This window comes from Ensifer adhaerens, assembly GCF_002940685.1.
GTDB classification, from domain to species: Bacteria; Pseudomonadota; Alphaproteobacteria; order Rhizobiales; family Rhizobiaceae; genus Ensifer; species Ensifer adhaerens_E.
Genome location: NZ_PNFP01000012.1, coordinates 112,226 through 166,811 on the forward strand (window position 1 = coordinate 112,226; position 54,586 = coordinate 166,811).

The following is a 54,586-nucleotide window of genomic DNA, read 5'->3' on the forward strand; positions in this document are numbered from 1 at the left end:
GAGCGCGTGCTTGCCGAGGCGCGCAAGGCGCGCGACGGCGGCGCGACCCGCTATTGCATGGGCGCCGCCTGGCGCAGCCCGAAGGAGCGCGACATGGAGGCGATCGTCGCCATGGTCAGCGGTGTGCGGGCGCTCGGCATGGAGACCTGCATGACGCTCGGCATGCTGACGCCCGCCCAATCCGAGAAGCTCGCCGAGGCCGGGCTCGACTACTACAACCACAATATCGACACCTCGGAGCGCTTCTACGGCGAGATCATCACCACCCGCAGCTTTGCCGACCGGCTGGAGACGCTCGCCAATGTCCGCGACGCCGGCATCAAGGTCTGTGCCGGCGGCATCCTCGGCATGGGAGAGACCGCCGACGACCGGATCTCGATGCTGGTGACGCTCGCCAACCTGCCGGCCCCGCCCGAAAGCGTGCCGATCAACATGCTGATCCCGATCCCGGGCTCGAAGCTTGCCGATGCGACGCCGGTCGATCCGATCGATTTCGTCCGCACCGTTGCCCTGGCCCGCATCCTGATGCCGCAATCGCATGTCCGGCTTTCGGCCGGCCGGACGGACATGAGCGACGAGACGCAGGCGCTCTGTTTCTTCGCCGGCGCCAATTCGATCTTTGTCGGCGAGACCCTGCTGACCGCGGACAATCCGGGAGAGGACCACGACGCGGCGCTCTTCCGGCGCCTCGGGCTGAGGCCAATGGCGCTAGCGGCAAGGCAGGCCGCGGCCGAATGACCGCGGACCTCCTCGCGCGCTACGAAAAGACGCTCGATGGCCTCGAACGCAAGGGCCGCCGGCGCGCGCTCGTCTCCGCCGGCGGCATCGACTTCACCTCCAACGACTATCTGGCGCTTGCCGCCTCGCCGCGGCTGAAGGCGGCGATGACTGCGGCGATCGCGCGGGGCGTCCCGGTCGGCGCCGGCGGCTCTCGGCTCCTGCGCGGCAACCACGGAGAGCACGAGGCGCTGGAGGCGGAAGCCGCCGCCTTCTTCGGCGTGGAGCGGACGCTCTTCTTCGGCAGCGGCTACGCCGCCAACACCGCCTTGTTTTCAACGCTGCCGCAGCGCGACGACCTGATCGTCCACGATGCCCTGATCCATGCGAGCGCCCATGAAGGCATCGCCGCGGGCAAGGCCCCTGCGGTGGCAGCAGCGCATAACGGCGTCGGCGCCTTTGCCGACGCCATCGGCCAATGGCGCCGGGCCGGCGGCGCCGGGCGCCCCTGGATTGCCGTCGAAAGCCTCTATTCGATGGATGGCGACCGGGCCCCGCTCGCCGAACTGTCGGCGCTTGCCGCGCGTCACGACGGTCTTCTCGTCATCGACGAAGCGCACGCAACCGGTGTCTTCGGACCGGATGGCCGCGGTCTGGCAGCGGAACTGGAGGGACGGGAGAACGTCGTCGTGCTCCACACCTGCGGCAAGGCGCTCGGTGTCTCCGGTGCGCTTGTCGGCGCGAGCGCCGTCATTTGCGACTATCTCGTCAACCGCGCCCGCAACTTCATCTATTCGACCGCGCCCTCGCCGCTCGTCGCCGCCGCCGTGCGCGAAGCACTCGCCGCGCTCGTCGACGAACCGGAGCGCCGCGCCGCGTTCGAAGACCTGAGCACCTTCGCCAACCGGGCGCTCTTCGAGACGCTTGGCATCGCAGGTAGCGGCTCGCAGATACTGCCCATCCCGATCGGCGACAACGGCCGAGCGTTGCGCATTGCCGCCCGCATGCGCGCCGAAGGCTACGATATCAGGGCGATCCGCCCGCCGACCGTTCCGGAAGGCACCGCGCGGCTTCGGATCGCGATCACGCTCAATGTCGATCGGGCCGCGATCGGCCAAATGCTGGAGCGCCTGAAAATCGCGATCGCGGAGGAGCGGCCATGAAAACCCGTCTCGTGGTCACCGGCACCGATACCGGCATCGGCAAGACCATCTTTTCCGCAGCCCTGACCGATGCGCTCGACGGCTGCTACTGGAAGCCTGTGCAATCAGGCCTCGACGAGGAAACCGACAGCGAGACCGCCGCCCGGCTCGGCCGGTTGTCGCCAGACCGCATCCTGCCCGAAGCCTACAGGCTCGCGACGCCGGCCTCGCCGCACCTGTCGGCACGGATCGATGGCGTCATCGTCCGGCCCGAAGGTCTTTTGCCGCCCACCGTGGACCGACCGCTGGTGATCGAGGGCGCGGGCGGGCTTCTGGTGCCCTTGACGGAGCGCACGGTCTTTGCGGATGTCTTCGCGCGCTGGCAGATCCCGGTGGTCCTTTGTGCCCGCACCGGGCTCGGCACGATCAACCACACGCTGTTGTCGCTCGAGGCGCTGCGTCGCCGCGCCATTCCCATCCTCGGCGTCGCCTTCATCGGCGACGCGCAGGAAGACAGCGAAGCGATCATTTCGGAGCTTGGCGCCGTGCGCCGGCTCGGCCGGTTGCCACGGCTCGAGCCGCTGGCGCCCGACCACCTGCGGCAGGCCTTTGCCGCGAATTTCAACATCGCCGATTTCCGGGAGGTGCCGGCATGAGACATTCCACGGTCTGGTATCCCTTCACCCAGCATGCCCTGGAACCGCCGATGCGCCGCATCGTCGGCACCGAGGGCGCGTATCTCGTCGACGAAGATGGCGCGTCGATCCTTGACGCGATTTCGTCCTGGTGGGTCATCACCCACGGCCATCGCCACCCTGTTGTCATGGAGGCGATCCGCAAGGCCACGGAGACCTACGACCAGATCATTTTTGCCGAATATACCCACGCGCCGGCGGAAGAACTGGCGCGAGGGCTGATCGAGATTGCGCCGCCCGGGCTCGCCCATGTGTTCTACTCCGACAGCGGTTCGACCGCGGTCGAGGTCGCGCTGAAGATGGCGCTCGGCTTCTTCCACAACGGCGGCCACCCGCGAAACCGCATCTGCGTGCTGGAGCATGGCTATCACGGCGACACGATCGGCACGATGTCGACGGGAGAACGAGGCGTCTTCAATGCCGCCTACGCGCCGCTGCTCTTTTCCGTCGACCGTTTGCCCTTTCCGGACCCGGGCCGCGAGCAGGCAACACTCGACGCCTTCGAGACGGCCTGCGCATCCGGCGAGGTTGCCGCGCTCCTGATCGAGCCTCTGCTTCTCGGCGCCGGCGGCATGAAAACCTACCCGGCTTCCGTGCTTTCCGAACTGAAGCGGATCGCCGAAAGGCACAGCAGCCTGCTGATCGCCGACGAGGTGATGACGGGCTGGGGCCGCACTGGCAGCCTGTTCGCCTGCGAGCAAGCCAGCATCACGCCCGACATTCTCTGCACCTCGAAGGGGATGACCGGCGGCGTGCTTCCGCTGGCCGCGACGCTGTGCACCGGTCAGATCTTCGAGGCGCATCTTTCGCCCGACCGCCGCAAGACCTTCTTCCATTCGAGCTCCTACACCGCCAACCCGATCGCCTGTGCCGCGGCACTCGCCAATCTCGCCGTCTGGAAGGGCGAGCCCGTGCGAGAGCGGATCGAAGTTCTAACGGAGCGGCAGCGTCAGCAGATAGCGCGGTTCGCCGAAGACCTGCGCTTCGTCAACGTTCGCCAGCGCGGCACCATTGCTGCCCTCGACCTCAAGGTGCCCGCCGGCGGCTATCTCGCCGAGGTCGGCCCGCGGCTCAAGGCGTTTTTCCGCGAGCGTGGCTTGCTGATCCGCCCGCTCGGAAACGTCATCTACCTGATGCCGCCCTATTGCATTACCGAGGACGATCTTCAGCGCGCCTATGACGCGATCGACGAAGCGGCGTCGCTCTTCGGGGCAGGGCGGCTATGAGGCCGGCTCGGTCATCCCGGATCGTCGGCTTCGGTCATGCGGTGCCGGAGCGGCGTGTTGCGAACGACGAAATCGAGACGACGCTTGGGCTTGAAGCCGGCTGGATCGAGCGCCGCACCGGCATTCGCGAGCGGCGCTGGGCGGCACCCGACGAGACGCTTTCGGGGCTTGCGGCAAAGGCGGGCGCAATGGCGCTCGACGGTGCCCGCACACCGCCCGGCGATATCGCCTTGGTGCTGCTTGCGACCTCGACGCCCGATCACCTGCTGCCGCCTTCAGCGCCCTTGCTCGCCCATCATCTTGGTCTTTCGAATGCCGGCGCGATCGATCTTGCCGGTGCCTGTTCGGGTTTCCTCTACGCCCTGACGCTCGCCGACGGCTTCGTGCGGACACAGGGAAAGCCGGTGCTGGTGGTGGCGGCCAACATCTTGAGCCGCCGGATCAATCCGGCGGAAAGGGCGAGCGCCGTGCTCTTTGCCGATGCGGCCGGCGCCGTTGTCGTCGCGCCCTCCGATGATCCACAAACCGGCCTGCTCGGCGCCGACCTTGCCGCCGATGGCAGCCGCTACGATCTGATCTCGATTGCCGCCGGCGGCAGCAGCAGGCCGTTTTCTACAGGCACAAAGCCCGAGGATCTGCTGATGACGATGCGCGACGGGCGCGAGATGTTCGCGCAGGCAGTGGACATGATGACGGCCTGCGCCATCAAAGCCATGACCGCCGCCGGCTGTTCTGCCCCGCAGATCAGCCGCTTCGTGCCGCATCAGGCCAATGCCCGTATCTTCGACGCCGTTTGCGACAGGCTCGGCATCGCGCCTTCAAGAACGGTGCGCACGATTGCCGATTACGGCAACTCGTCCGCCGCGACGATCCCGCTGTCGCTGTCCTTGGCGCACCGCGAAAAGCCCTTCGTTGCCGGCGAAAAGCTGTTGCTGACGGCAGCCGGCGCGGGGCTTTCAGCCGGGGCGGCGGTGCTCGCGATCTGACGGAACGCTGGCGAAGGCAACGCCATCTATGTCCCGTGTCGCCCCGGTTTCCCCGGCTTCATGTCTGGGTGTTGCGAGTGGTGCTTGGGATCCGCGTTTCATGATCGCCGGCTGCAGCTCTTGTTCCTCCTGCAGCGCTTGGCTGCCGAACTCGCGTTCGAGTGCTCGGCAGCCTGATGCCTGCAGACAAAACCGCTGCCGCGCCCTTCGGACCGACAGCGGTTCTCCTATTGCCCCGCGCAGGCGACGCCGTCGCTATCTTTGCGGCGGTGGGTTGGTGGTTGCGAAGATGTAGCGGGCGAACCGCCAGATGCCATCCTTTTCACGATGAAAGAGGAACAGTTCCTGATTTGCCTCCGGCATTGCGGCGCCACCGGTCGACAGGACCTTGACGGTGCCGTTCGACCGGGTTCGCGCGTAGACCCAATCCCTGGACAGAGCGCGAATTTCATCAACCTCGAAACGGACATCGAGGTCGATCATAGCGAAGACGCGCTGGTACGCGCCTTTGATGGCGTCGCGGCCGACGGCCGGCGGGCTGTTCTGCGGCATGAACACCGCGTCGGCAGCGTAGAGGTTCATGATGGCGTCGACATCGCTTGCGTTCAATGCCGCTTGGTACTCCCGCAACTGCCGCTCAATCGCCGGCGCTTCGGTATCGCGCGCGTGGGCAGAGCCGGTAAACGCAAGGAGCGAAAGCACCGACAGTCCAACGGTTGCGAGCTTGGCATATGGAAAACTGCGCATGATAGCGATCCTTGATGAGCGAAATCAGAGTTTGACGACCAGCTTGCCGAGCGCCCGGTCGCTTTCCATCAGGCGGTGCGCCTCAGAAATGCGATCGAACGCGAAGGTTTGGCTGCGAAGCGACGGGATGCGTCCGGCTTCGATCTCCTTTGCAAGCCACGGCAGTGGGGAGGAAGCCACCGGCAACGCCTCGGTCCCCAGCAGGCCGCTCGAGAAGAAGCCCAACCGTGTCGCAGCCGGCAGATCCTGCATCAGGTTCAGTTGTTCAATAACCGGAGGGCCGCCGAGCAGACCGATGACGGTGACGCCGCCAAAAGGCTTCAGGGCCTTGACCGTGTCGCGAACGGTCGCGGCACCAACAACGTCGAGGGCTGCGTCGACGCCGTTAGGCATAAGGGCGCGAACCTTGTCAGCGATCGCGCCGTCGTCGACCACCACTTGGCCAGCGCCGATCTGGCGCAGCCTGGCCGCGTTTTGCGGCGTCCGGGTCGTTGCGATCACTGTAAGGCCAAGTGCCTTGGCATAGGCGATGGCGGCAAGGCCGACAGATGAGGTTGCTCCGCGCACGAGCAGCGTCTGCCCCTTGGTGATCGCGAGGCTTCTCGTCAGCGCCCCCCAAATCGTGAGATAGGCTTCCGGCAGGGCGGCAAGATCCTCCCAGGAGAGCGTGCTGCCGCCCATGTCGATAACGTTGCTGCGCAGCACCGTTACCTCCTCGGCATAGCTGCCGAAGCGGGAAAATTGCATCCCGCCCATGGCGGTTGCGACCCGCTGGCCGGTGCGGAACGTCCCCGACGGGTCCGCGACGACCTCGCCCACCGCCTCGATCCCGGGCACGCGCGGCCCGGTGATCGCTCCCATCTTGCCGGCGCGCAGATAGACTTCGGCGCGATTGAGGCCGAAGGCCCGCACGCGGATTTTCACTTCGCCGGCCTGGATTTCGGGAGACGGGATATCTCTCAGTTCCAGGACTTCAGGGCCGCCGGCCCGTTCGATGACATAGGCTTTCATGGTCGTTTCTCCTTATGCACGCGGGCGATTGGTGGAAAACAGGTAACGGTGGATCTTCCAGGCGCCCGCTTCGCGCCGGAACACAAAGAGCTCGTTATTGCCTTCCTCGATCGTGACGTCGGCCGCCAGAATGCGCGTCCTTCCGGCAGAGCTTGTGCGGACCCAGGCCCAGTCTCCGGCCACTTCCAGCTCGTGCACGTCGAAGCGGATCTGAAGCTTGATGGTGTCGAACACCTGCGCGTAACCAGTCCTTACGGCGTCGCGTCCGATCAGGGCAGGGGCGTGTTGCGGCATGAAGATCGGATCGGCGCCATAGAGGTCGAGAATGGCGTCGATGTCGTTGGCGTTGAGGGCCGTTTCATAGGCCTTGATTGTCGTTTCGATGGACATTGTTGTGGCTCCTGGTTCGTTGGGTTCGGCCTCCTCAAGAGGTTGATATGAAAGTATTCCGCTCAGTCTTGCTACGGTAGGCAGAGGAACGATAAGTTTCCTCTCGAATATGAGAGGGTTGTCCATGGACCTGAATGCCGCACGGATGTTCGTGGCCGTCGTACAGGCGGGCAGCCTGTCCGCGGCGGCAATGCGCCTTGATATTCCGCTGCCGACGTTGAGCCGTCGGATCCGCGAACTCGAACAATCGCTGAAGGTGCAATTGCTGGAGCGGTCAGCGCGTGGAACCCGGCTGACGGATGCCGGCACGCGGCTCTACGAACACGCCTCGCGCGGCATAGAGGCGCTCGTCGAAGCGGAAGAGGCGGTGCGAAGCGACCAGACACGGCTCCAAGGGCGCCTGCGGCTGTCGCTGCCGACCGCGTTCGAACCCTGGTGGGACCTGCTTGCCGCCTTCCAACGGCAATATCCTGACATCCAGCTCAGCGTGTATACCACCGATCGTCGTGTCGATCTCACTCAGGACGGTATCGATGTCGCCTTGCGCATCGGCGCAATCGTACACGAGGCAATGGTGGCCCGGCGGCTGCTGAGCTACCGGCACACTCTGGTAGCGGCACCGCAGTTGCTGGCGACGCTCCGCGAGATTCGCACACCCGACGATCTCGATGGAACGCCGCTCGCTGCCTGGAGCCGCGACGCCAACATTCAGCCGATCTGGCAACTTGGAGAGCAGGTCTTCAGGCCGCGCACGATGCTGACGACCAACGACTATCTTCAGCTTCGCGCTCGCGCGCTTGCGGGGGACGTCATCGCCGACTTACCGCCATTTCTCGCAGCGGACCCCATCCGTCATGGACGGCTGCAGGCCGTGCTCGTCGAGCACCCAATGCCCGAGCAACAGGTCAGTCTGCTTTATCCGCTGCATCGCCACCCCTCGAGCATCGTGCGCGCCTACCTCGATTTCTGCCAGAAGCAGGCCGCACGCTTTCTTGACCTTTTGCCCGGGCGTGACCGGTAGAGAGACAGGTCATGATGCTCGCTTCGGCTGCCACGGCACGACTGTCCTCGGCGTCGAGGTTTCTCGCCTGGCAGCATGACGTGCCTGGATGTCCGGGCTGCGCCGACAAGTCAGAGCGTGGCAAGCGCCCGATTGGAAAGTGTGCCATCCGCGCGCCTGATTTCGAGCTTCATTTCGAGCGCGGCGACGATATCCTCGCTGAAGTCGATCGAGGTCAGCTCGGCGATCTCGGGCAGGGCGCCGGGCGTGAAGACGTTGACCTCCACCAGCTTGTCGCCGACCACGTCAAGACCGACCAGGAACATGCCGTCGCGCACCAGCTTGGGGCGCATCTTTTCGGCGACGGCGAGCATCGCCGGGGTGATGACGGCGGCGGCGGGCCTGCCGTTGGCATGCATGTTGGAGCGCAGCTCGCCTTCGGCCGGAACGCGCCGCACGGCGGCATAGGTGTCGCCGCGCTTGAGGGGGCGGCCGTTCATCAGGAACAGGCGGATGTCGCCCTCGGTTGCCGCCGGCAGATACTCCTGGGCGATCACGTAGCCGCCTTCGCTGACGGCCTCGAAGATCTGGTTGAGGTTCGTCTCATGGCTGGAACTGACCTTGAAGACATTCTTGCCGCCGGAGCCCTGCAGCGGCTTCAGAATGACGCCTTCGGGATGGGCGTCGACGAAGGCTCTGACCTCCTCCATGTGGCGCGTGATCAGCGTGGACGGACGGACGACCTCGGGAAAACCCTGCAAATAGAGCTTGTTCTGTGCCGCCGCCAGCCCGTCCGGGTCGTTGACGACGATCGCGCCACGCTCGGCGGCGAGCCGCCCGAAAATGATGCCGGCCTGGGTGGCCCAGGGGCGGGTGCCGACGTCCTCGGAGGGGTCGTTGCGCAGAAAGAGAACCTCTATCTCGGCAATGTCCAGGATCTCGCGTCGCGTCGCCTCGCCGCGCAGCGCCGCAATGAAGGTTTCGGCCTTGCGCGGCCTTGCCGTGCCAAGAGAAAGCACATGGAGGGTCAGGCGGCCATCGGGCGTCAGGACGAAATCGCCCGGCGTGACGTAGGCGATCTCGTGGCCGCGGGCGAGCGCTGCGAGCGCAAGCGACGTCGTCGCATAGAACGTCTCTTCGCCTTCGATGGAGTTGACGAGAAAGGCAATGCGCATCCGGTTTCCTACTCTGCGATCAGGTCGAGCGGGGACAGTCCCCCTTGGGCTCGCCGAAGTCGGTCGCGCGCTGTGACCTCATCGAGAAAGATAGGGCGAAGCGCCGCGGCACCAAGAAGCCCGCGCAGGCGAAGCTCCTCGATCGCGCCGAAATGCGAGGCGGCGATCTTGCCCAGCCAGAACGGTTCGAGGCTGCCGCCGTCGGCAAGATGATCGAGGAGCTGCAACAGGCCGCGCAGGTAGATCGCATCCTTGACCAGCCCGCCACCGCGGTAGATGCGCAGCGTGATGTTGAAGGCCTCGGCGGCGGCGAAGCCGTGACCGTCGACGAGCAGCCGGTAGGTCTGCGGGAACGGCGCGCCGTCGAGCATGGCCGCGCAGCCGACGACCCTTGCTGCAAGCACGCGCAACCGGTCCGCGGTCATGCCGGCGCTCAGATACTCGGCAAACACGGCAAGCCCCTCCTGCATGCCCTCGTAACCGGCAAGCCCGGAGCGGAGGATCCGCAGCCCCTGGGCCGAGCCATTGAAATAGGTCAGCAGGTGCACGCCGATCTCGTGGTTGAGCAGCGCCTCGACGCGGTCGGCGTTAAGCGCGGAGCTTCTCGCGATCAGCAATTGACCGCGTGATACGAGCAGGCCGGCCGGCAGGTCGTCACGAATGTCGACGGAGGCCGAAAAGTCGGCCGACTGGCGCCGATAGGCCGCTATCATCGCCTGGGCGCGATCCCTTATGTAGCCGCAGTCGCGCGTTTCTGCGGTTGACGACGACGCGTCGCGATCGGGTGCCGTGCGCGCAAGGATGTCGGAAGCGGCGTCGTGAAGCGTGGCCTCCACCGGGCCGTAGAGCGCGCGGCCGAACTCGACGAACTTGCGGGTCTCCCGCGCCGAGATCATCGACAGCTGCAGATCGACCTCCTGCTGCTTCTCCCGATAGAGGGCATAGAGCAGGGGATCTTCGAGATGTTCGAAGTTGAGCGAGAAGAGCTTTCGCTTGGCCGTTTCGATCTGCAGCGTCAGCGGCCGATAATAGAGGCGCGGGCTCTTGGAAAAGCCGCCAGAGGCGAATTCCGTCCAGGCGGTCTCGGCGTTGATTGGCGTCACCGCCAGCAGGAAATCGAAGCCCGAGGCGATCTCGTCGATGCCGCGGTCGGCGCGCACGACGGCATCGACGAAGGCCTTTCGCCCGAAGGCACGGTGCGTCGGCAGCCGGAAATTGTCCGACGTTGCACGGGCGAAGGCAGCGACGGCCCTGAGCCCCGCGTCGAAGACGCTCGCGACCAGCCGCTCGCGCAGTTGCGGATAGACGCGCCGCGTGCCCGGTTCGCAATAGATCGGTGCGAAACGCACCGTGAGGTGGGGATAGTCGAGTGTCAGGGCGGCCTTTTGGCCTGCCGTCGTCGCCGGCGGGCGCTCGACGAGCGTCACATGCGGCGTGCGGAATTTTCCTTCGATCGTTGCCGCCGTCTCGATCAGCGCCTTTGCGGCGACCTGCTCGGCGGCGCGTGCGCCGGCGACGACCTCGATCAGGAAGGGCGGCAGGAAAGGCGCGTCCTTGGCCGGCGGATCGTCGCTTTCGAGCTCGCCGAATTCGAGCACGATGAAAAGGCCGAGGCGTTGCTCGATCACCCGCCCGACGCGTTCGATGATCGCGCTCGCGATGTCGATGTCGGGCGCCAGCAGATAGGCGGCGTTCGCCTGGGCGATGTCGCGCGCCACCGGCTGCTGGTTGTCGGCAGCGATGTGCACGCAGAGGAACGGAACGAGGCGGTCGATGTGCAGCCGCCCGCCCTCGCCGAAATCCCGCCGCACGGCGCGGCCATCCGTCAGCCGGCCCATGGCTTCATCGAGCCACGCCGGGGCGGGGTCGCCGGGCATCGCTTCTCGCTCCGTCATCGCTGCCTCGCCAGGGCTTCTGTCAGCACCGGAACCAGAGACGAGACCAGCGCCCGCAGCGCCCGCAACGCCTCGATGTCCGGCTTGCCGGTCCATTCGTCCATGAAGGTCTTCTTGAACTCGATCGCGATGGCGCAGCCGGTCTCGGGGAAATGCTCATGGATGAAGCGCGTCTGCTCTCCGCGTCCCTGAAAGGCGACGTTCTCGCGCACATCCAGCGGCCGGCCGTCGATATGGGCGCTGCCGAGCGCCGACATTGCCGTATCGACGACGCCGGCCCATCTGAGCCGGTCCATCGAGGCGGTGCCGATATTGATGTCCGGGGCCTCGTCCGCGGCGGCGGGCGCGGCCTCCGGCCCCTGTCGCCTGTGGTTGTAGCTGTGCACGTCGAGCACGACGAAACGCCGGTGGCGGCGCTCGATCGCCGCCAGCATGGAATGCAGCATGGCGTAGTATTCGTCATGCACGGCAAGAGAGGTTTCGATCATGCCTGCGGGCGGATGGTCTCGCCAGACCGAAAGGCCCCAGGCCTGCGCGGGTTGGAGATAGATGGCGCCGGTGCGGGCGCGGTTGAGATCGACCTCGAAGCGGGACGTGTGAGCGACGATGCGATTGGAAAGATCCCGAATGATGAACTCGGTGAACGGATCCTCCTCGCGCAGCCTTTCCTCGTCCGTCAGCGCCGTGAGCGCGCGGGTGTCACTGCGCATGGCGTGCCCATTGTGGATCGCGGTGCCGACGATCGGGCCATCGCCGCGATGCACGGTCCACCAGGCGGCGTCGGTGGGGGAACGGAGCAGTTCCGTCGGCTCGCCTTGCATGTTCGCTCCCGCCTTCCCTCGCTCTGATCGCTTCAGGGGCAACTCCCTGAAAGGCCCAAGGGTTCCGGAGCTGAAGAAAATTCCGGGGCGGTCGAGGCACAAGGTCGCCCGGGTCGGGCAGCCGGGCTCAGCGTTTCGACGGACCGAGTTCGCCGAGGATCCACTGGCGGAAGGCGCTGATCTTCGGCGAATTGCGACGGCTTTCCGGATAGACCAGCCAATAGGCCTGGCTATCGTCGCAAAGGAGATCGAAGGGCTGGATCAGCCGTCCGTCGGCGAGTTCCGCGGCAAAGAAGGCCGGCGTCAGGATCGCCACGCCCTGTCCGGCCGTCGCCGCATTTCCCTCATAAACCTGCGCGCCCATGCTCGCGCCGGGCCGGCTCGCAAGCCCCTCCACCGGCACGTTGGCGGCAGCAAACCATCGCGCCCACCAGGGGTCGCCGGGGTCGAGAAGCGGCAGCCGCAGGAGGTCGGCGGGTTCCTTTACGCCGCCGATGCTGGCCGCAAGGCCGGGGCTCAGCATCGGTGCGAAGTCGGCGTTGATCAGCCGGTGGGCCACAAGCCCGGGCCAGTCGCCGCGGCCCGAGCGAATGCCGATATCGACCTCCTCGCGGCTGAAGTCGACCAGATGCGGGTCCGTCTGAAGGCGGACTGCAAGCGAGGGATGGGCGATCTGGAAGGAGCCGAGGCGGCGCGCCAGCCAGTTGGACGCGAAGGTCGCGATCGTGCTGATGACCAGCGTTCCCTGGGCGCCGCCGCGGGCCGAGACATAGGCCTCGCTCAACTGCTCGAAGACCTGGGTGACCACGGGTGCGAGCCGTTGCCCGACCTCGGTCAGCGCGATCTGGCGCGGGCGGCGCAAGAAGAGCGGCGCGCCGATCCGATCCTCGAGCACCTTGATCTGATAGCTCACCGCCGCCTGCGTCATGCCGAGCTCGCTTGCGGCATTGGTGAAACTTCCGTGTCGGGCAACCGCCTCGAAGACGCGTATCGCCGTCAATGGGGGGAGCGGAAGTGTCTTATGCATTAAATGGCCTTATGTATGATGACCGATATTCGATTGGAAGGTGAGGCCGCTCATCACCATTTTCAAGGTCCGTCCATTAGACGGATTGATGAAGAGGATGACGGCTATGACAACCATTGAAGTACGTAGTTTTTCGTCGACAAATGCTTTTTCCACCGGTTCCTGGCTGGCGCACCTGTTCGCGCGGAAGAGCCGGGCGGCCGACGTCGTCGACGTCAGAAACCTTTCGGATCACCTGAAGCGGGATATGGGCTTTCTCGACGGCAACCGCCCCGAGGGCGACGACCTCCCGACCGCTTGATTTTAGAAGACCCGGGCGAGCCTCCCATCGCCCGGGTCTTCCCACGCCTGCGACGCAGCGTCGTCGCCGCGGCGGAGCAGTTTTCCACGACCCGCCCGCTCTTTGGGTCAGAATTCCTTTAATCTACAATTTAAGTGGATAATCTCGGCGGTGTTCGGTCGACGCAGGTTTGCGCTGGCCGCCCGAGATGAGGTCCATGATGAGCATGCTGCGGCAATATGAGCGTTTGAGTGCGATCCGCGAGGTCCTGCAGGGCCGGCTGGAACTGCACGAGGCGCGCGACTGTTTTGGTTTCGACGATATCGAGGACGGCACGGTCCATGAGCTCAAGGACCGCATTGCCGAGCTCTCCGAGGAGATCTCGGCCTTGAGAAGCCGCTGCGACCGCTACCAAAGTTTCGGCCGCCAGTGACCGGCGCGCCAATGATTACCTCGTCATTGATTACCCCTGATGACGGCGGCACGCCGTCGATGAATGGATCATCCCCATGACCTTGCATGTGAATTCCCGCGTCGCAGACTATGCGATCAATCCGCTTTTTCTCGAGCGCTGGTCCCCGCGCGCCTATTCGGGTGCTGAGATTTCCGAGCCGGAACTGTTCGAGATCCTCGAGGCTGCCCGCTGGGCGCCGTCGGCCTACAACGCCCAGCCCTGGCATTTCGTCTATGCGCGCCGCGGCAGCGAAGGTTGGGAGAGGCTACTTGGCCTGCTCAACGATTTCAACCGGAGTTGGGCGGCGGAGGCCTCGGCGCTGATCTTCGTGCTGTCGAAGACCGTGCTGCTGCCGCCGGGCGCCGCCGAAGAGGTTCCGTCCTACACCCATTCCTTCGATACGGGTGCAGCCTGGGGCGCACTGGCGCTGCAGGCCGCCCATTCCGGCTGGCAGGCCCACGGCATGGCCGGTCTCGACTACGCGCGCGCGCGAACCGAACTCGGCGTGCCTGAAAACTACCGCATCGAAGCGGCCGTCGCGATCGGGCGCCTTGGCGACAAGGCACTGCTGCCGGAAGCCTTGCAGCAACGCGAGCAGCCGAGCCCGCGCAAGGCGCTGTCGCAGATCGTCTCCGAAGGCCGGTTCGTGGCCGGCTGACCAGTAGACACGCGTCGGGAGGCGGGCAGGGCGTGCCTGTCCGCTCTCTCAGCGATCGTCCGCTTCATCCCTTGCGGTCGCATTCAGCGCCTGCACGGTGACCGCCGCGACGAGGCCGGTCAGGACGATGCCGGAAAAGCCGATCACCAGCGCCAGCACACGCGCACTCAGATGCTTGGGCGTAAGGTCGCCGTAGCCGATCGTCAGCCCCGTGACGAAGGTGAAGTAAAGCGCTTCGTCGAGCCGCCAGTCCTCGATGCGGCCGATAACCACACCGGCTCCGGCCATCACGATCAGGATCGCCGAGAAGATCGGCCAGAGCAGCTGAAGCTGTCGGTAGAGATTGGCAAAGAACCGGCGCCGCATCCGCGTTGTCTGCCGTTTGTGATGCGATTCCGCCACGCAATCCTCCCTCTCGCGAGCGAATAACGCCACCTCCCGCCGAACCGTGACGGCCGGCGCTGGCGGTTCGCTCGTGCCGTCGAAATCCCTTTCGACGCGGCCCCGTTGCCATCACGATAGACCTGAGTCGGGCGGCCTGCCAGCGTCTGTTTTGCCCGCCGGAAAACGGCGCGCGATGGCGGTCTCTGGTTCCTTGCCACGGCATTGGCCGAGTGCTATCGCTTAGAATAATCTCATGAAAGCTCTTGCCGAAGGACATCCGGATGGCATCGCATGGGCATTCGCTTGCCGGCAACGGCCGTGGTCTCTCCGCGGGTTTCCGGCTGGACGTGATTGCGGGTCTCACGGCCGCCGCCGTGGTCCTGCCCAAGGCCATGGCCTATGCCACGGTTGCCGGCCTGCCCGTCAGCGTCGGTCTCTACACCGCCTTCGTGCCGATGATCATCTACGCGCTTCTCGGCACGTCCCGCGTCCTCAGCGTCTCGTCGACCACCACGCTTGCGATCCTCGCCGGCACGCAGCTCGGCCTTGCCGTCCCGGATGGCGATCCCGCCAAGCTCTTGACGGCGACGGCGACGCTGACGGCGCTCACCGGCGCGCTTCTCTTCCTCGCATCGCTGCTGCGTTTCGGCTTCGTCGCCAATTTCATCTCGTCGCCGGTGCTGATCGGCTTCAAGGCCGGCATCGGCCTTGTCATCGTGCTCGATCAGGTGCCGAAGCTGCTCGGCATTCACATCGCCAAGGAAGGCTTCTTCCGCGACATCCTCAGCATCGCCGGCCACCTGTCCGAGACCTCGATGCTCACGCTCGCGATTGCCGCTGCGGCGCTGGTGGCGCTGCTTGCGATGGAGCGGCTCTGGCCGCATTCGCCGGCGCCGCTTCTGGCGGTGGCCGCCGGCATTGCGCTTTCCTGGTTCGCCGGTCTTCAAGCGCTCGGCGTCTCCACCGTCGGCTTCATCCCGCAGGCGCTGCCTTCGCTCACGCTCCCGAGCCTCGGCCTTGTCCGGGAGCTCTTGCCGGGCGCGCTCGGCATCGCGTTGATGAGCTTTACCGAAACCATCGCCGCCGGCCGGGCCTTTGCCGCTCCGTCCGACCCGCCGATCCGGGCCAACAGGGAATTGCTTGCAACCGGTGCCGCGAACTTCGGAGGCGCCTTCTTCGGCGCCATGAGCGCGGGCGGCGGCACGTCGCAAACCGCGGTGGTGCGCGCCGTCGGCGGTCACAGCCAGGTGGCGTCGCTGGTCACCGCAGCGGCGGCAGCTGCGACCATGCTGGTCCTTGCGCCACTGCTCGGTCTCTTACCGCAGTCCGTCCTTGCCGCGATCGTCATCGTCTACTCGGTCGGGCTCATCAAACCCGCGGATTTCCTCTCCGTACGCAAGGTCCGGCTGATGGAGTTTCACTGGGCGTTGGCAGCCTTTCTCGGCGTGCTGTTCTTCGGCACGCTGCAGGGCATCATCGTCGCGATCGTGCTCTCCTTCATCGGGCTGGCGCGCCAGGCGGCCTCGGCGAAGGTCTATGTCGTCGGCCGCAAGCGCGGCACCGACCGGCTGCGACCGCTTTCGCCCGCGCATCCCGATGACGAGACGTTCGAGGGGCTCTTGATCCTCCGGCCGGAGGGACGGCTCTTCTTTGGCAATGCCCAGCAGGTGGCCGATCAGGCGCAGATGCTGGTCGCCAAGCAGAAGCCCCGGGTTGTCGTGCTCGACATGAGCCGGGTTTTCGACATCGAATACTCGGCGCTGCAGATGATGATGGAGGGCGAGCGCCGCATCAGCGAACACGGCGTCACCGTCTGGCTGGCCGAGTTGAACCCGGACGTGCTTGCCTATGTGCGCGCATCCGGCTTTGCCGATCAGCTCGGTCCCGACCGCCTGTTCGTCAATACCCGCACGGCGCTCCAGCACTACCTGGCCGGCGCCGCGCAGGGCTAAAGCAATTCCAGGAAAAGTGCGCAGCGGTTTTCCGTCCGGAATTGCGGACCGGGAAAGCCAATTCCAGGAAAAGTGCGCAGCGGTTTTCCGCCTGGAATTGTAGGCTAGAAGGGACCTGTCCCCGCGAACGCGCGAAGCGGTTCCGCAATAGCGTCGTCTCAGAAAAATGCGCTCATTCCGCCATCATCTCGCCCGTTCCGCCGAAGGCCGGCGGGAAGTCGCGATACTTCGGCAGGCCGTCCTTCATCGGCAGCACGGTCTCCTGATAGTTGACGTGCAGCGCCGGCTTGAAGGCGAGCGACGGGATTGCCGCGGCGAAGACGTCGGTGACACCCCACAGCGGATGCTCGGTCATGAGATGCCCGCCGCAGGCCTTGCACCATTTGCGCACGCTCGTCGCCGCCTTCTGATAGCCGACCAGATTGTCCGCACCCTTGACGATCCGGACCTTCTCCGGCGGCCAGAGCGTAAACGCGTTGACCGGGCCTGCCGACCAGCTCCGACAGGAGCTGCAGTGGCAGAAGCCCATGGCGGCCGGGTCGCCGCTGACTTCGATCTCGACTGCGCCGCAGAAGCACTTGCCCGTATGGCTACCGTTTGCTGCCATGACACCCTCCTTCGGTTCGTCGGGCCGCCCTCTGCTTTCGCGTGTTGGCGGCCGTGAGGCAGGGCAACAGCGTGTCACGCCTGAGCGTGAGGTCAACGCCTCCTTTCGAGCTAATGCATGTCGCGTGAAAAATGTGCAGCGGCCTTGCGGCAACGACAGGCATGGAAAGAGGAGCCTAAAGCCTGGCGTCCTCTTTCACGCAACGGACGTTAGTTTTGCGGTCTTGCGGCTGCTTCGACGAGGGAAAGCGGCAGCACGATGCGGGCGGACAGGCCGCCACCCTCCCGGTTGCGCAGTTCGAGCTCGGCGCCGGCGCGATCGAGCGCCCGCTCGACGATGCTGAGCCCCAGTCCGCTTCCGGCGGCCGCCTTGAACCGGCCGCGGAAGAAGCGCTCGGTGACGCGCGGCATCTCTTCCTCGGGGATGCCGGGCCCCTCGTCGTCGAACGCGATCACCAGGTGCTGCTCGCGCCGCGCCGTGCGGCACCAGACCGTTGCGCCAGGCGGGGAATGATGGATGGCGTTTTCGAGCAGGTTGCGTGCCGCAAGCCGGAAGAGGTCCTGATCCATGCTGATTCTCAGACCGGACATCGCCCCGTCGATCACAACATCGACGCGATAGGCCTGACCGACGGGTTCGGTCCTGAGATTGGCCAGTATCTCGCCGACATCGAAGCCGGCCGCCGGCCGGGCGCTCTCGGAGGCTTCGACCGAGGCGATGTCGAGCAGCTGCCGCACCAGCTTGCCGGTCCGATCGACCCCGGCGACGATCTGGCCGAGCGCCTTCTCGCGGATCTCGCCGTCGTTGCTGGCGAGCGCCACCTGCGCTTGCGTCTTGAGGCCCGCCAGCGGCGTGCGCAGTTCGTGGGCGGCAAAGGCGATGAAGTTCTGTTCGCGCTCGCGGGCGCCGGCGACACGGGCAAAGAGCCCGTTCAGCGACTTCAAGACCGGGCTGATTTCGCGCGTCGTGCCGGCATCCTCGATCGCGTGCAGGTCCGAGGCCTCGCGCGCGGCAAGGTCGCCGGCAAGTTTCCTGAGCGGCGCCAGCCCGCGCCCGACGCTGAGCCAGATCAACACGGCCAGAAGCGGAATGATCAGCAGCGCCGGCAGCAGCAGCCCCTTGACGAGATCGTTGACCAGCCGGTCGCGGATGCGCAGGTTGTCGCCGACCAGCACGCGCACGCCGAGGCTCGCATTCTCCACCGCAAAGACCCGCCAGGTCTCGCCGTTGATGACGGTTTCCGAAAAGCCCGTCGCATGGGGCGCAAGGGTCATGTCGGGTGCACTGTCCGACTTGCCGATCAGCGTGCCGTCCAGCGACCAGATCTGGCAGGAGAGCTGGCGGTCGTAATGCGGATGTTCGAGCAGCGGGATCTTGATCGCGCTCTGCGGCGGGCGGCCCGCCTCGCCATCGCCGTCACCCTCCTCCTTCATCATGTCGGGGCTGACGATCAGCGAATTCACCATGCGCGCGGCCTCCATCAGCCGCGCGTCGAGCACGCGCTCCACCTCGGCGCGGGTGCTGAGGAAGATCCAGACGGTGGCCGACAGCCATAAGAGGCCGGTCGTGATCAGGAGGATGGCGAAAAGCCGGGTGCGCAGCGATTGCATCAGCCGGCCCCGCCGAGCCGGTAGCCGATGCCCCGGATGGTTTCGATCAGCCCCGGGCCGAGCTTGTTGCGCAGGTGGTGGATGTGCACCTCGACGGCATTGCTCTCGATTTCCTCCTGCCAGCCGTAGAGCTTGTCCTCGAGTTTGGTCTTGGAGAAGATGACGCCCGGATGCGACATCAGCGTATGCAGGATCGAATACTCGCGCCGCGACAGTTGCACCGGCTTGCCGGCCTGTTCCACCGATTGCCGCGCCGGATCGAGCTTCAGCGTCGACCATTCGAGCGCGGCGCGCGCGCGACCGCTGGAGCGGCGTGAGAGCGCCCGCAGTCGCGCGGCGACCTCGTCGAGGTCGAAGGGCTTGCCGAGATAGTCGTCGGCGCCGGTATCGAGCCCGGCGACGCGATCGCGCACCGTGTCGCGCGCGGTCAACAGCAGCACGGGAACGTCGTTCTGCCGAGCGCGAATGTCCCTGAGAATGTCGAGGCCGGAGCCGTCGGGCAGCATCAGGTCGAGCACGACCGCGTCGAAGCCGTTGGCTGCAAGCGCCGTCACAGCCGCATCACAGGTGCCGACGGCATCGGTGGTGAAACCGGCCAGCGCCAGGCCGACCTTCAGGCCATCACGCAGGATATCGTCGTCTTCGACGATCAGGACTCGCATTGCTTTTCCTCACATTTTTGAGAGCCGGACTGTTAAATCGCTCCCTTAAGGCAGCCTTAAGGTAGGACTTCCCTCTGCAACGGCATTGCAACAAACGAATCGTTGAATGCCCGATATGACCGAAGCAAACGAGCCTTCTTCTTCCGCGGCCGATCACAAGACCGGCATCGCGCTCACCCGTCGCAGCCTTTTCGTCGGGGCGGCCTCGCTGCTCGTCACCGGCTGCGCGACCGCGCGCCCGACGCCGGCGGTGGTGCCGGTGGCCGCGACGCCCGTTCGTCCCGCAGCCGGGCGGACGGTGCCGCCGATGTATTACGCCATGCCCGACGAGCAGTTTCCGATCCCCGAGGTGAAGGTCGCCGAGGTCGATCCGCGGTTCTGGCGGCAGGAGGTGGACTATCCGACCAGCGAGCGGCCCGGAACGCTGATCGTCGATACGCCGGCGAAGTATCTTTACCACGTGCTGCCTGGCGGGCGGGCGATGCGCTACGGCATCGGCGTGGGACGCGAGGGCTTTGCCTGGTCGGGTCGAGCGATCGTCGCCTACAAGCGCAAATGGCCGCGCTGGACGCCGCCCGACGAGATGGTGGCGCGTCAGCCGAAGCTCGCTCCCTACAGCATCGCCAATGGCGGCATGCCCCCGGGCATCAAAAACCCGCTCGGCGCCCGCGCGCTCTATATCCACAAGGACGGCAAGGACACGCTCTACCGCATCCATGGCAGTCCCGAGGCGTTTTCGATCGGCAAGGCGGTCTCTTCCGGCTGTATCCGCCTCATCAACCAGGATGTCGTCTATCTCCACGATCAGGTCCGCGACGGCAGCATCATCGTCGTCATTCCGGATCCGACGAAGAGCGATCTGGCGATCGGCTAGGCGAGGGCAAAGCACGTAGCGCGGGAATTCTGCAACACTTCGACAACGAGTACCGCCTCGCGCAAGTGATCCACGCCAAAGAAAGATTTTCACCACATTTCGGTCACGGTTCGGCCCAACAGCCTTGGGCCTTCCTTCGGACCCTCCCAACCGAAATCCCCAACCCTGGAATAGAATAAAGTGTCGATGAATTTGTCCCGCCGGTCGCTGCTCGCGGTGATCGCCAGTTCCGTCTTGAGCGCCTGCACGCAGATCCCGAAACCCGAACCGAAGCCGAAGCTGATCGAACCGATCGCCGGTGGCGGCGGCTCGCCGGAAAAGGCGGCGGATGCGGCGGGTGTGCCGACGAAGACCTTCGACTACGCCAGGATCTACGCGCCGGTGAAGGACGAGGGCTACGACGTCCCGGGCATCCAGCACACGGAGATCAAGCCGCAGTTCCTGCGCCAGGAAGTGGCCTATGCCACCAACGAGCCGCCCTATTCGATCGTCGTCGATACCCAGACGATGTTCCTCTACTACGTCCTGCCCGGCGGCCGCGCCATCCGTTACGGCGTCGGTCTTGGTGCAGCCGGCCGCGCCTGGAAGGGACGCGCCGTGGTGCAGTGGAAGCGCAAGTGGCCGCGCTGGACGGTGCCCGACGACATGGTCGCACGCCAGCCGCACCTCAAGAAATACGGCATCGATGCCGGCGGCATGGATCCGGGCCTCGACAACCCGCTCGGCGCCCGCGCCATGTATATTTTCCAGGACGGCCAGGACACGCTCTACCGCATCCACGGCTCGCCGCAGTGGCGCTCGATCGGCAAGAACGCATCGGCCGGCTGCGTGCGCATGCTGCAGCAGGATGCGATCGATCTTTACGATCGCGTCCGGGGCAAGACGCCGCTGCTCGTCCTGTGACGGGCGACACTCTGGCGTAATTTTCGCGCCCTTGCCGGACGGTTTGCCTCAAAGCGGCTGCGGAAGCGGCAATCCGTCCGGTCCCATCAGCATATAGTCCGGCGACCGCGGCAAAGGTTGCGCGTCCGGCAATGGTTGCGAATCGGGCAGGGGCTGTGATCCCGGGATCGGCTGCGACCCCGGCATCGGCTGCGACTGCACCATGCCGCCGCCCGAAAGATCGGTGACGACGATCGGCGTGCCGTTCGGCACGCGGTTGTAGAGATCGACCACGTCCTGGTTGATCATGCGCACGCAGCCCGAGGATACCGACTTGCCGATCGTCCACCATTCCGGCGAGCCGTGAATGCGATAGAGCGTGTCCTCTCCATTTTGGAAGATATACATGGCGCGGGCGCCGAGCGGGTTCTTGAGGCCGGGATCCATGCCGCCCGCCTCGATGCTGAATTGCTGCAACTCGGGCTGGCGCGCCACCATTTCGTTCGGCGGTTTCCAGCGCGGCCATTCACGCTTGTACTGGATGACGCCGCGACCGGCCCAGGCGAAACCGGCACGCCCGAGGCCGACGCCGTAGCGCATCGCCTGGCCGCCTTCGTAGACCCGGTAGAGAAAATGGCTGCCGACGTCGACGACCAGCGTTCCCGGTTTCTCGCCGGTCGGATCGGCGACCATCTGGCGATAGAAGCGCGGATCGATCTTCTCGTAGGGGATGGCCGGGAGCGGATAGGGTTCGTTCGGCTTCTCGCCGTACATGTCGGCAAGGAACGTGTTGGTCTCGGGAACCGGCTCGGGCGCATAGGAGCGTGTCACCGTCGGCCGCGGCGAGGCGCAGCCGCCGAGACCAGCGGCCGCCAACCCGGCGGAAAGCTGCAGGAAGGCGCGGCGGCGGATCTCTTTTTCAGGCATGCAAACCTCGATCGTCCCAAATTCGCTACCGGCGATGCAACCGACCCTTTAAGTCAATTGTGCGTCGCCAGCCGACGGAACGATCACAGGCCGGCGTAGGGGTCCGCCAGTGCCGCTTCGGGTCGGCTGATAGGATACTTAGTTCCCGAGATCTTGGCGGCCAGCTTTTCGGCGCCGTTTTTCTCAAGGAGCGTGCGGAAGCTCGGATGCATGCCGCCGTCGACATAGGCGTTGATCGGCGCCGATGTCTGGTTGGCCATCAGGTCGGCGAGTTTCGCGTCTTCCGATTGCAGTCGCGCAACCAGCCCGGCGTCGGGCGTCGAGATCGCCGGCGGGCAGGCCGCGAGCGGATCGGAGGGTTCGCCGTCGGCAAAGTCGGTGTTGAAGACATAGCGGCGTCCGCAGACCGCAACCTTCGGCTGGCGCTTCGTCGCCTCGAAGATGTCGTAGCCCTGCTTGATGTTCTTCCAGAAGTCGAAGTTCGGGTCGCCGCGGTGCTTGGCCATGTTCTCCGCCGTCATGCGGAAGGGATAGGCCTGCACCTGGAACGTGCCCTGGCCGCCGGCGAGCGCGCGCTGGACGACGGCATAGATTTCGCCGACGCCCTGGTCGGTCATGGCGTAGCACCCGGAAGACGAGCAGGCGCCATGCACCATCAGCGCTTCGCCGGTGTAGCCGAGCGCCGATTCCAGTCGGTTGGGATAGCCGAGATTGAACGACAGGAAATATTGCGACTTCGGGTTCAGCATGCCGGCCGAGACATGGTAGAAGCCCTCCGGCGCCTGGCGGTCGCCGGACTTCATCTTCGGGCCGAGCTTTCCGGACCAGCGGCACATGGGGTAGCTCTTCAACAGGGCGTATTGGCCCTGTTTGTTCTGCTTCCAGACCTCAAGCTCGCTTTCCTGCTTGAAGATGCGGATCAGCACCGGGCTTTCCGGCTTGCTGCCGTTCTTGGCCATGGCGGCGATCAGCTTGGCCGGGATCGGCGGCGGCGCGCGCACGTCGTCGAGTGCCATACAGCCGGAAAGCGCCAGCGCCATCGCGCCGATCGTAAGCGCATGCCGCATCCGCCGCACCTGCGCGAAGATCCTGCCGGCCTGAGGCGTTTCGGAAGAGGGGCTCTTGGTCGTCTCGCGCCGCATGCGGGCTCCTGGAAATGCTTCCGCCACCAAGCGTCCTTCGTGTGGCGTGGGTGCCGACCGGTTGCGTTCGACGCAGTTCGGTCCGGCCTCAAGTTCAGCGATTAAGCGGTGACAGCCCTGGCTGCAAGCCTTTGTCCCTGGGGCTCGCGATCAACAATACTTGAACGCGCGCCGCCATGACTGCCCGCCGATTGGGTCGATGTTGAGACAAGATGGTGAATTTTTTCTCAACGCGTGCGCCGGAAAAGTCCTGGCGTGTCAGTCCCTGGGCTCGCTGCCGGGCGCATAGACCGTCTTCTGCTTGAAGGCAAAGACGTTGCCGCAGCGGCAGCGGACCATGTGCTTGGCCGGGTCGGGAGAGTTGCGTTCGGTCGAGAAACCCTTGGGCATCACGTCGATCAGGAAGCCGCGACTGCTGCCCTTGCCGCTGTCGTTTTCCGACGCTTCGGCAAAGCCCGCGGCTCCGCACTTGGCGCATTCCAGCTTTCTCGAATAACGATCCCGCGATGCCATGTTCAATCACACTCGATAGCGCTGCCGCGTCCGGATCGCCGGCGGCGCTTGGGTTGCCCGAAACACCGACCTATAGGAGGCCGGCCGCGGTTTCAAGTTTGCCGGTAGGCGCGTTCCTCTAGCCATAGCCGGTTGCGTCGGCCGGCTTGTTTGCCTCCATCACCTCGCGCATGTAGCGCCAGCAATCGGGCCGCGAGCCGTCGAGGTCGCTAAAACCATAGACCTGCGCCAGCCCGCCGCTCGACAGCGACTGGCCGTTCCAGCGGGCCTTGTCCGGGTCGGCCGCGAGCGCCGCGATGGCGCGGCCGACGAAGCGTGGTGTTTCCGAGATGACGAAATGCGGCTGGTCCTTCGTCGCATCCCGCCAGTTGTCCTCGCGGACCCCATAGTGTTCGAGCATCATCTCCGAGCGCATCCAGCCGGGCGTGATCGAGACCGAGGTTGCGCCGTGCGGCGCCAGATCCTTGGCATGCGCCCAGGCCATGCGATTGGCCGAGACCTTGGCGAGATCGTAGAAGGGCGACAACCGATAGTTTTCGGCATTGTACTCGGCGGTGCCGTCGGTCACCTCGACCAGAAGGCCGCCCGGCCTTTCGATCATCAGAGGGAGCGCGTAGTGGGCGGTGATCAGGTGTGTGTCGACGCCGAGGCGCAGCAGTTTCAGCCCATTTTCCAGATTGTGCTCCCAGACCGGCTTGTTCCATTCAAACAGCAACTCGCCGCCCCAGACGTCGTTGACGAGGATGTCGAGCCGTCCCTGTTCGTTGCGGATGCGCTCGACGAGCGCCTTGACCTCGACCGACTGCAGATGATCGACCTGAACGGCAATACCCTTGCCGCCGAGCCCGGTGACGATCTCGGCCGTTTCCTCGATCGTTTCAGGGCGCCCGTAGTCGGATTGCTGTTGACGTGTGGTGCGGCCGGTCACGTAGACGGTGGCGCCGGCGGCGCCAAGTTCGGCGGCGATGCCGCGCCCGCCGCCGCGCGTCGCACCGGCGACGAGGGCGACTTTTCCTTCGAGCGTCATGATTTTTCTCCTTTTTGGTCGCTTGCCGACTGGTGTTCTATCGTTGAGATGATATATAAATGATTGTTCGGTTATAAATGAGAGTCAAGATGCCTCGCCCAAAAACCATGCCTGACGAAGAGGTGCTGGCGGCCGCGTTCGCGCTGATGCGCGCGCACGGCCCCGACGGCCTGACCTTCGCAGCGCTCGCGAAAGGCACCGGCCTTTCCGGCGCCACGCTGGTGCAGCGCTTCGAAAACAAGACGACGTTGATCCAGCGGGCGCTCGTCCAGGCCTGGGACGGGCTCGACCGGCAAACGGCGGAACTGATGGCGACGGTGCCGCGCACGCCGGAGGGTGCCATTGCGCTGCTCGTCGGCCTCTCGGGCGACTATGGCGGTATCGAAAGCTATGCCGACGACCTCAGGATCCTTCGGGAAGACCTGCGCGATCCTTTGCTTCGCGCCCGGGGTGCCCGCTGGCGCGACGTACTCTCCGGCGTGCTCGACGAGTGCCTTGTCGGTCTGCCGGGTTCGAGCCCGGGGCTCGGTCTGCTGATGGCATCGCAATGGCAGGGGTCGCTGCTCTGGTGGAGTTTCGATCCGCAAACGCCCGTCACGAATTTTGTCAGGCAGGGTCTCACGCGCTTCGTCGAAGCCTTTGCAAGAGGGCCGGCGGACTGAATTCGGCGTCGGGCGCCGGCGTTCACCCGGCTGTCAAATCGCCGTGAGATGGCCGTGCGGTGGATGACGGCGGCGTCGGACCGTCTTAGATGCTGATCATGATAAGATTTGCCGCCGCCCTCCTTGCCCGGATCGCCGCCCTGGCTCTCGTCGTCTCGACGCTATTCGCCCTGCCGGCCGCGGCCCAGGCGCCGGCGCCGGTTTCGGGTCTGCTGGAGGACTTGGCCTTGCGGCAGGAGCTCGATCCGCTGAAGACCGTGATCGTCGCGCGCGACGGCAGGATCCTTGCGGAGCGCGGCTATCGCGGCAACCGCGTGACGGACCCGACCAACATCAAGTCCGCATCGAAGTCGATCATCTCGGCGCTGGTCGGCATCGCCATCGACAAGGGCCTGCTCGCAGGGCCGGACCAGAAGATCGCGCCGATCCTCAAGGCGGACCTGCCGGCGTCGCCCGATCCGCGCATCAACGACATCACCATCGGTCATCTCTTGTCGATGCAGGCCGGGCTCGGCCGTCTCTCGGGGCCGAACTACGGCCGATGGGTTGCGAGCCGCAACTGGGTGCGCACGGCGCTTGCCCAGCCCTTCGACGACGATCCGGGCGGTGACATGCTCTACTCCACCGCCTCGACCCATCTGCTTTCGGCAATCCTGACGAAGGTCAGCGGCAAGTCGACGCTGGCGCTGGCGCGCGAGTGGCTGGCACCGCTCGACGGCTTCCGCATCGGGGCCTGGGACCGCGATCCCCAAGGCATCTACCTCGGTGGCAACCAGATGGCGATGAGCCCGCGTTCCCTGCTTGCCTTTGGCGAACTTTACCGCAATGGCGGCCGCACGGCGTCTGGCCAGCAACTGCTGTCGGCCGAATGGATCGTCGCCTCCTGGCAGCACCGCACCAATTCGCGCTTCTCCGGGGACGAGTACGGTTACGGCTGGTTCGAGCGCCAGATCGCCGGCGAAGAGGTGCATTTCGCCTGGGGCTATGGCGGCCAGATGCTCTACATCATCCCGAGCCTCGACTTGACCGTGGTGATGACCTCGGCCGAAAGCGGACCCTCGGCCCGCAACGGCTACCGCGACGCGCTGCATCTGGTGCTCGGCGAGATCATCACAACAGTGAAGGCCGGTCCGGAAACGGACGGCTGACGAGGTGCCGACTGCGCGGCAGACCGCGGCTCAGCGTCTGGCCAGCAACGGTTCCACGATATCCAGCAGGCATTCGATCGCGGTCGCATTCTTCAACGCGTCCTGAGACGCCTCGAATTCGGCAAGCTCGACGCCGGCGATCTGCTGTTGCGGGATCGTCGCGAAAATGGCGCGCAAGGCCTGCGGATCGAGGCCATCGCTGATGGCATAGGCGGCCGGCACGTGGTTCGGCTGAAGCACGTCCCAATCGACATGGATCCAGACGGGTCCATCGCCGATCAGCGACAGAACGGCCTCCGGCGTCGCTTCCGCGGGCGAAAGGGTGCGCACGCCCGCCTGCTGCAAGAGATCTGCCTCCGCGGGATCGATGTCGCGCGCGCCGACGATGACGACCTGAGCCGGGTTCAGGCCGCTGCCGAGGCCGCTCTCCCAGAGCCCGCAGGCGGCGGAAAGAACCATGCCGCCGAGATAGCCGCTTTCGGTGGTCTCAGGCGTGTTGAAGTCGCCATGGGCGTCGATCCAGAGCAGCATCGCATCCGGGCATTCCCGTGCCACGACCGGCAGCGTCGCAAGGCTCGCCGAACAGGTGTTGGCGACGACAAGCGGTTTGTTGCCGCGCTGGAGCGTTGCGGCAAGCGCCCGTTGCAAGCCGGCCAATGTTTCCTTTGCCTCGGGCAGGCTCTGAGACCAATCGTCGGTCCTTGCCGGCGATGGCGCGCCGATGACGGCCGGCCGTAGCCCGGTCTGTTCGCCGAGCGCTGCCGCCGTCAGCGCCGCGCCCGGGATCGCTCCCGGCGTTCGGTCGGCGATCCGTCCCTGGGAGACGATGAGTTCGTAGGACACGGGCATTCTCCTTGCCTTCGCGACGCCGCTAGACGCAGGCTCCCGTGAACACACCGGCCGCGCACCCGTGCGGGCGTTCCGGGACGGCAGTTCAGGCGGGATGGGTTCGGAAGGACAGCCTGAGGAATCGATATGTTTGGATGGATATATCGGTGCTGAGCGGTGATCGCAACTTCATCGCGGCAAACGTTGGTGCTATTGCTGCGCACACCGTGGTCGCTGGACCGATCCGCCGACGACCCGCTGCCTCGGGTGGCGCGGCGGCGTGATGCCGAGAATTGGAAGGTGAGAGATGTTTGCCGCAACGACCATTGAAACCGGCGACAAGGCCGAATTCTACCGCGAACTGGCGGTCCAGCTCGGCGGACTGCTGCACGACGAGCGCGACGCGATCGCCAATGCCGCCAATCTCTCCGCCCTCGTTTTCGACCTGGTGCCGGACCTGAACTGGGCCGGTTTCTATTTCCTGCGGGCGAATGACGAACTGGTGCTCGGGCCGTTTCAGGGCAAGGTCGCCTGCGTGCGCATCCCCGTTGGCAAAGGTGTCTGCGGCGCTGCGGCCGCAAAGCGGCAGACGATGCTGGTTCCCGACGTCCATGCGTTCCCGGGGCACATCGCCTGCGATGCCGCCTCCCGTTCGGAACTGGTCGTGCCGCTGGTGAAGGATGGCAGGGTGCTCGGCGTACTCGATCTCGACAGCCCGACGCCGGAACGCTTCGATGCCGAGGACCAGGCCGGCTTCGAGGCGCTCGCCGCAATCTATCTCGCGGCGAGCGATTTCAGCTGATCGGCAGGCGGATGCTCAGCCGTCAAAGCCTTCGATGACGATCTTGCCCTTGGCGGCACCGGTCTCGATCCGCCGGTGCGCTTCGCGCAGGTTCGCCGCATTGATCGGCGACAGCACCTCCGCAAGCGTCGTCTTCAACCGGCCGGAATCGATCTCGTCAGCGACGAAGGAGAGTAGGCGGTGCTGCTCGATCATGTCCGGCGTCTGGTGCATCGGGCGGGCGAACATGAATTCCCAGTGCAGGCTCGCCGCCTTGGTCTTCATGCCGGCCATCGGCATCGGCACGTCGGTGTTGTCGATCGAGACGATGCCGCCCTGAGGCCGGATCAGTTCGACCGCGTCGTCCCAGTGGCGCATGTCGTTGAAGATCGCGATGTGGTCGACGTGGTGAAAACCGAGCGCCCGGACCTGCGCGACCAGCGGCGCGCGGTGGCTGACGACCTGGTCGGCGCCGAGCTCCTTGACCCAGGCGATGGTTTCCGGCCGCGAGGCGGTGGCAATCACGACAAGCCCGGCACGCTTGGCCAGCTGGATGCCGATCGAACCGACGCCGCCGGCGCCGCCGACGATCAGGATCGACTGGCCCCGATCGGCGCCGTCCCGGTCGATGCCAAGCCGATCGAAGAAGGCTTCATAGGCGGTGATCGTCGTCAGCGGCAGGGCGGCAGCTTCCGCAAAGGAAAGGCTCTGAGGCTTGCGCCCGACGATGCGCTCGTCGACCAGATGATACTGCTGGTTGGAGCCCGATCGCGTCAGATCGCCGGCGTAATAGACGGCGTCGCCCGGTCGGAAGAGGGTCACGTCCGGGCCGACCGCCTCGACGACGCCGCTCGCATCCCAGCCGAGCACGCGCGGCGTCTCCTCGACCTTGTCCTTGGGTGCGCGCATCTTGACGTCGACCGGATTGACGGCGAGGGCCCGGACGGCGACCAGGATGTCATGCCCCTTGGGCTCCGGCTTCGGCAGGTCGACATCGAGGAAGCATTGCGGGTCTGAAACCGGTAGATAGCGGGTGAGGGCGACGGCTTTCATGATTTGCTCCTTTGTGGGGTGAAGAGGTGTGGTTGCCGCGGTCATGCCACGCGCTCAAGAGCCGGAGAGCCAGAGTAGCCCTCGACGCTGCCGCCGAAAAGCTCGGCTGCGTCGAAGCTTGCGAGCGGCGGTTCCTGCTTCAGACGCCGCGGCAGGTAAGGACAGCCGCGTGGACCGGAAAAGCGTGTGGAGTGGTTCAGTTGATGAGCGCGCCGCCTTCGATGTCTATGACCGATCCGGTGACGAAAGGGTTGTCGATGGCAAAGAGATAGCCTTGGGCGATATCCTCGGGTTCTCCGACACGGCCGGCCGGCAAGGTTGCTGCGGCGCGGTCGAACATGGCGTCGCGCGCGTCGCCGGCCATGCCGCTATAGGCTTCCGTCCGCGTCAGGCCGGGGCTGACGACGTTTATCCGCAGCGGTGCCAGCTCGCGTGCGAGGATCTTGACCGTTGCTTCGAGTGCCGCGTTCATCGCCGACTTGACGAAGGTGCCTGGAACCGTTCTGCGCGCGAGAAAGCCCGAGGTGAAGGTGATCGTGCCGCCGGCGCGCATGGTCTTGGCCGCCTCGCGGGCAAGCACGATCGTGCCCCAGAACTTGATGTCGAAGGCGGCTTTCGCTGCCTTGAGGTCGACGTCGGCGACCGTGCCGCCGGGCGCCGAGGAGCCGGCCGTGACGATCAGGTGATCGATCGGCCCGACGGTCTGGAAATAGGCGGCGACCGCGGCCGCGTCGGCGATGTCGAGGCCGGTGCTGCGGCTCGCGACCTCCACCCGGCCCGGACGTTCGGCAAGTGCGCTCGCGACGGCGGCGCCGATGCCGCTGGTGCCGCCGATGACGACGGAGACGGTGTTGTCAGTGAAGGTCATGCTCGTTCTCCAGCGCAATGGGGGAAACGGGTTCGGAAAAGACAGCTTCGAGCAGCGGGCCGCCGGGCGCGCGGAAGAGCAGCCGGCGCTCGCCGATATCGGCAAGATCCATGGTCGAATAGGCAACGGCGAGGCGGTCGAGCCTGGCGCGAAAGGCCGCGTAGTCTTCGAGCCGGAAGCCGACATGATCGATCGCCTCGGCGGCGCGGTCGAAGCCGGTGCCAAAACTGCCGATGAGGTGCACGACCGGCTTGCCCTTCGAATAGAGCCAAAAGCCCGGAATGCGCCGGATCGCCGCCGGACGCTCGCCGATAGTGAGGTCGAACACGGTCTCGAAGAACGCGCGGGTTCCGTCGATGTCACGGGTGCGGATGGTGACGTGATCAAGCTGCATGGCGCGTCTCCTTTCGGGAAGGAATTTAGCGCTTGCGGCACATCCGGATAATTGGCTTAATTCCAAAATTATATTTCGGAGAAGACGAAAGATGCTGCTCGACAATCTGGCCCTTTTTCTTCTGATCGTCGAAAAGGGTGGCCTTTCCGCCGCGGGGCGCGAAAAGGGGCTGTCGCCGGCCTCCGTCTCCGAGCGGCTGGCGGCGCTCGAAGCGCACTACGGTGCCGCCCTTCTGAAACGCACGACGCGGGCGATCAGCCTGACGGGGGAAGGGCGCCTGCTGGTGGACGGCGCCCGCCGGCTGCTGGCGGAGGCGGGCGAACTGGAGAGCGGCATCCGCTCGGGAACGCGCACGATCTCGGGGCCGATCCGGCTGAGTGCGCCTGAGGATATGGGGCGGCGCTACATCGTGCCGATCCTCGACCGCTTTCTCGCGGAGCACCCCGATGTGACGGTCGATCTCAATCTCACCGACGGTTACCTCGACCTCGTCGGCCAGGGCATGGATTTCGCAATCCGGCACGGCGTGCTTGCCGACAGCACGCTGAGGTCTAGGCCGCTCGGGGAGAACCGGCGCGTCGTATGTGCGGCGCCGTCCTATCTCGAAGCCATGGGCCGGCCGGAGCATCCCGACGACCTCTCCCGTCACGACTGCATCATCATGCGCTTCGGCGCCAATCTCGACCGCGAATGGGCCTTTCAGGTGGACGGCAAGCCGCACAAGGTCATGGTGCGCGGCAGGCGCGTCGCCAATGACGGCGGGCTGGTGGCGGAATGGTGCCGGGCGGGGCACGGCGTCGCCCTGAAATCGGTATGGGACATCGCCGAAGATCTCGCTTCCGGCGCGCTGGTCGAACTGCTCAAGGACTTTGCGGTCGGCGAGACCGGACTGCAGATCGTCTACCCGCCGGCGAGCGTCCAGCCACGACGGGTACGGCTGCTGATCGATCGTATCGCTGCGGAGCTCGGCTCGATCGAGACCGTTCTCGCGCGCATCGCAGCCGCATAGCGCCGGCGACAGTGATCCGCCCGCGACCGCTGCCGCCGTGGCCGTCCTGCAACAGTACCGTCCCAATATGGGCCCCGGCTCGCCCCGGTCGCGGCTTCGCCTTCCGATGCGGCATGCCAGCGCATTGCGGTCACGCGTGGCTTCCCTTATGAAATATGAGTAACACATTCAACATAAGTGGTGGCGCATGGCGCTGCCGCTGGTCCCGGTGGCCTCGCGGCTCCCGCGATGGAGAGGCAGATTGATGACCGATGCGATGGTGCAGGGGCTTCACGAGCGGGAGGAGGGGCGGATTCGCCGCTTCTTCAGCCGCCGCCTCAGAAATCGCGAGGATGCCGTCGATGCCACCCAGGAGACCTTCATGCGCATGCTGGAGGCATCGCGTTCGACGCTGATCGAGAACCCGCAGGCCTATCTGTTCCAGGTCGCGCGCTCCGTCGCGCGGGTCGCCTCGGAGCGCGCCGCGCGCGAGCAGGCGATGTTTGTTGCCGACGAAGACGGCATCGAACACGCCGAAGACAGGCCGATCCAGGACCGCATCGTCAACGCCCGCCAGTGCCTCCTGATCATGGCGCGCACCATCGAAGGCCTTCCCAATCGCTGCCAGCAGGTCTTCATCCTCAGCCGCCTGCACGGTTTGAGCAATGGCGCGATTGCCGAGCAACTCGGCATATCGAGGAACATGGTCGAAAAGCACATCATCCGCGCGCTGCTCGAATGCCGGAAGATGCGCGCCGAGATTATTTTCTGAGCCGACGTCAGGCAAAACCATCCATTCAACTCTAAGATGATGGAGACGATTCTCTGAACGGATCGCCCGACGGCATTTTCAGTTCGACCGGAAGACAGGAATGAGCGGCAACCGCCACACCATCGACGACAGCATTCTGCAGGCGGCCGCGACCTGGGTCGCGCGGCTGCAGTCCGACGATGCGACGGATGCCGACCGCCAGGCCTTCGAGCGCTGGATAGCCGAAGATCCGGATCATCAGGCGGCCTACGATGAATTGCGGGCGCTCTGGAGCGATCTGGGAGATGTGCCGATCGCCAAGGGGCGGCTCGGGCAGCTGCGCGCCCAGCGTCGTCGCCGGGTCGGCGCCTTCGTCGCGCTCTGTCTTGCCGCAGGCGTCGGGCTTCTGTCGCTGGCCACGCCCTATGGCGACCGCTGGCGCGCCGACTATTACACCGGTGTCGGCGAGATCAGGCGCATCGCGCTCGACGATGGCACGCAGGTGGACCTCAACACCGATACGGCGCTTGTCGTTCACTATGATCAGGGACAAAGAAAGGTGCGGCTGCTGCGCGGTGAAGCCTTCTTTGCCGTCACGAAAAACCCTGGGAGGCCCTTCGTGGTCGAGGACGGCTCGATCAGCGCGACGGCGCTCGGAACCCGCTATTCCGTCGGCGCGACGGGTGCGAACCGGGCGGCCGACGTCAAGGTGGAGGAGGGCCGTGTCGAGGTCCAGGCGGCCGGCCAGAAAGCCATTCTCGGCGCCGGCGAAGCGGCAACGATCGACGGGCAGGGTCGCCTTTCCCTGACGAAGGTGGACGTTGCCGCGGGGACGGCCTGGCGCGAGGGAAAACTCGTCTTCTCCCGCCGGCCGCTTCGCGAGGTCCTTTCGACGCTCGAGCGCTACCGTCGTGGCCGCATCCTGCTCATCGACGAGGCCGCCGGAAACCTGGAAGTCTCCGGCATCTTCGATCTGCACGACACAGATGACGCGCTGAAGGTTCTCGAAGCCAGTCTGCCGCTCCGCGTCATGCGCCTCTCGGGCCTCATGGTCGTCGTCCAGTCGCGTTAGGAGGCACGCCGGCAGCACGGGCGGCGTGCCGTCTGCAAAGTCCTTTCTCAAAAAAATCTCCTGGTGACGTCAGGAGAACGCGCTCCCCGCACTCTTAGTCAGGAGTGGCGGCGCTGCACCCGGTTCGAGGTGGCGCGCCCGGAGTTGGAGTAGGGGATCTCGGATGAGAATTTTGCAGGGTCGTGGATCGCGACGCCGGTCTTTTGCACGCCTGGCGCTCGCCAGTGTTTCTTTCATAGCCTGCGCAAGCGCAGTGCAGGCGCAGGCGACGGCGACCCCGTCCGCGATCATGGCGTCCAAGGCGATCTCCGTGCCCGCGGGCTCCCTTGAAGCCGGTATCCTGAAGCTCGGCCAGCAGGCCGATCTGCGCCTGCTCTATCCGAGCGCGCTCACCAGCGGCAAGGTGACCAAGGGCGTTGAAGGCAGGCTTGCGACCGAGGCGGCGGTTGCGCAACTGCTCGACGGGACCGGGCTGCGCTTCCGCATCGTCAGCGCAAAGACCGTGCAGATCTTCGATCCGTCGGACGCGACGATCACCACCGGCGCCGTCGACAGGGATGGCGCGACGCAACTCGAAAAGATTACCGCGACCGGCGAGCGCACCGGCGCCGAGGGCATCGTCGAGACCGACGGTTACGTGGCGAAGTCCGCAAGGGTCGCGACCAAGACCGATACGCCAGTCATGCAGACGCCGCAGTCGATGTCGGTGATCAGCCAGAAGCAGTTGCAGGATCTCAAACCGCAGAACCTGATGGAGGCGCTGAACTATACGCCCGGCGCCCGCGTCGGCCAGTACGGCGCCGAGCCGCGCTTCGACGCCTTCAAGGTGCGCGGCATCGACCTGACGCTGACTGGCATCTTCCGCGACGGCCTGCGCCAGATCGCAAGCCCCAACGGCCTCTTCCGGCTGGAGCCCTATGGCGTCGAGGCGATCGCGACGCTGCGCGGCCCGGCGGCCTCGATCTATGGCGCCAGCTCGTCCGGCGGCATCGTCGACATCGTCTCCAAGCGCCCGACCAGGGACCCGCTGCGCGAAGTCGAGGTGCAGTACGGTTCCTTCGGCCGGGTGCAGGGCGCCTTTGACGTTTCCGGACCGCTCGACGACGAAGGCACGATGCTCTACCGGATGACGGGCCTTGCGCGCGACGGCCGCACCGAGATCGAGGCGGTGAAGGACGACCGCCTGTTCATCGCGCCGGCCTTCACCTGGCAGCCGGACGAGGGCACCAAGTTCACGCTTCTCGGCGAGTACATGGATTCGACCACCGGCGGCACCTGGGGCTATCTCAACCGCTACGGGCCGGACGGCAAGTCGATCGGCGCGATCCCGACCTATGGTGGCGACGCCCGCTTCAACGATTTCACCCAGAAGCAGGCGCGCATCGGCTACGAACTGGAGCATGAGCTCTCGGACGGCGTCACGCTCTTCCACAAGCTGCGCTATTCCGACATTTCGACGCGGCAGGAATGGGTCTTCGCCAAGTATCCGGGCCTGACCGTCGAGGACAATTCCGGTGTTGCCAGCGACACCTATCTGAAGTTCGACTTCGACACCGGTGCAGCCGCGCACCAGTTGATCGCCGGCATCGACTACAGCTACATGAAATACACCTCGCAGCAGGGCAGCGGGCCGGATCTCTTCCGCGACGATTTCACCTATGTGCCGAAGCTGACCTCCACCCAGAAGCAGTCGCAAAGCGGCGTCGGCATCTACATCCAGGACCAGATCGAGTATGAGGCCTGGCGCCTGACGGCGGGTCTGCGTCACGACTGGGTCGACAATAAATACTCGGTCGATGGAAGGCGCTTCAACCGCGACGACAGCGAGACAACCGCGCGCGCGGCGCTTGGTTATGTGCTCCCCAACGGCATGATGCCCTATGTCAGCTATGGCACGGCTTTCGTTTCCAACCCGGGCGTGATCCTCAACCTCGGCGGCACCGATACGCCGGCGATGCCGACGCTCGGCAAGCAGTGGGAAGCGGGCGTCAAATACGAGATCCCCGGCCAGAACGCGACGATCACGGCAGCCGTCTTCAACATCGACCAGGAAAACGCCACCGTCTACGAGACGTCGTCGGGTCTCAACCTCCTGCGCCAGCTCGATCTGAAGTCCCGAGGCTTCGAACTCGAAGGCACGGCCTCGCTCGACAATGGCTGGAACTTCATCGCGTCCTATTCCTACAACGACGTCGAAATCACCAAGCTGACGTCGGAAACGCTCGGCAACCAGCTGAACTCCTCGCCCTACCATATGTTCTCGCTGTGGGCGGACTACGAGGTGCAGTCAGGCGTGCTCGAAGGGCTCGGGGTCGGCGCCGGCGTGCGCTATGTCGGATCGAGCTTCGGCGACAACGTCCACACGCCGGTTCTCAACAACCAGGCGCGCACCTTCGTCGATGCCTCGGTCCGCTACGACCTCGGCGCCGCCAATGCGAACTTCGAGGGCGTGCGGCTGCAGCTCAATGCGACCAACCTTTTCAACGAGGTCGAGCAGCTTTGCACCACCGGCTTCTGCTACTTCGACGAAGGCCGCAAGGTCGTCGCCAGCCTGCGCTACCGCTTCTGATGACGTTGCAAAAGGCAATCCAGCCAAGGCCGTCGCCGGCCGCGATCTTCGTCGCGGTCGGTGGCCTCTACGTGGCGCAAAGCGTGATCGGCGGACTGACGATGCTCGGCCTGCCGGCCGTCTTGCGTACGCAAGGCCTGCCGCTCGACCAGATCGGCCTCGTCTATCTGACCGTGCTGCCCTGGGCGCTGAAGTTCCTCTGGTCGCCGCAGGTGGAGCGTTTTCGCCTGCCGGCCGTCGGCCGCAATCGCTCGGCGGTCATCATTGTCGTCGGCGGTTCGCTTTCGGCGTTGATGCTCGCGGTTCTCGGGTTTTTGGGGCCGGAGCGGTTGGCGCCGGTTCTCGCCTGCCTGGTGTTCATCGCGCTCTTCACCTCGACCGTCGACATCGCCTGCGACGGTTTTGCCGTCGAGACGCTGGCTGAGGAGCACCATGGCTGGGGCAATGCCGCCCAGGTCGGCGGCGCCTATGTCGGCTCGGCGATCGGTGCCGGCCTGTTCCTCGTCTTCGTCGATCGGTTGGGCTGGGCACCGGCGGTATGGATCATGGCGGTCGTCGTGCTGGCGCTCGGTCTTCCCTTCCTGCTTGGCCCTGGTTCGCGTCCGGCGACCGCCACGCGCAGTCACGTGCCGTCGCTGAAATCGGCACTACGGCGGCCGGAGGTGCGCAAAGGCCTGCTGCTCGCGGCGATCTATGTCTCTGCGCAGAAGTGGGGCCTTGCCATGCTTGGCCCATTCCTCATCGATTACGGTTTCGATCTCGCCTCCGTCGGCATCCTCAATGGTGTCGGCAGCATGCTCGTCGGTTTCGGCGGCGCACTGTTCGGCGGGCTGCTGGTTCGGCTGTGCGGTGCGGGCGTCGTGCTGATCGGCGCGCTGTTGTTGCAGGTGACAATGCTCGTGGCCTTCGCCTATGTCGGCGCCTCCGGCGATGTTTCGCGGCCGCTGGTGATGACGCTTGCGGTTGCCAGTTCGTCCGGGGTGATGGCGATCGGCTTCGTCGCGCTCTACGCGCAATTCATGGGCTGGGCCGATCCGCGCCAGGCGGGGGTCGATTTCACCCTGTTCCAATGCATGGACAGCCTCGTCAGCATGGCCGGGGGGCTGGGCGCCGGCTGGATCGCCGAGCGCTTCGGCTATTCCGCCTTCTTCATTTGCGCCGCTGGGGTTTCAACGGTTGCGGTGCCGCTGCTGGCGATCCTGTTGCGCCGGCAGCCAACGCCAGTCGATGTTCAGGGCTCCCTGCCTTGATATCAGCGCTGTCTTGAAAGGCACGAGCATTGGTCGTTCAAGGCGCTGTTTCAAGTGACGGCCGGCTGCGGAACTGCCGCCGGTAGCTTGCCGGCGAGATCGAGAAGGCGCGGGTGAAATGCTGCCGCAGCGAGACGGTGGAGCCGAAGCCGGCCATGTCTGCGATGTGATCGACGGAACAGGTGCCGGTCTCGAGCAGGCGCTGCGCCACGGCGAGGCGCTGTGCCAGAAGCCATTGCGTGAAGGTCGTTCCCGTCTTCCTGCGGAAGTGCCGGGTGAAGCTGCGAAGGCTCATGCCGGCGTGATCCGCCAGCCGTTCGAGCGACAGCGGCTCGTCGAGATGTTCGATCGCCCAGGCGATTGTGGCGCCCAGCGGATCGCCGCTGCCGGGAGCGGGAAGCGGCGCCTCGATATATTGCGCCTGGTCGCCGTGGCGATGCGGCGCGACGACCAGTCGGCGGGCGATGCGGTTGGCGATCTCGGCGCCATGATCGTTGCGCACGATGTGCAGGCAGCAGTCGATCGCGGCGGCCGTTCCGGCCGAGGTGAGGATATCGCCCTCGTCGAGATAGAGCGCATTCCGGTTGAGGGCGACCTGAGGGTAGGCGCGCTCGAACTCGTCGGCCCAGGCCCAATGCGTCGAGGCGGCCCGCCCATCGAGAAGGCCGGCTTCGGCGAGAACGAAGGTGCCGAGACAGAGGCCGACGAGCCGGGCGCCGCGGGCATGCGCGGCGCGCAGCGCAGCCAGCAGGACCGCGGACGGCCGGGTGCTCGGATCATTCCAGGCGGGCACGATGATCGTGTCTGCCTCCGCGAGGCTGGAGAGAGCGTGTTCCACTTCGATGCTGAAGCCGGACATGGTGCGAATGGACCCGACCTTTTCACCCGCGATCAGCAGGCGGTAGCGCGGCACGCCGAGTTTCAGGAGGTCGTCGCCGAAGACGATGCAGGGCACCGAGAGGTGAAACGGGCTGATGCCCTCAAAGGCGACGATGGCGATGGTGTGCATGTCCTGGCCGATACTCATCCATTCAGATTGGCCGGAACCTATCACATATTGTCGTTCAGGCCACTTTCGCGATGAGGCCGCTTTGACGATCTTCGCGGGCGTTAAGACGCGAAAGGAACCGCCCATGACACAACACCCGACCATCCGCACGATCGCCGGCGCGCCTGCGCCTCAGAGCCTCGATCCCAGTAAGACGGCACTGCTGGCGATCGATTTCCAGAACGAGTATTTTGTGGGCCGCATGCCGATCCCGGATGGGGAAAAGGCGCTCGCCAATGCAAACCGGCTGATCGCGCGCGCCGATGCCGAGGGTATCAAGGTTTATCACGTCAAGCACGTGACGCCGGCCGGAAGCCCCGTGTTCGCCGAAGACAGCGGGACCTCGGCGTTTCACCGGGATATTCAGCCGGCTGCCGATCACACCGTGGTAAGCAAATCCTCGGTCAGCGTCTTTGCCAGCTCCGATCTCGCCGCGCAGCTGAAGCAGGCGGGCGTCGAAACGCTCGTTATCACCGGGCTTATGACCCACGCCTGCGTTGCCGGTGCCGCGCGCGATGCGGTGCCGCTCGGCTTCAACGTCATCGTCGCGAGCGACGCCTGCGCGACGCGCGATCTCGACACGGGTGATGGTGAGGTCGTTTCGCACGCGGCGCTGCATCGCGCGTCGCTCGCGACCATCGACGACACATTCGGCGATATCCTGACGACCGATCAGGTGCTGGCGCTGGCGCGCCGGTCCTGATCTTCAGATAGGTGCCGGTCCGACCCGGATTTGGCCGGGAGGACCCTGTTCGGTCAGTTCAGGCCGAACCGCGCAGCATGATCTCGGCGCTCAGGAGAATGCGCTCGTCCTCGGGGAAGGCGCCGCCGTCGTCGGTGGTTTCCCCGAGCTTGAACAGCAGCAGCTCGATCGCCAGCCGACCGATCTCGTTGTAGTTCTGCGCCACCGTCGTCAGCGGCGGGCAGGTGTAGCGCGACAGCGGATGATCGTCATGGCCGGCGACCCTGATATCGGCATCGGCATCACGCCCGACCTTGAGACCCGACTGGAAGGCGGCGGCAATGACACCGAAGGCGACGCGGTCGTTGGCGCAAAGCACCGTCTGTGTCGGAAAACCGCCGGAGCCGAGGATGCGCAGCGTCTCGTCGAAGCCGAATTTCTCGAAATCCCAGGAGGCGTTCGGCGTGGTTTCGACCAGCGCCGGCGCCATCTTCAGCTGCTGCATCGCTTCCAGATAGGCGTCGCGCCGGGCGATCGCGTTGTTGTTGACCGGCGGCATGCCGAGATAACAGGGCGGGCTGCCCGACCGGCAGAGATAATCGACCATCAGCCGGAAGCTCTGGCGGTTGTCGGTGCCGACGAAGGAGGAGCTGTCGTCGAGCGGCGAGTCCACATAGATCAGCGGAATGCTGTCGCCGAGCGTCGTCAGCGTCCTGTGATGCGACTGCACGCCGAGCGGGGCGATGATGGCGCCGGCGACGTTCATCGACTTGAAGGTCTCGATCGCCCGCTCCTCCATTTCCGGCCGCCCGTCGGAGGAGAGCACGAAGGCGAGGAAACCCGCCTGGTTGGCGATGTGCTCGATCCGCCGCGTCAGCGCCATGTAGAAAGGGTCGGTCGAGTTCGGGACGATGACGCCGAGAATGTTGGTGCGGCGGCGATTGAGGTTGACGGCGAAGATGTTCGGGCGAAAGCCCGACTGCTTGATCGCCGCCTCGATCGCATCGCGGGTCTTCTTGCGGACCGAGCCCGGATCATTGAAGTATTTCGAGACCGTCGGGCGCGACAGGCCGACGAACTCCGAAAAATCCTCCATGGTCTTGATCTGTCTGTCCACGGTCGCTGTGCCCCATATTGTTTTGATTTCGTTTATAGGTTCATTTCGAGGGGATAGGCAGTACCGGCTCGCAAATATTCACCGAACAGAGGGCCAGCCGCTAAGCGCGGCAGGCCGTGAAGTAATCCTCGAGAACCCTGTCGACGGCAGCAAGTGCCAACGGTTTTGCTTGCGCTGCCACTTCACCGTCGCGGACGCGCTCGTAACTGCCGGGCAGATACTGGCTGATCAGCGTTTCCGGGATCGTGACGCCATCGAGCAGCGCCAGAAGTTCTTCGACGGCGGCGGCGACCTTCGGATGCGGCCAGTAATAGCGGATGCGGTCACTGTAGGAGAAATGCCGCTGCAGCCGCTGGGCCTCCGCGGAGCCGTGGTAATACTTGCCCCAGTTGGCCGGCTCCTCGCGCATCACGTTTTCGGTGACTGCAGCAAGCGTCTGCTTGCGTGCTGCGGGAAAGAGGAAGGCGGCGATCTGGTCGAGGCCGTAAAGCGCCTCGCGCAGCGCAAAGGTGAGGCCCGGTCCGACCTTGAGAATGGCAAAACCGTCTGAAACGAGCTCGCGGAGCGCCTCCGGCGTCTGGTAGTCGGTCGAATGCGCCTCGAAGACGATGCCGTCGAGCTGTTTCAGGCTGGCGCTGAGCTTTGCAGCGGCTGCGCGGTCATAGGGGATGACGTTCTCGTTGCCGAACTCGACGCCCGGCTGGACGACGGCGCCGACGACACGCCCGAAAGCGCCGGCAGCGCCGGCCTTTTCGAAGGCCTGGCGGTGGATGGAAACGGTCTCGATTGCCGCCTCGGGCGCGGTGACCTCCAGCGTGTCGAGTTCTTCCAGTGCGCCGCCCGGGACCGGCACTTCCGTGCCGATGATGTAGACGGGAGCGATGCCGTTCTCACCGCGAAGGGCGGCCTCGGCGGCAGCGGCCAGCCGCGCGGCGCGCTCTGCCGTCACTGCATCGGGAAGCGCCACCGGCTCGCCGGCGCAGCCCATGCTGGTGTCGAGATGCAGCTTGGTGAAGCCGGCTTTTGCATAGTCCTCGATCATCGTCTCGGCCTTGGCCATGGCTTCGTCGGCCGGCAGATGTTTCCACGGGTTGGGGCCGAGATGGTCGCCGCCGAGAATGATCTTGTCCTTGGGGAAGGCGACGCGATCGGCGATGTCGGCGACGAAGCGGGTAAAATCGGCGGGCGTCATGCCGGTATAGCCGCCATCCTGGTTGACCTGGTTGCAGGTCGCCTCGATCAACAGGGCCGCATCTTCCTTGAGTGCGTGAAGCATGGCCGCCTCGATCACCAGCGGGTGGGCCGAGCACACGGAGGGAATGCCGCGCGGGCCGGGGCGTTCGGACCAGCGGGCGATATCGATCAGCAGGTTCTGTTGCATGGCGGTCAGCCCTTTTTCGCGGTGATGAAGGTTTCGAGATCGGCGCGCGTCGAGGCGCCTTCCATCGGGCCGGAGACCGTGACGGCGCGGGCACCCGAGGCATTGGCGAATTCCAGCGCTTCAGCGGGCTTGGTCCCGTTCAGCCAGAAGGTGACGAAGGTCGCGCCGAAGCAGTCGCCGGCGCCGGTCGGATCGACTTCTTCGGCTGGAAAGCCCGGATGCGAGAGCGTCGTTTCACGATCGAAATAGCTTGCACCTTCGGCGCCGCGCTTGACGACGACGACCTTGATGCCGGAAGCGAGCAGTTCGGCAACGGCCTCGGCTTCTGTCATTGCCTGCGTGAATAGGAAGAGTTCCTGCCCGCTCGGCAGGAAGACGTCGGTCTTGGCGAGCACCGCCTGCAGCGCCTCGCGCATGCCCGGGCTGTCGAGGATTTCCGGCCGCAGGTTAGGGTCGAAGGAGACGGTGCCGCCGGCAGATTTGATCAACTCGATCGCCGCGATGATGCTTTCGACCACGCTCGGGGCGTAGAGCGACGAGCCCATCACGTGCAGGTGGCTGCAGTCGCGGACGAGAGCCCGCGCAGCGTCATCGAGCCGGATCGTGCCGCAGGCGCTGTGGCGGATGTTGAAGACGAAGGCGCGGCTGCCGTCGGGCCGATAGCGCACGAAGGCGCTGCCGGTGGTGCCGAGCGGATCGACCGCGATGCCGGAGACATCGACGCCGTCGGCCTTCAGGCGGTCGAGATTGACATGGCCGAAATCGTCATCGCCGACGCGCGAGATGATCGCCGATGCCTGGCCGAGCTTGCCGACCTGGTCGATGAAGATCGCCGGTGCGCCGGAGGGATAGGGGCCGATCAGAGGGGTCGCCCGCCGGAAGCCGTCACCCTTTTCGGTGGCGATGATCTCCACGAGAATTTCGCCGATCGTCAGTATCTTGTGCATGGGTATGTTCTCTTCGGAAAGATCAGCGCTTTGCCTGCTTGGCGCGCACGTCGAGCCAGACGGCGATCAGGATCACCAGGCCCTTGACGATGAGCTGGTAGAAGTAGGGGACCGACAGCATGTTCATGCCGTTGTTCATGACGCCGATGATGAGCGCGCCGATCAGCGTGCCGACCATGGTGCCGACGCCGCCGGCAAGCGAGGTGCCGCCGAGCACGGCTGCTGCGATCGCGTCGAGTTCGTAGCTCATGCCGGCATTGGTCTGGGCGGAGAACAGGCGCGACGACAGGAGCACGCCGCTGATCGCCGCCATCACGCCGGAGATCATGAAGATGGTGATCTTCAGCCGGTCGACCTTGATGCCGGAATAGACCGCCGCCTCGCGGTTGCCGCCGGTCAGATAGGCGCGACGGCCGAAGCTCGTCTTGCTCAAGAGGATGTGGTTGACGAGGAAAAGGACGGCGACCACCCAGATGATGATGGGCAGGCCGAGGAAGCTTTCGGTACCGATGGCGGTCCACGTCGCATTCTCGATCATCGCCGGCGCGCCGTTGGTCGGTAGGCTGACCATCCCGCGGTAGATGCCCATGGTCGCGACGGTCACGATGAAGGAGGGTAAGAGCAGCTTCGCCGTCAGCACGCCGTTCAGCATGCCCATCAGGGCGCCGGCGAGAAGCGTGACGACGAGCGCCGGCGCGAAGCCGAGGCCGAAGGCGAAACATTGCGCGCCGACCATGCCGGCAACCGCAATGATCGAGCCGACCGAAAGGTCGATTTCGCCAAGCAGGATCACCCAGGTCATGCCGAAGGCGGCGATCGCCACCACCGCCACCTGCTGCAGGATGTTCATGAAGTTGACGACCGACATGAAGCGCGGGTTGAGGAAGGAGAAGATGACGCAGAGCATCACCAGCGACAAAAGGATGCCGCCATATTGTTTCAGCGCGCGCAGGAAGGCGGCCTGGATCTCGGATTGCTGTGTCATGATTTGAATCCCGTTGCGTGCGCCATGATCGTTTCGGGGTTGAGATCGGCTCCGGATACGGTCGCGCCGATGACGCCTTCGTGCATGACGACGACGCGGTCGCTCATTCCCAGAACCTCCGGCAGCTCGGAGGAGATCAGCAGGATCGCCGTTCCCTCGGCCGCCAGCTGGCGGATGATCTTGTAGATTTCGAACTTGGCGCCGACGTCGACGCCGCGGGTGGGCTCGTCGAGGATCAACACCTTGGGCCTGGTCAGCAGCCACTTGGCGAGCACGATCTTCTGCTGGTTGCCGCCGCTCAAGGAACCCGAGGGCGTGTCGAGCGAATGGGTCTTGATCGAAAGCCGGCCGACTTCCTTGGCTGCAGCGTCGCGCTCGGCGCGGCTGCGGGTGAAGCCGAGCGGTCCGGTGAAGTCGGAAAGCGCCGCCATCGAGATGTTCCAGCCGACGCTGTGGCTGAGCACGAGGCCCTCTTCCTTGCGGTTCTCGGTGACGAAACCGATGCCGCGCGAAATCGCCTCCGCCGGTGAGCGGAAGCGGACGGGTTGCCCCTCGAAGCGGACAGTGCCGGTGGCGGCCTTCATGCCGAAGAGCGCATTCATCACCTCCGAACGGCCGGATCCGACAAGGCCGAAGAAGCCGAGGATTTCGCCGGGCCCGATATCGAAGGAAATGCACTCGAAGTCGCCGTCGCGGGTGAGGCTGTCGACGGAGAGAACCGGGGCAGCGCCGGCATTCCGTTCGTGCGCCGGTGGCGGATAGATTTCGTCCATGCGGCGGCCGACCATCAGCGCGATCAGCGCCTCGATGGTGACGTCGTCGCGGTCATGGGTCGAAACATACTCGCCGTCGCGGATGACGGTGATGTCGTCGCTGAGCCGCATGATCTCTTCCATGCGGTGGGAGATGTAGATGACGGCGACGCCACGGCTCTTCAGCCGGGCGATAATCTCAAACAGGATCTCGGCTTCGCTGTCGCTGAGCGAGGACGTCGGCTCGTCGAGAATGACGACCTTGGCCTCGTGGCTTAAGCCCTTGGCGATCTCGACGAGCTGGCGCTGGGCGATCGAGAGATCGCCGACCTTCTCACTGACATCAACAGGCAGGCCGAGGTCGGCGACGATCGCGCGGGCCCTGGCGACGAGCGCCTTGTCATTGATGAAGCCGAAGCGCCGCGGCTCGCGGGTGGCAAGAATGTTCTCGGCGACCGTCAGGTTGCTGCAGAGGCTCAGTTCCTGGAAGACGATGGCAAGTCCGAGGGCGGCTGCGTCCTGTGGGTCTGCGGGGCGGTAAGGTTTTCCGTCCAGGGTGATCGCACCCGAGGATGCCTCGTGCACGCCGGCCAGAATCTTCATCAGCGTCGATTTTCCGGCGCCGTTTTCGCCGAGCAGCGTGTGCACCCGGCCGCGCCGGACCTTGAGGCGCATGCCCTTCAGGGCCGCAACCTGGCCGAAGGATTTGGTGACATTGTCGATCTCTAGAATGGTATCCGTGGTCGAGCCAGACATGGCGACCTCCTGAGAGTACCGCGCGTCCCATCCGGGCGCGCAAAGGCAAGCCGAAGGGGCGCCTTCGACCATGGGCCGAGGGCGACGCCCAATGGGTTGCCGCCGCCTTTCAAGCGGAGCGGGATGCGGGCGGAAAACCGCACATAGCTTTCCTCATCCCGCTCGAAGGCGGCGGCGGTCCTGGGAGGACTTATTTTGCGGTGTAGACGCCCGGAACGATCGGCTGTTCGGCCGGAACGGTCTCGCCGGCGGCGACCTTGACGGCGGTGTCGACCGCCTGCTTGCCCATCTGGTCCGGGAACTGCTGGATGACGCCGACCATGACCGGGTTGCTGTCGACGGCGTCGCGCGCTTCCTTCATGCCGTCAAAGCCGATGACCTTGACCTGGCCTTCGAGACCGGCTGCCTTGACAGCAACGGCGGCAGCAAGGGCCGCATCGTCGCCGAAGCCGAAGATACCTGATATGTCAGGGTTTGCCTGCAGCATGTTCTGGGCGGCGGAGAGCGCCTCGGCGCGGGTGATGCCGGTCTGGATCGCGACGATTTCCATGTCCGGATGCTTGGCGATCGCTTCCTTGAAGCCGTTGACGCGGTTCACGACCGACTGGACCGTCGGATAGTCGATGACGGCAACCTTGCCCTTGTTGTCGAGCACCTTGGCCATCAGCTCGCCGGCCTTGACGCCGCCGGTGAAATTGTCGGTGCCGATATGCGAGGTGACGGTCGCGCCATTGGCCGGGACGTCGACCGTGATCACCTTGATGCCGGCTTTCTCGGCCTTCTCGATCGCGGCGCGCACGCCCTGGCTGTCGACCGGCGAAATGACGATGACGTCGACGCCCTTGACGATGAAGTCCTCGACGTCGGCGAGCTGCTTGTTGAGGTCCTGGTTGGCGATCGAGACTTCGAGTTTGACGTTCTTGGCTTCGGCCTCGGCTTTCATCGCGTCGGCGAGCTCGATGTAGAACGGGTGCTGCTGGGTGAGCAGCGATGCGCCGATGCCATCGGCGAAAGCTGTCGAGGCGATGAGCGACAGCGCCGTACCGGCGACGAGCGACTTCAGAATGCGGGACATGGTCATGGTTTCCTCCCTGGAAACGGCGCGGGCCTTCTTGTGTCTCAGCCAAGCTGGCGAGGCCCTCCCACCGCCGTCTTGGTGAGATCGTAAAAACCACAAAAGTTTTCGCGCGTCAACTTTTTAAAATACGCAAAGAAAAAATAGATTGTCTGCGAGAGAAGAAAATCTGCCGCGCAACGCGCATCGGTATGGCTCCCGCACGGAGCGACCACGGCGGAAAATGAGTGGCTTGCGCATTGCGCTTGCCTTCGTCATGGATTGCCCCACAGTGATCCGGAAGACGGGTGATGGAGGCGATCATGGGCCAGCCGCAAAAGACCGCGCGCGTGCGAATCCTCGGGCGCGTTCAGGGCGTTAGCTTCCGCGTATGGACACGTGACAAGGCCGAGAAACTGGGGCTGGTCGGGTGGGTCAAGAACGAGCCCGATGGCTCGGTTTCGGCCTTGATCAGCGGCCCGGAAGAGACAGTGGCTGCGATGCTCGAGAGCCTGCGCAAGGGGCCGCCGATGGCATCGGTGACGGAAGTCATGACCGAGTTCGTCGATTGGTCCGGAGAGCTTCAAGGCTTCCGCATCACCCGCTGAAGCGCGCCGTGCAAAAACATATTGCTGCAAAACATCAGGCGCGCATCTGAGCCTTCATCGCGCTTCGCGCGCTCGCCAGCCGTGGCGTGGCGCTTGAACCCAAACCGCCAGGCTTATGCCGCAGGCCGGCCGTAGGCGCGCAGGAACGTTCTCACCGCCTTGCGAGCGCTGATCTCCAGTTCCGCTTCGCTCGGCGTTTCACCGAAGAGCCCGCCCATCTGCAGGTCCGCCTTGATCAGCGCGATGAACTGCCGGGCGGCGAGATCGAAATCGTCGATGTCGAGCGGTGCGACATGCGCAAGACGCGCAAACAGCGCCGCGAGCGCCCGGTCGGTCTTGCCCGGTCCCTGCTCTCGCCAGAACTGGAAGAGATGCGGATAGCGGTTGCCCTCGGTCGAGATCAGCTTCTGGATGAACTTGGCGTCCTGGTTGCAATTGCAGTTCTTGTTGAGGCGAACGGCAAAGGCGGCAAGGTCTTCCTCAAGATTGTCGGCTCTTTCGGGAAATGTCGCGAGGATGGAGAAGAGCACGCCGTTCACGCGATCCATGATGTCCTGGATCACTGCCATGAACAGCGTCTCTTTCTCGCGGTAGTGGTTGTAGATGGTCTGGCGAGAGACACCGGCCTCCACGGCGATCTCGTCGATGCTGGCGCCGGAGAAGCCTTCCCGACAGAAAACATCGGCGGCTGCCTCCAGGATCGAGACGCGTTTGGCGAACTGCCCTTTCTGGGAACGAGCGTCAGCCGAGGCCAAATCAAATTTCTTCATGGACTGAAGATAGGGCCCATTGACGATTTAGACAATGCTGTCTAATTTTACAGTTGTGTCCAAATTAATGGACGGAATAGTCAGCGCAGGATGCGTCTCCCAAAACGTTCGATCCTGGCACGACGATGTCTTTGAGTTTCAATCCGGGCGATAGCGGTTTCGGCTTTCGCGATTTCTGAAAGTTCATTGCCATGACAACGTCCTTCTTCCGCACGGCGATCGTGCTTGGCCTGATCTCGGCGATCGGCCCCTTCGCTATCGACATGTATCTGCCGGCCCTGCCGTCGATCGGCAAGGATCTGGCGGCCGAGAACGGCGTGGTTCAGCTGAGCCTTTTGGCGTTCTTCATCTCCTTCGCCGTCTCGCAGCTGATCTACGGGCCGCTTTCCGATATCTGGGGCCGCAAGGCGCCGCTTTATCTCGGCATCGGTCTCTTCACCGTCGCCAGCATCGGCTGCGCCCTTGCCTCCGATATCGAAACCCTGATCGCCTTCCGCTTCCTGCAGGGGATCGGCGGTGCCGCCGGCATGGTCATTCCGCGCGCCGTGGTGCGCGACATGCACACCGGCGTCCAGGCGGCGAGGCTGATGTCGATGCTGATGCTCGTCTTCAGCATTTCGCCGATCCTGGCGCCGCTTGCCGGCAGCGCCGTCATCCAGTTCTACGGCTGGCGCGGTGTCTTCTTCGCGGTGACGATCGCCGCCTTCATCGGCCTGATCCTGCTCTCGACGCAGTTGCAGGAGACCCGGCCGAAGAAGGACCGCGCCGACAGCAGCATCGCAAGCGCGCTTGCCGCCTACCGCCTGCTTCTGTCCGACCGCAACTTCCTGACGCTGACGTTCATCGGCGGCCTCGGCATTTCCGGGTTCCTCGTCTATCTCGCCAATTCGCCCTTCGTGCTGATCGACCACTACGGGCTGACGCCGACGCAATACAGCATCGCCTTTTCGATGAACGCCGTGTCGTTCTTCGCGGTGTCGCAGGCAACTGGCTGGCTCGGGGAACGCTTCGGCCTGGTGCGGGTGATGCATCTTGCCGTCGGCGCCTTCGCGCTGACCATGGTCACGATGTTCGTCGTCATGAGCCTCGGCTTCAACCAGCTGCCGGTGATGGCCGCGTTCCTCTTCGTCGGCTATGGGGTGCTTGGCCTCGTCATCCCGACCTCGGCGGTGCTGGCGCTCGAAGACCACGGCGAGATCGCCGGCACGGCTTCGGCGCTGATGGGCACGCTGCACTTCGTCACCGCCGCCGTCGCCATGGTGATTGCGAGCGTCTTTTTCGACGGAACGGCCCTGCCGATGGCAGGCGCCATCGCCGCTTGCGCGCTCGCCGCTTTCCTTTTGACTCAGGCAACGATCGGCCGTAGCCGGGTGGTCGCGGCGGAATAGAGACACGACGTCAATGCGAAGAGCCGCCCTCTCGGGCGGCTCTTCGTGTTTCTCGCTTTCTCAGAAATCCCAGTCTTCGTCTTCGGTCGCGACCGCCTTGCCGATGACATAGGAGGAGCCGGAGCCGGAGAAGAAGTCGTGGTTTTCGTCGGCGTTCGGCGAGAGCGCGGAGAGGATGGCAGGGTTCACCTTGCAGGCCTCGGCCGGGAACAGCGCCTCGTAGCCGAGGTTCATCAGCGCCTTGTTGGCGTTGTAGTGCAGGAACTTCTTCACGTCCTCGGTGAGGCCGACGCCGTCGTAAAGCGCCTCGGTGTATTTCGCCTCGTTGTCGTAGAGTTCGAGAAGCAGATCGAAGGCAAAATCCTTGATCTCCTGCCGGCGTTCCTCACTCAAACGCTCCAGCGCGCGCTGGAACTTGTAGCCGATGTAATAGCCGTGCACCGCCTCGTCGCGGATGATCAGCCGGATCATGTCGGCGGTGTTGGTGAGCTTGGCGCGGCTTGACCAGTACATCGGCAGGTAGAAGCCGGAATAGAACAGGAAGCTTTCGAGGAAGACGCTGGCGACCTTCTTTTTCAAGGGATCGCCCGACGCGTATTCCGTCATGATCAGCGCCGACTTCTTCTGCAGGAATTCGTTCTCCTCCGACCAGCGATAGGCGTCATCGACGTCGGGGGTGAGGCAGAGCGTCGAGAAGATCGAGGAATAGGAGCGCGCGTGCACCGCCTCCATGAAGGAGATGTTGGAAAGCACCGCCTCCTCATGCGGGGTGGCCGCATCCTCCATCAGCCTGACGGCGCCGACACCGTTCTGGATCGTGTCGAGCAGCGTCAAGCCGGTGAAGACGCGGATAGTGAGCTTCTGCTCCTCCGGCTTCAAGGTCGCCCAGGAGGGGATGTCGTTGGAGAGCGGCACCTTCTCCGGCAGCCAGAAATTGCCGGTCAGGCGATTCCAGACCTCCAGGTCCTTGTCGTCCTCGATGCGGTTCCAGTTGATGGCGCGGATGCGGCTTGCGGGTTTGGTGTGCATGTTCATGTCGGTTGAGCCCATTTGGTTGTGTCTGCCCCTCATCCCGCGGTGAGGGAATTGCCCCTCATCCGCGCGGTGAGGGACTGCCCCTCATCCGTCTGCCGGTACCTTCTCCCCGCAGGCGGCGAGAAGGGATATGCCGCACCGCCTCACAAACATCTGGACCGCAGGTGTGGCACGTCCCCTCTCCCCGCGTGCGGGGAGAGGGCTAGGGTGAGGGGCCGTTACTGGAATGCGAGGTTACAGCGCGCAGGACACGCAGCCCTGCACTTCCGTGCCGGACAACGCCATCTGCCGAAGGCGGATGTAGTAGATGGTCTTGATGCCCTTTTTCCACGCGTGGATCTGGGCACGGTTGATGTCGCGGGTCGTTGCCGTGTCGCGGAAGAACAGCGTCAGCGACAAGCCCTGGTCGACGTGCTGGGTGGCCGCCGCATAGGTGTCGATGATCTTCTCCGGCCCGATCTCGTAGGCGTCCTGGTAATAGTCGAGATTGTCGTTGGTCATGAAGGCGGCCGGATAATAGACGCGGCCGATCTTGCCTTCCTTGCGGATCTCGATCTTCGAGACGATCGGGTGGATCGAGGAGGTCGAGTGGTTGATGTAGGAGATCGAGCCGGTCGGAGGCACCGCCTGGAGGTTCTGGTTGTAGAGGCCGCCTTCCATCACCGCCCGCTTCAGCTCCAGCCAGTCTTCCTGCGTCGGGATGGCGATGCCGGCTTCCTCGAACAGGTCCTTCACCTTCTCGGTCTCGGGCAGCCATTCGGCTTCGGTGTATTTGTCGAAGTATTCGCCCGACGCGTATTTCGAGTTTTCGAAACCCCTGAAGCTCACGCCCTTCTCGACGGCCAGTCGATTGGATGCCCGGATCGCGTGATAGGTCACGGTGTAGAAATAGATGTTGGTGAAATCGATGCCTTCGTCGGACCCGTAGAAGATGCGCTCGCGGGCGAGATAGCCGTGCAGGTTCATCTGGCCAAGCCCGATCGCATGGCTGTCGTCATTGCCCTTCTCGATCGAAGGCACGGAGGAGATGTGGCTCATCTCGGAGACGGCGGTGAGGGCGCGGATCGAGGTCTCGATCGTCTGGCCGAAGTCCGGGCTGTCCATGGCAGCCGCGATGTTCAGCGAGCCGAGATTGCAGGAGATGTCCTTGCCCATGTGCTTGTAGGAGAGGTCGTCGTTGAATTCGCTCGCCTCGCTCACCTGCAGGATTTCCGAGCAGAGATTGCTCATGGTGATGCGGCCGGCGATCGGGTTTGCCCGGTTCACCGTGTCCTCGAACATGATGTAGGGATAGCCGCTTTCGAACTGGATCTCGGCGATGACCTGGAAGAACTCGCGCGCCTTGATCTTTTTCTTGCGGATGCGGGCATCCTCGACCATCTCGCGGTACTTCTCGCTCACCGAGATCTCGGTGAAGGGCACGCCATAGACCTGCTCCACGTCATAGGGCGAGAACAGGTACATGTCCTCGTTGTTGCGGGCGAGCTCGAAGGTGATGTCGGGAATGACGACGCCGAGTGACAGCGTCTTGATGCGGATCTTCTCGTCGGCATTTTCGCGCTTGGTGTCGAGGAAACGCATGATATCGGGGTGGTGGGCGTGCAGGTAGACGGCACCGGCGCCCTGGCGCGCGCCCAGCTGGTTGGCGTAGGAGAAACTGTCTTCGAGCAGCTTCATGACCGGGATGACGCCGGAGGACTGGTTTTCGATCTGCTTGATCGGCGCGCCCATCTCGCGGATGTTGGTGAGCGACAGCGCCACGCCGCCGCCGCGCTTGGAAAGCTGCAGCGCCGAATTGATCGCGCGGCCGATGCTCTCCATGTTGTCTTCGATCCGGAGCAGAAAGCAGGAGACGAGTTCGCCGCGACTCTTCTTGCCGGCGTTGAGAAAAGTCGGCGTCGCCGGCTGGAAGCGTCCGGAGATGATCTCGTCGACGAGATCGCGGGCAAGCCCTTCGTTGCCGCGCGCCAGCGTCATCGCCACCATGCAGACCCTATCCTCGTAGCGCTCGAGGTAGCGCTTCCCGTCGAAGGTCTTCAGCGTATAGGACGTGTAGTATTTGAACGCCCCGAGGAAGGTCGGGAAGCGGAACTTCCTTGAATAGGCGTGGTCATAGAGATCGCGCACGAAGTTGAAGGAATACTGGTCGAGCACTTCCTGCTCGTAGTAGCCCTCCGTCACCAGATAATCGAGCTTCTCGCGCAGGTTATGGAAGAACACCGTGTTCTGGTTGACGTGCTGGAGGAAGTATTGCTTCGCCGCCTGCCGGTCCTTGTCGAGCTGGATCCGTCCCTCTTCGTCATAGAGGTTCAGCATCGCGTTCAGCGCATGATAGTCGAGCGCTGCTTCCGTCGCCTTCAAAGGGCGTTCGAGTGTTGTGACGTCCAAAATCGTTCCATCCCGTTTTTGACATTGGCGACGTCCTCGTCGGTCCCGAGCAGCTCGAACCGGTAGAGATAGGGCACCTGGCACTTGGCCGAGATCACGTCGCCGGCGATCCCGTAGGTCGCCCCGAAATTGCTGTTGCCCGCGGCAATCACGCCGCGGATGTGAGAGCGGTTGCCCGCATCGTTCAGGAAGCGGATCACCTGTTTCGGCACCGCACCACGGCCTTCGTCGCCGCAATAGGTCGGCACGACGAGCACAAAAGGCTCGGCAATGGTCAGCGGCTCCTTGCCTTCCTTGAGCGGGATGCGGGCCGCACGAAGGCCGAGCTTTTCGACGAAGCGATGGGTGTTTTCCGAGCGGCTGGAAAAATAGACGATCAGCCCCATCGCTTTCTCCCCTTAAGAAAGCGCGCTGATCATGTCCGGGCGGAAGCCGGCCCAATGCCGTTCCCCGGCGACGACCACCGGGACCTGGCGGTAGCCGAGACCCTGCACGAGTGCGAAGGCATCCGTGTCTTCGGAGATATCGACGATCCTGTAGTCGATGCCCTGGCGGTCGAGCGCGCGGGTGGTGGCAGTGCACTGGACGCAGGCGGGTTTGCTGTAGACGGTGATCGACATGGGTTCCTCGTGAGGGTCTGGCAAATGGGCGCAAAAAGTCGTCGGGTCGCGCGAACGCGAGCCGCGGTGTTGGCGATTGGACACGAAACATCGCTCCCCGGTCGCCTCGACCGGAGTTGACGTCGTCAAGCTGGCCCAGGGTCGGTTACGCAACCGGGTCGGCTCGTTTTGCTCGGGCGCTCAGGAAACCCGCGGATGCGGGTTTTCAAGGCGCGGCCTTTCGATCAGGCGCGCAACAACGCGCACCCGTCCGCAGAAGGTGGATCTGAACTGGAAGAAACTGACATGACTTCACCCCGAAGCTATCGACAGGCTGCCGGGGAGATGTCGAGACGATCGAGCAGGTTCATCCTGCCGCAATACTCAACCCCTCCGGACACCCCGCCCGTGGACGTTTGGTGATCGAGGCAGGTCTCCTGGCTTACGGGTCAAAGCTTCCATCCCGACCTTCCCGAGGCCTCATGCCTCAGTGGTCCAATTCCGGACAGTCGCTCGCCGTCTACAGTTGCGGGGGCAGCTACGGCATAGCCTGAGCGGAAACCCGCCGGCGCACCGTATTCCCGTCTTAGCTCCCAATCCTTGCGAATCGGAAGAACCTCGAACACTAGATATAGTATCTCATCGCAAATTTGCGTCAATAGGTTCCGTGTGCCGGCGGTGGGGGCAAGAGGGTGATTTCTTTTGCAGTGTGGATAACGGGGAGTAAACGGGCCTTTGGCACCAAGGCTGTGGATAGGGCGCCCGTGCCGCGATCCGCATCGTGCGGACGTCCCCATTCCATCAGGCAGCGAAAGCGGCCACGGGCCGGTTGTCCCCGTCGACGGCGACCATGACGAAAGTTCCGGCAACGGTCCGCTGTCGACGGCCGGTGAGGAGTTCCTCCGACCAGAGTTCGACCTCGACAGTGGCCGAACTGCGACCCGTCCGCACAATGCGGGCGACGGGTTCGATGATCGAACCGATCATGATCCGGTGCTTGAAGTCCATGCCGGTGCAGGAGGCAAGCACGGTCGTCCGGCGGCTCCGGCGCGTCGCGACGACAAAGGCCGCCTTGGTCATCTGCGCAAGGGCGTCGCCGCCGAACATGGCGCCGAAGCTGTTGGCCTGATCGGGAAAGACAATGTCGACCATGCGGAGCGTGCCCGCCGCTTCGGGTACGGTCCTTGTTCGATCGAGCGGCGGCAAGATCCAATCCGCTTGATCGGTACCGGGCATGGCGACCATGGTGAACGTGCCCCGGCTGCAGAAGTGGCGGCTGCCCGTGGCGATGTCTTCGGCAAGCATCTCGATCTCAACCACCATCGAACGTCGCCCGACCCGCGCCGGGCGGCCGGTGAAACAGACGATCTGGCCGATGCGCGCGGGGGCCTGAAAGTCGATCCGATCGCAGGACGCGGTCACGAAGGGGACGCGACCGTGACGGGTGGCGACGATGAAGGCGATCCGGTCCATGAGCGCGAGACCGGCGCCGCCGAAGAGCGTGCCATGGTGATTGGTATCGCCGGGAAACACGATGTCGATGAGGGTGGCAGGCGCCGAGGTTCTCCCCGGCGCCGTCTCAGTGTGGTCGATCATGCGCCGACGGACCCGCGTGGCGGAGCCGTTGGCCTCTGGCGCAGCGCCTTTGCTGCTGCGACCATGTTGACGAGCGCCGGCCGCGTCTCTTCCCAGCGCCGGGTCTTCAACCCGCAATCCGGATTGACCCAGATCTGGTCCGGCGTGAGGCCCTCGGTCGCTTTTTCGATGAGATGCACCATTTCCTCGACGCCGGGCACCCGTGGCGAATGGATGTCGTAGACGCCCGGGCCGATTTCGTTCGGATAGGCCCGCCCGGTGAAGGCTCCGAGCAGTTCCATCTTCGATCGCGATGTCTCGATGGAGATGACG

General features: G+C 64.7%; 57 protein-coding genes and 1 riboswitch (2 of these 58 cut by a window edge). Of the genes, 23 read left to right on the forward strand and 34 right to left on the reverse strand.

From position 1 onward, the window contains the following. The 5 genes in view from bioB to C1A35_RS22845 are tightly spaced (each overlapping or abutting the next) and all read left to right on the forward strand, a layout consistent with a single transcriptional unit that may run on beyond the window. Nucleotides 1-738: the 3' portion of a biotin synthase BioB gene (gene bioB, locus C1A35_RS22825; protein WP_104666553.1), read on the forward strand. The gene continues 279 nt to the left of window position 1, outside the view; the window shows 738 of its 1,017 coding nt (coding positions 280-1,017); the start codon falls outside the window, past its left edge; its stop codon occupies nt 736-738. Next, nucleotides 735-1,880 (forward strand): 8-amino-7-oxononanoate synthase, encoded by a 1,146-nt coding sequence (locus C1A35_RS22830; RefSeq protein ID WP_104666554.1) that lies wholly within the window; start codon nt 735-737, stop codon nt 1,878-1,880. Before bioB ends, C1A35_RS22830 begins: the two co-directional genes overlap by 4 nt. Beyond that, entirely contained in the window at nt 1,877-2,515 is a 639-nt protein-coding gene (bioD, locus tag C1A35_RS22835) for a dethiobiotin synthase (RefSeq protein ID WP_104666555.1), read from the forward strand. The genes C1A35_RS22830 and bioD overlap by 4 nt, the downstream gene beginning before the upstream one ends. Continuing rightward, nucleotides 2,512-3,780 carry an adenosylmethionine--8-amino-7-oxononanoate transaminase gene (locus C1A35_RS22840; RefSeq protein WP_104666556.1) on the forward strand — a complete coding sequence of 423 codons (1,269 nt, stop codon included), beginning with the start codon at nt 2,512-2,514 and terminating at the stop codon, nt 3,778-3,780. Before bioD ends, C1A35_RS22840 begins: the two co-directional genes overlap by 4 nt. After that, the gene (locus tag C1A35_RS22845) at nt 3,777-4,766 is read left to right on the forward strand and encodes a beta-ketoacyl-ACP synthase III (RefSeq protein ID WP_104666557.1); all 990 of its coding nucleotides are present in this window, start codon (nt 3,777-3,779) and stop codon (nt 4,764-4,766) included. The genes C1A35_RS22840 and C1A35_RS22845 overlap by 4 nt, the downstream gene beginning before the upstream one ends. A gap of 255 nt (nt 4,767-5,021) precedes the next feature. Here the strand turns inward: C1A35_RS22845 and C1A35_RS22850 are convergent, their stop codons facing one another. Genes C1A35_RS22850 through C1A35_RS22860 form a run of 3 tightly spaced genes read right to left on the reverse strand, consistent with a single transcriptional unit; the run spans nt 5,022 to nt 6,914 of the window. Then, nucleotides 5,022-5,513 carry a YybH family protein gene (locus C1A35_RS22850; protein WP_104666558.1) on the reverse strand — a complete coding sequence of 164 codons (492 nt, stop codon included), beginning with the start codon at nt 5,511-5,513 and terminating at the stop codon, nt 5,022-5,024. 24 nt (nt 5,514-5,537) lie between these two features. Further along, nucleotides 5,538-6,524 (reverse strand): zinc-binding dehydrogenase, encoded by a 987-nt coding sequence (locus tag C1A35_RS22855; protein ID WP_104666559.1) that lies wholly within the window; start codon nt 6,522-6,524, stop codon nt 5,538-5,540. 12 nt (nt 6,525-6,536) lie between these two features. Further along, nucleotides 6,537-6,914, reverse strand: coding sequence for a YybH family protein (locus C1A35_RS22860; RefSeq protein WP_104666560.1), 378 nt, complete (start codon nt 6,912-6,914; stop codon nt 6,537-6,539). A gap of 124 nt (nt 6,915-7,038) precedes the next feature. Here C1A35_RS22860 and C1A35_RS22865 point away from each other — a divergent pair, with 124 nt between their 5' ends. Next, nucleotides 7,039-7,935: a LysR family transcriptional regulator gene (locus tag C1A35_RS22865; RefSeq protein ID WP_104666561.1), complete on the forward strand. Its 897-nt coding sequence runs from the start codon at nt 7,039-7,041 to the stop codon at nt 7,933-7,935. 110 nt (nt 7,936-8,045) lie between these two features. On the opposite strand, the gene C1A35_RS22870 is transcribed toward C1A35_RS22865, so the two are convergent. The 4 genes from C1A35_RS22870 to C1A35_RS22885 form a co-directional block, all read right to left on the reverse strand. Further along, a complete protein-coding gene (locus C1A35_RS22870; RefSeq protein ID WP_104666562.1) occupies nt 8,046-9,089 on the reverse strand; it encodes a glutathione synthetase in 1,044 nt (347 codons plus the stop codon). A gap of 8 nt (nt 9,090-9,097) precedes the next feature. Then, nucleotides 9,098-10,984: a flavohemoglobin expression-modulating QEGLA motif protein gene (locus C1A35_RS22875; protein ID WP_104666563.1), complete on the reverse strand. Its 1,887-nt coding sequence runs from the start codon at nt 10,982-10,984 to the stop codon at nt 9,098-9,100. Further along, nucleotides 10,981-11,805 (reverse strand): N-formylglutamate amidohydrolase, encoded by an 825-nt coding sequence (locus C1A35_RS22880; RefSeq protein WP_104666564.1) that lies wholly within the window; start codon nt 11,803-11,805, stop codon nt 10,981-10,983. The genes C1A35_RS22875 and C1A35_RS22880 overlap by 4 nt, the downstream gene beginning before the upstream one ends. 127 nt (nt 11,806-11,932) lie before the next feature. Beyond that, a complete protein-coding gene (locus C1A35_RS22885; protein WP_104666565.1) occupies nt 11,933-12,832 on the reverse strand; it encodes a LysR substrate-binding domain-containing protein in 900 nt (299 codons plus the stop codon). Between the two features lie 106 nt (nt 12,833-12,938). On the opposite strand from C1A35_RS22885, the gene C1A35_RS22890 reads away from it, so the two are divergent. The 3 genes from C1A35_RS22890 to C1A35_RS22900 all read left to right on the forward strand — a co-directional run bounded on the left by C1A35_RS22890 (nt 12,939) and on the right by C1A35_RS22900 (nt 14,224). Next, nucleotides 12,939-13,133 carry a hypothetical protein gene (locus tag C1A35_RS22890; RefSeq protein WP_104666566.1) on the forward strand — a complete coding sequence of 65 codons (195 nt, stop codon included), beginning with the start codon at nt 12,939-12,941 and terminating at the stop codon, nt 13,131-13,133. A 196-nt stretch (nt 13,134-13,329) separates the two neighbouring features. Further along, on the forward strand, nt 13,330-13,545 hold the full coding sequence (locus C1A35_RS22895) for a hypothetical protein (protein ID WP_234822956.1): 216 nt from the start codon (nt 13,330-13,332) through the stop codon (nt 13,543-13,545). A 76-nt stretch (nt 13,546-13,621) separates the two neighbouring features. Continuing rightward, a complete protein-coding gene (locus C1A35_RS22900; protein ID WP_199773001.1) occupies nt 13,622-14,224 on the forward strand; it encodes a nitroreductase family protein in 603 nt (200 codons plus the stop codon). Nucleotides 14,225-14,272: 48 nt separating this feature from the next. Here the strand turns inward: C1A35_RS22900 and C1A35_RS22905 are convergent, their stop codons facing one another. After that, nucleotides 14,273-14,590 carry a potassium channel family protein gene (locus C1A35_RS22905; protein ID WP_104666679.1) on the reverse strand — a complete coding sequence of 106 codons (318 nt, stop codon included), beginning with the start codon at nt 14,588-14,590 and terminating at the stop codon, nt 14,273-14,275. 299 nt (nt 14,591-14,889) lie between these two features. On the opposite strand from C1A35_RS22905, the gene C1A35_RS22910 reads away from it, so the two are divergent. Then, a complete protein-coding gene (locus tag C1A35_RS22910) occupies nt 14,890-16,560 on the forward strand; it encodes a SulP family inorganic anion transporter (RefSeq protein WP_104666680.1) in 1,671 nt (556 codons plus the stop codon). Between the two features lie 172 nt (nt 16,561-16,732). Here C1A35_RS22910 and C1A35_RS22915 read toward each other — a convergent pair whose 3' ends face one another. The 3 genes from C1A35_RS22915 to C1A35_RS22925 form a co-directional block, all read right to left on the reverse strand. Then, on the reverse strand, nt 16,733-17,167 hold the full coding sequence (locus C1A35_RS22915; RefSeq protein WP_104666567.1) for a GFA family protein: 435 nt from the start codon (nt 17,165-17,167) through the stop codon (nt 16,733-16,735). A gap of 209 nt (nt 17,168-17,376) precedes the next feature. Beyond that, on the reverse strand, nt 17,377-18,777 hold the full coding sequence (locus C1A35_RS22920; RefSeq protein WP_104666568.1) for an ATP-binding protein: 1,401 nt from the start codon (nt 18,775-18,777) through the stop codon (nt 17,377-17,379). Beyond that, nucleotides 18,777-19,439: a response regulator gene (locus tag C1A35_RS22925; RefSeq protein ID WP_104666569.1), complete on the reverse strand. Its 663-nt coding sequence runs from the start codon at nt 19,437-19,439 to the stop codon at nt 18,777-18,779. The genes C1A35_RS22920 and C1A35_RS22925 overlap by 1 nt, the downstream gene beginning before the upstream one ends. 115 nt (nt 19,440-19,554) lie before the next feature. Between C1A35_RS22925 and C1A35_RS22930 the strand changes: the two genes are divergently transcribed. Continuing rightward, nucleotides 19,555-20,313, forward strand: coding sequence for a L,D-transpeptidase (locus C1A35_RS22930; protein ID WP_104666570.1), 759 nt, complete (start codon nt 19,555-19,557; stop codon nt 20,311-20,313). 186 nt (nt 20,314-20,499) lie between these two features. Beyond that, complete coding sequence (locus C1A35_RS22935) at nt 20,500-21,216, forward strand: L,D-transpeptidase (RefSeq protein ID WP_104666571.1); 717 nt, start codon at nt 20,500-20,502, stop codon at nt 21,214-21,216. A 48-nt stretch (nt 21,217-21,264) separates the two neighbouring features. On the opposite strand, the gene C1A35_RS22940 is transcribed toward C1A35_RS22935, so the two are convergent. The 4 genes from C1A35_RS22940 to C1A35_RS22955 all read right to left on the reverse strand — a co-directional run bounded on the left by C1A35_RS22940 (nt 21,265) and on the right by C1A35_RS22955 (nt 24,804). Then, on the reverse strand, nt 21,265-22,122 hold the full coding sequence (locus C1A35_RS22940) for a L,D-transpeptidase (protein ID WP_199773002.1): 858 nt from the start codon (nt 22,120-22,122) through the stop codon (nt 21,265-21,267). 83 nt (nt 22,123-22,205) lie between these two features. Continuing rightward, nucleotides 22,206-23,189, reverse strand: coding sequence for a L,D-transpeptidase family protein (locus C1A35_RS22945; RefSeq protein ID WP_199773004.1), 984 nt, complete (start codon nt 23,187-23,189; stop codon nt 22,206-22,208). Between the two features lie 333 nt (nt 23,190-23,522). Beyond that, nucleotides 23,523-23,777, reverse strand: coding sequence for a hypothetical protein (locus C1A35_RS22950; protein WP_104666572.1), 255 nt, complete (start codon nt 23,775-23,777; stop codon nt 23,523-23,525). A gap of 118 nt (nt 23,778-23,895) precedes the next feature. Further along, nucleotides 23,896-24,804, reverse strand: a complete 909-nt coding sequence (locus C1A35_RS22955) for an SDR family oxidoreductase (RefSeq protein ID WP_104666573.1) — start codon at nt 24,802-24,804, stop codon at nt 23,896-23,898. An 89-nt stretch (nt 24,805-24,893) separates the two neighbouring features. Here C1A35_RS22955 and C1A35_RS22960 point away from each other — a divergent pair, with 89 nt between their 5' ends. Next, on the forward strand, nt 24,894-25,466 hold the full coding sequence (locus C1A35_RS22960; RefSeq protein WP_104666574.1) for a TetR/AcrR family transcriptional regulator: 573 nt from the start codon (nt 24,894-24,896) through the stop codon (nt 25,464-25,466). An 89-nt stretch (nt 25,467-25,555) separates the two neighbouring features. Continuing rightward, a complete protein-coding gene (locus C1A35_RS22965) occupies nt 25,556-26,614 on the forward strand; it encodes a serine hydrolase domain-containing protein (RefSeq protein WP_440271553.1) in 1,059 nt (352 codons plus the stop codon). Nucleotides 26,615-26,644: 30 nt separating this feature from the next. Here C1A35_RS22965 and C1A35_RS22970 read toward each other — a convergent pair whose 3' ends face one another. Then, the gene (locus tag C1A35_RS22970) at nt 26,645-27,457 is read right to left on the reverse strand and encodes an arginase family protein (protein ID WP_234822957.1); all 813 of its coding nucleotides are present in this window, start codon (nt 27,455-27,457) and stop codon (nt 26,645-26,647) included. A gap of 292 nt (nt 27,458-27,749) precedes the next feature. On the opposite strand from C1A35_RS22970, the gene C1A35_RS22975 reads away from it, so the two are divergent. Beyond that, nucleotides 27,750-28,244: a GAF domain-containing protein gene (locus C1A35_RS22975; protein WP_104666576.1), complete on the forward strand. Its 495-nt coding sequence runs from the start codon at nt 27,750-27,752 to the stop codon at nt 28,242-28,244. 15 nt (nt 28,245-28,259) lie between these two features. On the opposite strand, the gene C1A35_RS22980 is transcribed toward C1A35_RS22975, so the two are convergent. The 3 genes from C1A35_RS22980 to C1A35_RS22990 form a co-directional block, all read right to left on the reverse strand. Beyond that, a complete protein-coding gene (locus C1A35_RS22980; RefSeq protein WP_104666577.1) occupies nt 28,260-29,276 on the reverse strand; it encodes a zinc-binding alcohol dehydrogenase family protein in 1,017 nt (338 codons plus the stop codon). 196 nt (nt 29,277-29,472) lie between these two features. Next, nucleotides 29,473-30,144: an SDR family oxidoreductase gene (locus tag C1A35_RS22985; RefSeq protein ID WP_104666578.1), complete on the reverse strand. Its 672-nt coding sequence runs from the start codon at nt 30,142-30,144 to the stop codon at nt 29,473-29,475. After that, complete coding sequence (locus tag C1A35_RS22990) at nt 30,131-30,538, reverse strand: glyoxalase (protein ID WP_104666579.1); 408 nt, start codon at nt 30,536-30,538, stop codon at nt 30,131-30,133. The genes C1A35_RS22985 and C1A35_RS22990 overlap by 14 nt, the downstream gene beginning before the upstream one ends. 91 nt (nt 30,539-30,629) lie before the next feature. Between C1A35_RS22990 and C1A35_RS22995 the strand changes: the two genes are divergently transcribed. The 5 genes from C1A35_RS22995 to C1A35_RS23015 all read left to right on the forward strand — a co-directional run bounded on the left by C1A35_RS22995 (nt 30,630) and on the right by C1A35_RS23015 (nt 37,168). Next, nucleotides 30,630-31,547, forward strand: a complete 918-nt coding sequence (locus C1A35_RS22995; RefSeq protein ID WP_104666580.1) for a LysR family transcriptional regulator — start codon at nt 30,630-30,632, stop codon at nt 31,545-31,547. Nucleotides 31,548-31,791: 244 nt separating this feature from the next. Then, the gene (locus C1A35_RS23000) at nt 31,792-32,298 is read left to right on the forward strand and encodes a sigma-70 family RNA polymerase sigma factor (RefSeq protein ID WP_104666581.1); all 507 of its coding nucleotides are present in this window, start codon (nt 31,792-31,794) and stop codon (nt 32,296-32,298) included. Between the two features lie 100 nt (nt 32,299-32,398). Next, complete coding sequence (locus C1A35_RS23005; RefSeq protein WP_104666582.1) at nt 32,399-33,349, forward strand: FecR family protein; 951 nt, start codon at nt 32,399-32,401, stop codon at nt 33,347-33,349. A gap of 310 nt (nt 33,350-33,659) precedes the next feature. Then, complete coding sequence (locus C1A35_RS23010; RefSeq protein ID WP_234822958.1) at nt 33,660-35,918, forward strand: TonB-dependent siderophore receptor; 2,259 nt, start codon at nt 33,660-33,662, stop codon at nt 35,916-35,918. Further along, nucleotides 35,918-37,168 carry an MFS transporter gene (locus C1A35_RS23015; protein ID WP_158665132.1) on the forward strand — a complete coding sequence of 417 codons (1,251 nt, stop codon included), beginning with the start codon at nt 35,918-35,920 and terminating at the stop codon, nt 37,166-37,168. Before C1A35_RS23010 ends, C1A35_RS23015 begins: the two co-directional genes overlap by 1 nt. A gap of 37 nt (nt 37,169-37,205) precedes the next feature. Here the strand turns inward: C1A35_RS23015 and C1A35_RS23020 are convergent, their stop codons facing one another. Beyond that, a complete protein-coding gene (locus tag C1A35_RS23020; RefSeq protein WP_234822959.1) occupies nt 37,206-38,195 on the reverse strand; it encodes a GlxA family transcriptional regulator in 990 nt (329 codons plus the stop codon). Nucleotides 38,196-38,301: 106 nt separating this feature from the next. On the opposite strand from C1A35_RS23020, the gene C1A35_RS23025 reads away from it, so the two are divergent. Further along, on the forward strand, nt 38,302-38,919 hold the full coding sequence (locus tag C1A35_RS23025; protein ID WP_104666686.1) for an isochorismatase family protein: 618 nt from the start codon (nt 38,302-38,304) through the stop codon (nt 38,917-38,919). A 58-nt stretch (nt 38,920-38,977) separates the two neighbouring features. Here C1A35_RS23025 and C1A35_RS23030 read toward each other — a convergent pair whose 3' ends face one another. From C1A35_RS23030 to C1A35_RS36015, 7 genes are all read right to left on the reverse strand, one after another. Next, complete coding sequence (locus C1A35_RS23030) at nt 38,978-39,994, reverse strand: LacI family DNA-binding transcriptional regulator (RefSeq protein WP_199773005.1); 1,017 nt, start codon at nt 39,992-39,994, stop codon at nt 38,978-38,980. Nucleotides 39,995-40,115: 121 nt separating this feature from the next. Next, nucleotides 40,116-41,396 carry a D-tagatose-bisphosphate aldolase, class II, non-catalytic subunit gene (locus C1A35_RS23035; RefSeq protein WP_104666585.1) on the reverse strand — a complete coding sequence of 427 codons (1,281 nt, stop codon included), beginning with the start codon at nt 41,394-41,396 and terminating at the stop codon, nt 40,116-40,118. Between the two features lie 5 nt (nt 41,397-41,401). Next, nucleotides 41,402-42,343, reverse strand: a complete 942-nt coding sequence (locus C1A35_RS23040) for a tagatose kinase (RefSeq protein WP_104666586.1) — start codon at nt 42,341-42,343, stop codon at nt 41,402-41,404. Nucleotides 42,344-42,365: 22 nt separating this feature from the next. Further along, on the reverse strand, nt 42,366-43,328 hold the full coding sequence (locus tag C1A35_RS23045) for an ABC transporter permease (protein ID WP_104666587.1): 963 nt from the start codon (nt 43,326-43,328) through the stop codon (nt 42,366-42,368). Further along, nucleotides 43,325-44,836 (reverse strand): sugar ABC transporter ATP-binding protein, encoded by a 1,512-nt coding sequence (locus C1A35_RS23050; protein ID WP_104666588.1) that lies wholly within the window; start codon nt 44,834-44,836, stop codon nt 43,325-43,327. Before C1A35_RS23050 ends, C1A35_RS23045 begins: the two co-directional genes overlap by 4 nt. 190 nt (nt 44,837-45,026) lie before the next feature. After that, the gene (locus C1A35_RS23055) at nt 45,027-45,917 is read right to left on the reverse strand and encodes a substrate-binding domain-containing protein (RefSeq protein ID WP_104666589.1); all 891 of its coding nucleotides are present in this window, start codon (nt 45,915-45,917) and stop codon (nt 45,027-45,029) included. A gap of 109 nt (nt 45,918-46,026) precedes the next feature. Next, nucleotides 46,027-46,215 (reverse strand): hypothetical protein, encoded by a 189-nt coding sequence (locus C1A35_RS36015; RefSeq protein WP_158665133.1) that lies wholly within the window; start codon nt 46,213-46,215, stop codon nt 46,027-46,029. On the opposite strand from C1A35_RS36015, the gene C1A35_RS23060 reads away from it, so the two are divergent. Then, complete coding sequence (locus C1A35_RS23060; protein WP_104666687.1) at nt 46,214-46,498, forward strand: acylphosphatase; 285 nt, start codon at nt 46,214-46,216, stop codon at nt 46,496-46,498. The two genes, C1A35_RS36015 and C1A35_RS23060, sit on opposite strands and share 2 nt — an antisense overlap. A gap of 113 nt (nt 46,499-46,611) precedes the next feature. On the opposite strand, the gene C1A35_RS23065 is transcribed toward C1A35_RS23060, so the two are convergent. Continuing rightward, a complete protein-coding gene (locus C1A35_RS23065; protein ID WP_104666590.1) occupies nt 46,612-47,268 on the reverse strand; it encodes a TetR/AcrR family transcriptional regulator in 657 nt (218 codons plus the stop codon). A 191-nt stretch (nt 47,269-47,459) separates the two neighbouring features. Here C1A35_RS23065 and C1A35_RS23070 point away from each other — a divergent pair, with 191 nt between their 5' ends. Then, nucleotides 47,460-48,656 carry a multidrug effflux MFS transporter gene (locus tag C1A35_RS23070; protein WP_104666591.1) on the forward strand — a complete coding sequence of 399 codons (1,197 nt, stop codon included), beginning with the start codon at nt 47,460-47,462 and terminating at the stop codon, nt 48,654-48,656. 60 nt (nt 48,657-48,716) lie between these two features. Here C1A35_RS23070 and nrdF read toward each other — a convergent pair whose 3' ends face one another. From nrdF to metE, 6 genes are all read right to left on the reverse strand, one after another. Next, nucleotides 48,717-49,691, reverse strand: coding sequence for a class 1b ribonucleoside-diphosphate reductase subunit beta (gene nrdF, locus C1A35_RS23075; RefSeq protein ID WP_104666688.1), 975 nt, complete (start codon nt 49,689-49,691; stop codon nt 48,717-48,719). Between the two features lie 234 nt (nt 49,692-49,925). Next, nucleotides 49,926-52,079, reverse strand: a complete 2,154-nt coding sequence (gene nrdE, locus C1A35_RS23080) for a class 1b ribonucleoside-diphosphate reductase subunit alpha (RefSeq protein WP_104666592.1) — start codon at nt 52,077-52,079, stop codon at nt 49,926-49,928. Next, nucleotides 52,049-52,465 (reverse strand): class Ib ribonucleoside-diphosphate reductase assembly flavoprotein NrdI, encoded by a 417-nt coding sequence (nrdI, locus tag C1A35_RS23085; protein WP_104666593.1) that lies wholly within the window; start codon nt 52,463-52,465, stop codon nt 52,049-52,051. The genes nrdE and nrdI overlap by 31 nt, the downstream gene beginning before the upstream one ends. A 12-nt stretch (nt 52,466-52,477) precedes the next feature. Next, nucleotides 52,478-52,699, reverse strand: coding sequence for a glutaredoxin-like protein NrdH (gene nrdH, locus C1A35_RS23090; RefSeq protein ID WP_104666594.1), 222 nt, complete (start codon nt 52,697-52,699; stop codon nt 52,478-52,480). A gap of 389 nt (nt 52,700-53,088) precedes the next feature. Continuing rightward, nucleotides 53,089-53,314, reverse strand: a riboswitch (cobalamin riboswitch). 165 nt (nt 53,315-53,479) lie between these two features. Then, nucleotides 53,480-54,274, reverse strand: a complete 795-nt coding sequence (locus tag C1A35_RS23095) for an acyl-CoA thioesterase (RefSeq protein WP_104666595.1) — start codon at nt 54,272-54,274, stop codon at nt 53,480-53,482. Next, nucleotides 54,271-54,586: the 3' portion of a 5-methyltetrahydropteroyltriglutamate--homocysteine S-methyltransferase gene (gene metE / locus C1A35_RS23100; RefSeq protein ID WP_104666596.1), read on the reverse strand. 2,039 nt of this gene lie beyond the right edge of the window; 316 of the gene's 2,355 nt are visible here — the last part of the coding sequence; the start codon falls outside the window, past its right edge; the stop codon is at nt 54,271-54,273. The genes C1A35_RS23095 and metE overlap by 4 nt, the downstream gene beginning before the upstream one ends.

Coding starts and splice junctions, on each gene's coding strand:
- C1A35_RS23060 (WP_104666687.1), top strand. CDS start 46,214: ATGGGCCAGCCGCAAAAGACCGCGCGCGTGCGAATCCTCGGGCGCGTT.
- C1A35_RS22940 (WP_199773002.1), bottom strand. CDS start 22,122: ATGCCTGAAAAAGAGATCCGCCGCCGCGCCTTCCTGCAGCTTTCCGCC.
- C1A35_RS22840 (WP_104666556.1), top strand. CDS start 2,512: ATGAGACATTCCACGGTCTGGTATCCCTTCACCCAGCATGCCCTGGAA.
- C1A35_RS22860 (WP_104666560.1), bottom strand. CDS start 6,914: ATGTCCATCGAAACGACAATCAAGGCCTATGAAACGGCCCTCAACGCC.
- nrdF (WP_104666688.1), bottom strand. CDS start 49,691: ATGAACATGCACACCAAACCCGCAAGCCGCATCCGCGCCATCAACTGG.
- C1A35_RS22875 (WP_104666563.1), bottom strand. CDS start 10,984: ATGACGGAGCGAGAAGCGATGCCCGGCGACCCCGCCCCGGCGTGGCTC.
- C1A35_RS22885 (WP_104666565.1), bottom strand. CDS start 12,832: ATGCATAAGACACTTCCGCTCCCCCCATTGACGGCGATACGCGTCTTC.
- C1A35_RS23025 (WP_104666686.1), top strand. CDS start 38,302: ATGACACAACACCCGACCATCCGCACGATCGCCGGCGCGCCTGCGCCT.
- C1A35_RS22935 (WP_104666571.1), top strand. CDS start 20,500: ATGAATTTGTCCCGCCGGTCGCTGCTCGCGGTGATCGCCAGTTCCGTC.
- C1A35_RS22890 (WP_104666566.1), top strand. CDS start 12,939: ATGACAACCATTGAAGTACGTAGTTTTTCGTCGACAAATGCTTTTTCC.
- nrdI (WP_104666593.1), bottom strand. CDS start 52,465: ATGGGGCTGATCGTCTATTTTTCCAGCCGCTCGGAAAACACCCATCGC.
- C1A35_RS22870 (WP_104666562.1), bottom strand. CDS start 9,089: ATGCGCATTGCCTTTCTCGTCAACTCCATCGAAGGCGAAGAGACGTTC.
- C1A35_RS22985 (WP_104666578.1), bottom strand. CDS start 30,144: ATGACCTTCACTGACAACACCGTCTCCGTCGTCATCGGCGGCACCAGC.
- C1A35_RS22910 (WP_104666680.1), top strand. CDS start 14,890: ATGGCATCGCATGGGCATTCGCTTGCCGGCAACGGCCGTGGTCTCTCC.
- C1A35_RS22950 (WP_104666572.1), bottom strand. CDS start 23,777: ATGGCATCGCGGGATCGTTATTCGAGAAAGCTGGAATGCGCCAAGTGC.
- C1A35_RS23095 (WP_104666595.1), bottom strand. CDS start 54,274: ATGATCGACCACACTGAGACGGCGCCGGGGAGAACCTCGGCGCCTGCC.
- C1A35_RS23005 (WP_104666582.1), top strand. CDS start 32,399: ATGAGCGGCAACCGCCACACCATCGACGACAGCATTCTGCAGGCGGCC.
- C1A35_RS23065 (WP_104666590.1), bottom strand. CDS start 47,268: ATGAAGAAATTTGATTTGGCCTCGGCTGACGCTCGTTCCCAGAAAGGG.
- C1A35_RS23040 (WP_104666586.1), bottom strand. CDS start 42,343: ATGCACAAGATACTGACGATCGGCGAAATTCTCGTGGAGATCATCGCC.
- C1A35_RS22845 (WP_104666557.1), top strand. CDS start 3,777: ATGAGGCCGGCTCGGTCATCCCGGATCGTCGGCTTCGGTCATGCGGTG.
- C1A35_RS22930 (WP_104666570.1), top strand. CDS start 19,555: ATGACCGAAGCAAACGAGCCTTCTTCTTCCGCGGCCGATCACAAGACC.
- C1A35_RS22865 (WP_104666561.1), top strand. CDS start 7,039: ATGGACCTGAATGCCGCACGGATGTTCGTGGCCGTCGTACAGGCGGGC.
- C1A35_RS22975 (WP_104666576.1), top strand. CDS start 27,750: ATGTTTGCCGCAACGACCATTGAAACCGGCGACAAGGCCGAATTCTAC.
- C1A35_RS22850 (WP_104666558.1), bottom strand. CDS start 5,513: ATGCGCAGTTTTCCATATGCCAAGCTCGCAACCGTTGGACTGTCGGTG.
- C1A35_RS22995 (WP_104666580.1), top strand. CDS start 30,630: ATGCTGCTCGACAATCTGGCCCTTTTTCTTCTGATCGTCGAAAAGGGT.
- C1A35_RS22945 (WP_199773004.1), bottom strand. CDS start 23,189: ATGCGGCATGCGCTTACGATCGGCGCGATGGCGCTGGCGCTTTCCGGC.
- C1A35_RS22925 (WP_104666569.1), bottom strand. CDS start 19,439: ATGCGAGTCCTGATCGTCGAAGACGACGATATCCTGCGTGATGGCCTG.
- bioD (WP_104666555.1), top strand. CDS start 1,877: ATGAAAACCCGTCTCGTGGTCACCGGCACCGATACCGGCATCGGCAAG.
- C1A35_RS23000 (WP_104666581.1), top strand. CDS start 31,792: ATGACCGATGCGATGGTGCAGGGGCTTCACGAGCGGGAGGAGGGGCGG.
- C1A35_RS22920 (WP_104666568.1), bottom strand. CDS start 18,777: ATGCAATCGCTGCGCACCCGGCTTTTCGCCATCCTCCTGATCACGACC.
- C1A35_RS23070 (WP_104666591.1), top strand. CDS start 47,460: ATGACAACGTCCTTCTTCCGCACGGCGATCGTGCTTGGCCTGATCTCG.
- C1A35_RS22915 (WP_104666567.1), bottom strand. CDS start 17,167: ATGGCAGCAAACGGTAGCCATACGGGCAAGTGCTTCTGCGGCGCAGTC.
- C1A35_RS22965 (WP_440271553.1), top strand. CDS start 25,556: ATGCTGATCATGATAAGATTTGCCGCCGCCCTCCTTGCCCGGATCGCC.
- C1A35_RS22900 (WP_199773001.1), top strand. CDS start 13,622: ATGACCTTGCATGTGAATTCCCGCGTCGCAGACTATGCGATCAATCCG.
- C1A35_RS22980 (WP_104666577.1), bottom strand. CDS start 29,276: ATGAAAGCCGTCGCCCTCACCCGCTATCTACCGGTTTCAGACCCGCAA.
- C1A35_RS22955 (WP_104666573.1), bottom strand. CDS start 24,804: ATGACGCTCGAAGGAAAAGTCGCCCTCGTCGCCGGTGCGACGCGCGGC.
- C1A35_RS22895 (WP_234822956.1), top strand. CDS start 13,330: ATGATGAGCATGCTGCGGCAATATGAGCGTTTGAGTGCGATCCGCGAG.
- C1A35_RS22855 (WP_104666559.1), bottom strand. CDS start 6,524: ATGAAAGCCTATGTCATCGAACGGGCCGGCGGCCCTGAAGTCCTGGAA.
- C1A35_RS23035 (WP_104666585.1), bottom strand. CDS start 41,396: ATGCAACAGAACCTGCTGATCGATATCGCCCGCTGGTCCGAACGCCCC.
- C1A35_RS36015 (WP_158665133.1), bottom strand. CDS start 46,215: ATGATCGCCTCCATCACCCGTCTTCCGGATCACTGTGGGGCAATCCAT.
- C1A35_RS22830 (WP_104666554.1), top strand. CDS start 735: ATGACCGCGGACCTCCTCGCGCGCTACGAAAAGACGCTCGATGGCCTC.
- C1A35_RS23030 (WP_199773005.1), bottom strand. CDS start 39,994: ATGGAGGATTTTTCGGAGTTCGTCGGCCTGTCGCGCCCGACGGTCTCG.
- C1A35_RS23050 (WP_104666588.1), bottom strand. CDS start 44,836: ATGTCTGGCTCGACCACGGATACCATTCTAGAGATCGACAATGTCACC.
- C1A35_RS23015 (WP_158665132.1), top strand. CDS start 35,918: ATGACGTTGCAAAAGGCAATCCAGCCAAGGCCGTCGCCGGCCGCGATC.
- C1A35_RS22960 (WP_104666574.1), top strand. CDS start 24,894: ATGCCTCGCCCAAAAACCATGCCTGACGAAGAGGTGCTGGCGGCCGCG.
- C1A35_RS22990 (WP_104666579.1), bottom strand. CDS start 30,538: ATGCAGCTTGATCACGTCACCATCCGCACCCGTGACATCGACGGAACC.
- C1A35_RS22880 (WP_104666564.1), bottom strand. CDS start 11,805: ATGCAAGGCGAGCCGACGGAACTGCTCCGTTCCCCCACCGACGCCGCC.
- C1A35_RS22905 (WP_104666679.1), bottom strand. CDS start 14,590: ATGCGGCGCCGGTTCTTTGCCAATCTCTACCGACAGCTTCAGCTGCTC.
- C1A35_RS23020 (WP_234822959.1), bottom strand. CDS start 38,195: ATGAGTATCGGCCAGGACATGCACACCATCGCCATCGTCGCCTTTGAG.
- nrdH (WP_104666594.1), bottom strand. CDS start 52,699: ATGTCGATCACCGTCTACAGCAAACCCGCCTGCGTCCAGTGCACTGCC.
- C1A35_RS23055 (WP_104666589.1), bottom strand. CDS start 45,917: ATGACCATGTCCCGCATTCTGAAGTCGCTCGTCGCCGGTACGGCGCTG.
- C1A35_RS23045 (WP_104666587.1), bottom strand. CDS start 43,328: ATGACACAGCAATCCGAGATCCAGGCCGCCTTCCTGCGCGCGCTGAAA.